We start from the raw sequence: 57,671 nt of genomic DNA on the forward strand, positions 1-57,671 counted from the left end.
CGGTGCCGTGTGCATATTTCCCGGAGATGCCACCGTTTATATATCATACAGGGGAACTGATGATACTATAGTCGGATGGAAAGAAGACCTTAACATGAGTTTTCAGACACCGGTTCCGTCACAGGTTGAGGCACTTAAATATCTTAATACTGTGGCAGGAACATTTGAAGGCAGGATAAGAATCGGAGGACACTCAAAGGGCGGTAATCTTGCAATATATGCGGCATCATATGCTGATAAGCAGGTTCAGGAAAGAATACGCGGCGTGTATTGCTTTGACGGACCGGGATTCATGAATCACGTTCTTGACGAGTCGAATTTCAAAAATATAGCATCACAGATTCACTCATATGTTCCGCAGTCATCTGTTGTAGGTATGCTTCTCGGACATCCGGTCGGGTACACAGTGGTCGAGAGTACACAGCTTGGAATCTATCAGCATGACACATATTCATGGCAGGTGCTCGGCAGGTATTTTGTGTGCCTTGATAATGTGAATGAAAGCAGTATTTTTATGGATGCGACACTCAAAGAGTGGATATATTCGATGAACAGTGAGCAACGCAGGGAATTTGTTGATGCTATGTATGCCATAGTACAGCAGACGGAAGCAAAGACCCTCCTTGAACTGTCTGTTAACGGACTTAAAAGTGCGAAACTGATACTTAAGTCAATGAAAAATATGGATCCGTCAACCAAGAAGATGATACAGAGGACAATATCTGCACTTATGAAGATAGCGGGGCGCAATATCAAGTACAATCATAATATGTGAAAATGCGATGAAACAGTTGCAACAATTCTTTGATAAGGATATAATTATATGTATGTCTGTCGGTTGTTTATACTGACGGTAATATGGAGAATTGGGAAGGAATTTACGGACTTATGGAAGATGTGTCTAAGAAGACCCCAAAAGAGGTCAGAGAAGAAAAGAGACGTGAAGCAAACCGCAAGGCGGCTGCGGAGAATATGCAGAAGAAGCAGGCATCCATATATGATGCTGACGGCAAAGTAGTAACAAGCTATGATAAGAAGCTTGCCAAGAGGAAGGAAGAACAGAAGAAGGACAAGCGTAACACTTTAATCACGAGGATTACATTGATTGTCGTACTTGTGGCAGTTGCGGCAGCACTGATATTTGCAATAGGTAAAAAAGTTAATGAGCGTTACGGCACGGCTGTTACCGTTAATGGCGAGAAGATAGGCAGAGTTGAATATGATTTTTATTATCATATGGGAATTAACAACTTTATGAATACCTATGGCTCATATGCATCATATTTTGGACTTGATACAGGTTCAGACCTTTCAAAGCAGACATATCGCGGAGATGAGACATGGGCTGATTATTTTGGCGTTAATGCGGTAGAGATGATAAAAGAGATGAGAGCATTATCGGCAGAAGCGGATAAGAATTCATTCAGTTACGATGATACGGATGATTATAATGAGTTTAACTCATCAATTGAGAAGGCTGCTTCTGATGATGGCAGCAGTGTTAAGGATTATTATAAGAAGACATTCGGTGATTATGCTACACAGAGCAGCATTGAATCTTATGTTAAGCAGTATCTGCGTGCTAATGCTTATTATGATGATTATCAGAAGAATCTTACATTCTCAGATGCAGAGATTAACGATTATTACAATGAGAATAAGGATAAATATGATGTTGTTGATTACAGATATCTGGAAGTTGCTGATCTTGATAAGGCCAATGAGATGCTTGCATCAATAACTGATGGCAGCTCATTCAGAGCACTCTGCCCTCAGTATGCGGCAGATGATCTTAAGAGCGGATACGAGACAGATGATAAGTCACTTGCAACGGGAGCAACGCAGTCATCAATCACAACAGGAGCCGAAGTTACATCATGGCTTTTTGACAGTGTGCGTAAGGAAGGCGATAAGACAGTAGTAACAGTTGCGGATGATAATAAGAATTATGTGCTTTACTTCAGCAGCAGATATCTTACTGATGCGCAGAAGTCGATAATGACTGACAGCATGAAGAGTTCGAAGTCACAGGAATATATCAATTCACTTATAGACGGAATGACTTCACAGAGCGGAACGGTTAAGATATATGAGGAGACTGCAGGCAGTGCAGATGGAGAATAACTATGATAAGACATATAGCAATGTTTCACCTTACTGATGCGGCGGATAGTGAAGGCAGAGATAAGGTTATAAGTGATATTAAGGCATCTGTAGCTAATATGAACGGTAAGGTTCCGGGACTTATCAGAGCTGAGATAGGTGTTAATGAGACCGGAGGACCGCATGATATCGTCATGTATTGTGAATTCGAGGACATGGAGGCCTGCAGAAACTTCGGTAATGATCCATTGCATGTTGCACACAGGGAAAAGATGAATAATTATGTGTGTGACAGAGTCTGGGCTGATTATACGATCTGACGATGGTGGCATATGGACAATAATGACCAGCAGTTAAAAAAGAGATTCGATGAGCTTGCCAGAAAGTCATATAATCAGGGAATATATCTTTTCACGGATTTTCTGTCAATGCCGGATGCCGCAATTGCGTGCGACAGTGCACCGGCAGGATATGTTACTCTTTTCGGTGGTACAGACGGATGCGAGAGAGTTATGGCAAGATTCGGCAACGCAGAAGAATTCGGATATGAAGAGGATTTTCCTATTGACGTTGTTATGATAGAACCTCTCATTAAAAAGTTCTCCGATGAACTTACACATAGAGATTTCCTTGGCGCACTCATGAATCTTGGAATTGAACGCGATGTTATAGGAGATATAATGATAAGGGATAAGACGGCGTATGTATTTGCGACCAGAAAAATAGTCCCATATATAGCAGATAGCCTTGATAAGGTAAAGCATACAAGTGTTAAGTGCAGGATACTGAGCACGGAAGAGATAACGGCAAGCGTTTCTGTTGAGCTTGAACGGCAGGAACTTGTTATATCATCTGAACGGCTTGATGCAGTTATATCCAAGCTTTATAATATGTCACGCAGCCAGTCGATAGAGATGTTCCGTGATAAGAAAGTGTTTGTAAACGGACGGCAGTATGAGAATAACAGTGGAGTTGTGAAGCCCGGAGACGTTGTTGCAGTAAGAGGATTCGGTAAGTTTGTATATGAAGGAATTATATATGAGACAAAAAAAGGCCGGATTTGTGTTGCGGCAGACAGATATGTATAGAAGGTAGGTTTTTGCAATAATTCAAAGGCGCCTCTGTTTGTGAATGGTAATATGTTCGCAAACAGAGGCGCTTTTTATGATTACAGAACCAATCTGTCAGGTTGTGATGTAAGTGTTATATCTGAACCGTCTAAGACGTTCTTCCATCTTGATTGCGTTGGCAAGGTAGCCATACGCACCAACCTGTACTTTGTATATGCCATCATCATACACGATGAAGGCGGGAAATCCTTCTATGAGAAGTGAGTTGAGCATACGGTCGGCAGATTCTTTATTACGGAATGCGCCTACCTGTACACGGTATAATTTATCAAACTGTGCATTACTGTCATTAATGTTCTCACAGTTACAGCCCCATTTTGTATAACTGCCATCGGGCATTGTACGTGGAGGTGTAGACGGCACTGCTTCCGGCGACAGAGAAGCCTCTGCTGATGGCTGGATGTAACGCCCTGCTGATGAATCATTTTCTGGGCTTACCGTATTGCCGGCATCAGCAGATACGGGCCGCGCCTGCTTTGACGGCCTGTTAGTCTGGTATATTGTTGTAAGTATGCCATCAGCAATACCCTGTGCGATTTTGTTAAAATTATCATCAAATATCCGGTTGTCGGTGTCGCTGTTTATAAAACCGGTCTCAACGAGAACGGCAGGCATTTTGGTGCGTTTGAGAACAACAAGATTAGGGCGTTCATCAATGCCAAGATTGTTAAAACCGATGGCACTCAGTTCGGAATTGATATTATCGGCAAGAAGACTTCTTGTACCGCCATCTGCATATACAAGGCTTTCAACACCGGAGTACTGGTTAGGTATCTCTGATGAATTGCGATGGAGAGATACGAAAAGATCGGCTCCGGAATTATTAGCGTCCGTGGCTTTCTTAAAAGGCGTTTCGTAGGTATCGTCATTTCTTACATAAAATACATCAACGCCGCTATTCTCGAGTATCTTGCCGACGGCCATTGCAAGGCGGAGTACATCATCTTTTTCCTGTCTTCCGTTATATACAGCACCGGGGTCACTGCCGCCATGGCCGGCATCAATTGCAACTTTATACTGAGCCATTATATCCTCCATTCAGGTCAGCTGTTCAGACAGCTGCATGTGAAATTTTACATTTTGCTATTATCTTATGCAATACATCACACATTTGTGCATATAGTAGCTTTAGATTATATAATATGGAAATGGTATAGAATATGGATGCAATTAACGGTAATAATGCAACAGACAGCGGGTTTCTTCAGGTGAGTGTTGTGGCAGGAGATACAATGAAGCCGCTTCAGGACGCAAGGGTAAGTATATCATACAGCGGAGAACCGGAGACAGATATTGAACAGCTTGTCACGGATTCTGACGGACAGACTGATGCGGTTGAGCTTGCTGCACCACCGGTTGAGTACAGCATGGAACCGGGCGATGTCCAGCCATATGCGGAGTACAGCGTTACGGTAACCGCATCCGGTTATGAAAGCTTTAATGTTTCGGGAATTTCACTGTTTGCGGATACAACAGCACTTCAGGGAATAAGGCTTGTGCCAAGGAATGTTACAACATTGGCAGGAAATATTGTAATTCCTGCCAATACGCTGTGGGGCAACTTTCCGCCCAAGATAGCGGAGGCAGAGACCAAGCCTGTTGGGCAGCCCGGAGAAATAGTACTAAGCCGCGTGGTTGTGCCGGAATATATTATAGTCCATGATGGGGTCCCGACAGATTCAACAGCGAGGAATTATTATGAGAGATTTACCGATTATATTAAAAATGTAGCAAGCAGCGAGATATATTCGACATGGCCGGACGCGACTCTGCGTGCTAATATTCTTGCTATAATATCATTTACATTGAACAGGGTCTATACTGAGTGGTACAGAAACCGCGGATACGATTTCACAATAACTTCGTCTACTGCATTTGACCATAAATGGGTGTATGGGCGTAATATATTTGAAAATATATCACAGATTGTAGATGAGATATTCACCAATTATCTTTCGCGTCCTAATGTAAAGCAGCCGATACTTACACAGTATTGTGACGGAAGACGCGTGTCATGCCCGAACTGGTTGAGCCAGTGGGGGTCAAAAGCACTTGGAGACCAGGGCTACTCAGAAATACAGATTCTCCGTAATTATTATGGCGACGATATGTATATAAATACGGCAGAAGAGATAAGCGGAATACCGGCATCATGGCCGGGGAGTAATCTTGATATAGGTTCATCAGGAAGCAAGGTGCGGCAGATTCAGGAGCAGCTGAATCTTATAGGGGAATTCTATAGTTCGATACCTGTTCTTATTCCTGATGGGATATATGGCGAGCGCACTGCTGATGCAGTCAGGGCATTCCAGAAGATATTCAGGCTGCCACAGACAGGAATTGTTGATTATCCTACATGGTATAAGATATCAGATATGTATGTACGCCTGAGTGGAATTGCCGAGCTGCAATAGAAAGTCAGCATGCAGGAGAAGCATATGGGGAACCGGCGTGCAGGAGACTATTTTATTACCACAGCCTGGCGGTAGTAGGCACTGTATGTTGCGGCAAATTCCGTAAGGTCACGTTCGACGATATCACTTAAAGGGTCAGCAATGAACACGGTGTTCTTCTCAAGATTGAATCCCGTGAGAACAACGCAGTGTTCATTGCTGGGCCAGTTGAATACTGTATTATCATTAAGCCGGATGGAAGAGTAGGTTGTAGGCGTTCCCCATTTGCTTGTGCTCCATACAATTACAGGATTGCCGTCAGATATCTCATCAAACAGTGTCTGTAATGGCGCACCGCTTATGTTGTGCGCCTTGAGTGGCGAATTATTGTCGGCAAGAAAGCGGGAAGCACTTCTTGTTATGGCAGGCGCAAAACAACCCCAGCTTGCACTTTCATATGGATTGCCGATATAATAATCATAGAAACTTCCGTCAAACGTCTCAAGACGGTCAAGGTAGTTGTCAGCCATATATGTTTTACTGACATTATACCCAAGATAGTTGAGAACCATTGTGAGTGAAGTAATCTCACAGCCTGTAGGAAGTTCGGGATTCTGGGCAATATGCCTTACGGGAATCAGCATATAAAGCTGCATAGACTTAATCAGAGGCCTGCCTGCCTCATCAGTAGCATCCTCATGCATGCCTGAAGAGTATATATCCGCATCAAGTCCGGCAGGAAGTGTGGCTTCGGTTATTGTTACGGATGTATCACTGCCTGCTGTCTCCTCCGCGGCAGATGCCCCGGATGCCCCACGCAGACCTTTTGATGGATTATAGGCAAAATACACATATATGATTATGAATAGCAATACAGGAAGTATTGCCATAAAAACAGCAGCTTTTTTCTTCATTATGTACCTCATTAATTTTAAAGCAATAATATTATTATAACGTACAATATAATATTTTCCAAGGGGGGGATGCCCCGGAATGGAGACAGGAATGGAACGGACTAATATAAATCTGGAATATTATAAGATATTTTACTATGTTGGGAAGCTTGGAAGCATATCGCTTGCTGCCAGGGAACTCTGCATCTCGCAGCCTGCGGTAAGCCAGGCAATCAGGCATATGGAATCCCAGCTTTCTGTAAAGCTGTTTGCAAGAATGCCAAAAGGTGTGAAGCTTACAAGCGAAGGGGCGGTACTGTATTCGTATGTGAGCCAGGGATATGAATATATAAGGCTTGGAGAGGACAAGCTATTTCAGATGCTCAATCTCGAGTCGGGTGAGATAACGGTGGGAGCAAGTGACATGACGCTAAAGTATTTTCTCCTTCCGTATCTTGAGAAGTTCCATAATCTTTATCCTGATATAAAGGTGTCAGTTACTAATGCACCTACGCCGGAGACGCTGCAGTTCCTGAAAAACGGAAGTATTGATTTTGGAATTATCAGTACGCCCGTAGATGATGATAAAGATGTAGATATCACGCCGGTTATGGAGATTCAGGACGTGTTTGTTGCAGGAAGCCGTTTTGCTGAATTAAAGGGAAGACAGATGTCATGCAGCGAACTCGAAGATTATCCTGTAATCTGCCTTGAGGGCAATACAAGTACAAGAAGATTTGTGGACGGATATCTTGCGGGGCATAATGTGTGCCTTCACCCGGAGTTTGAACTGGCAACGAGTGATATGATAGTACAGTTCAGTATGAGAAATATGGGAATAGGATGCGTTGTAAGAAACTTCGCATGTAATGAGATTGACAGCGGGCAGCTTTTTGAAATTAATATAAAAGAGCAGATACCCGTTAGAAATATATGTATTGCAGCCAATAATAAAGTGCCGTTGTCTAATGCGGCAGGGAGACTTTTAAAAATATGCACTGAAGACATGTGATGTATACAATGTTCATTGATGTACCTGTTGATTTATAAGGATACTGTGATATAATATAAATAAGAGGGTGCATGGATTTATACAAGGAGGTATTGATTATGTCATCAATTAGTTCATTTGGTACAGGAACATATTTTGGAGTTAGTTCAGGATTTTTTAATTCTATGTTTGGAACAAGTCAGACATCAGGTACTTCGTCTACACTGTTTGATTATGGTTCAATTAAGAATGGTTCATATTATAAGCTGTTGAAGTCGTATTATAATGGTAATTCCAAGATTGGCTCGATAGCAGGAGAGACAACTTCTAACGTGGCCTCTGACAGTGCCAAGAAGAATGCAGCGTCAGTGCGTGACAGCGCCAAGGCACTTCAGGAAGATTCGCTTGCATTATTATCTAAGGGTAAGGATTCGGTGTTCACCAAGAAGAATGTCAGACAGGATGACGGTACAGTTAAGAGTGAGTATGATACTGATGCAATCTATAAGGCGGTTTCAAAGTTCGTTAAGGATTACAACTCAACAACAGAGAGCGCAGCATCATCAGAGGATTCATCAGTTCTTTCTTCAACAGCAAGTATGGTCAAGGCAACTAAGGCTAACAGTAATCTTCTTGCTGATGTTGGAATAAGTATCGGTAGTGATAACAAGCTTACGATAGATGAGAAGGCGTTTAAGTCAGCTAATATGACAGATGTTAAGAGTATCTTCAACGGAACAGGTTCATATGCTTACGGTATAGCATCGAGCTCATCCAATATCTATAATAAGTCGGTGTCACAGCTTGCCAACCTTAACGGTTATTCATATACAAGCACCGGAAGCTACAGCAGTTATCAGTATACAGGTTCACTTTACAGCCAATATAAGTAATTGGCGGATTGACTTTTTTAACAGTATAGTATATCATTGTTCAGTACACAGGCTGTCGCATGGTAGTGCGGCAGCCCGTTTGGTTAATTATAAGAAATGAGGAGAAGATTATGACATTACTTGAGACATGGCGTAAGATGGCCTATGAGACAGAGATGAATCAGCAGCAGGCAAATCAGTTCTGGGGCACATATTTTAATCTTGAGAAGGGAATCTACGAGCAGATTCTTGCTAATCCTGACGAGATTGTTAAGGGAACTGTAGCCGACCTTGCTAAGAAGTATGATGTTGAACTTATGATTATGGTTGGTTTCCTTGATGGAATCAATGACAGTCTTAAGACTCCTAACCCAATCGAGACAATGGCTGAGGATACAGAAGTAAGTCTTGAGTATGACAAAGAAAAACTCTATTATAATATGGTTGGTGCTAAAGCTGAGTGGCTGTATGAGCTCCCACAGTGGGATGCACTTCTTACAGAAGATGTAAGAAAGGATCTTTATAAGAAGCAGAAGCTTTCGGGTACAGTCGTAAAGGATAAGAAGGTTGGACGTAATGATCCATGTCCATGTGGTTCAGGACTTAAGTACAAGAAGTGCTGTGGTAAGAATGCATAATCGTGATGCATAATAAGCAGGATAATCAGTGATTACGAAACCGTCACCTCATCATGAGGTGACGGTTTTATATTATGGATGAATTCATGAGTTGTCCGTCGATGACTGGGTGTTGATGGCACGGCCGTTGGTTATGCCGGATGTCTCAAAGACATGAGTAACTTCATCGGTCAGCACCGGTGGAAGATTGTGGATATGGCATGCAGCATGTCCGTCTATAAAGAAGGTTATCGTGCCTGCAAGATGCCTTCGCATAGGAAGCCCGCAAAGAGTACTGTAACTGTAGAAAGCGCTTATACGGTCTATTGGGATTATTGCTGATACAGGGGCGTTGGCATATATGACATAATTGGCTGTTACATAAAAGCCGCCGGTCTTTTTGTAATCTGTCATCAGCTCACGGCATGCCTGTTTGATATGTACAGTGCTGTTTCGGCCAAGAGTGTTATTGTATATTGCAGTGTGATAAGGATTAATAAGACCTATTATTATTGTTGCAAGATGGACAAGTGTAAATATCAAAGCAAATACTAAGAATATTCCGAGTATTGCTACAGGAACCGGAGAGTACCGGAGTTCGTTCACAACAACTGTAGAAGTTACAGAACTTAAGCCGTTGTAAGACCAGTTCATATCACCTGCCATTAATGAGAGCAGGTCATGGAGGTTGCTGTCATTGATTACAAGTTCTGCGCGAAATGAGGCATCATTGATTGTGGATGGAAACTCTCCGTACTGCTGTATATATTTGCATGATAATACGTATATGGTGCACTTACCGTCTTCGAGGGAGTAGTAATAATGACCTTTTACTCTGCCTCCAATCATGTAATCGTAACCGGCGTAATGAAGTGAATCAGCATGACAGTTGATATATCTGCTGTTATGATATAATGCGGACATATCTTCGCTGCTTGAAACAGTAGCAGGAAAAAGGCAGTTGAATACCGGAATCTGAGATAAAAGTATTATCAGTATTACAAGAAATATTGCCGGGATTATCAAGTGATGTGCGAGAGAAATTCTTATATTATGTTCAAATGCTGACTTAGTCAATGTACCCTCCGAAAAAATACCATAAATATACTTTGCTAAATAATAAGTATAATTTATCCGGACGGCATTATCAAGTCATTAAGTTGACAAAAACATACCCTGCCTGTATCATTAGTGATAATTCAATAGAACCAGAATGGAGAAGAGCATGGAAGCATATACAGGTTTTTCATACGTTTATGACAGATTTATGCAGGATATGCCATATGAAGAGTGGGCTGTATACATTAAGGGAAAACTTGAAGAAAATGGCATATATTCTCAGAATTCAACGGTGGCAGAGCTTGGCTGCGGCACGGGAGCATTTACCAATGAGCTTGCGCGCATGGGCTATAATATGATTGGGATAGATAATTCGGAAGATATGCTGGCGGTTGCGTCATCAGCAGACGGGCAGGATTATAATTCGGAAGAAGGCAATAACAGGATTATATACACACTTCAGAATATGACTGAATTTGAACTCCCATATGAAGCTGATGCGGTTGTGAGCGTGTGTGATTCAATGAATTATCTGTCACAGGACGGAGCACTTGATGAATGTCTCAGAGCTTCATATCAGGCATTGAGAAGCAGGGGTGTTATTCTGTTTGATATGAAAAAAGAAGAATTCTACCGGGAAGAGCTTGCTGACAATACATTTGCGGACAGCATGGAAGACTGCGCATATATATGGAATAATTATTATGATGCAGACAGTATGATTAATGAATATGAGCTGAGCGTATTTATCGAGAAAGATGACGGCAGCTATAACAGGTGTAACGAATACCATGTACAGAGGGCATATGCCACAGGACAGGTTGAAGCTGCACTTAAGAAAGCCGGATTTGTGAATGTACAGATATTGGAACATTCAATTGACGGAGAGAACCTTGAAAGAATTTATTACATGGCTGTAAAGCCTTAGAATGGAGAATATTATGAATACTATAAGTAAAAACAGTGACTATATCGTAAGAGCAACAGCAGCAAATCATCAGATAAGAGCATTTGCTATTTCATCAACCAATACAATAGAAGAGGCAAGGCAGAGACATAATACAAGCCCGATTGCAACAGTAGCACTCGGACGCCTTATGTCAGCCGGGGCAATGATGGGTACTATGATGAAGGGCGATGATGATATTATAACTATCCAGATAAAAGGGGACGGCCCTATTGGCGGACTTACTGTGACAGCGGATGCAAAGGCTAATGTAAAGGGATATGTCAATCACCCTGAAGTCATGCTTCCTCTTAACAGCGCCGGACAGCTTGATGTTGAGAAAGCACTTGGAATTGGAGTGCTCAGTGTGATAAAGGACATCGGACTTAAAGAGCCGTATGTAGGTGATACGATTCTTGTCACAAGTGATGTAACACAGGACATTACATACTATTTTGCAACAAGTGAGCAGGTTCCTACATCGGTGGGACTCAGTGTCATTATGTCTAAGGACAATACTGTAAAAAGTGCCGGCGGGTTCATTATACAGCTTCTTCCTGATGCAAGTGAAGAGATAATATCCGCACTTGAGAAGAAGATTAAAGAAGTTAAAAATGTTACGACAATGCTTGAACATGGATACACTCCTGAGCAGATGCTTGAGGAACTCCTTGGGGAATTCGGACTTGATATACTGGATAAGATACCTACACAGTTCTACTGCAACTGCTCAAAAGAGAGAATGTCCAGGGCACTTATAAGCATAGGCAGGAAGGAACTCAGTTCATTGATTGAAGAGGGCAGGACTATAGAGGTAAACTGCCATTTCTGCGGCTCACACTATAATTTTGATGTGGAAGAACTCAAAGACCTGCTGCACAAAGCAGTGAGATAATCGGGAGAGTCAGCCTAATCAACAATCTGTATATCAGGGTATATATAGGTTATGAGAGAATCAGGATACGCTTCATCAAGAAAACGCTCATATCGGCTTATTGCCGGAATATTTTTTGAACGTTCGGTAAAGCGTATCAGAGAGCATGTGGATATATATATATCAATAATCATAAAGACTGCTGCAATAAGTGTGGCAGTCTTTGCTATTTTCCATGGGAATGCCGCAATAAACCCGGAAATATACGGATAGAGGCATCTTACCCATATCAGTGCTGCTATACCCCAGAAGAAGCAGAACAGAAGATTAGTGCGTCCACTGATGTTATAAGCCATATCGGAGTAGTTCCAGTGAACTGCACCGGTAAGAAGTTCGGTTACACAGCTTGCAACATATTCGTGGATACCACCGATAATCCCACCTGTAATGAATATGATAATCCTGCCACGGACAGAACGGGTGTCAAAACGGATGCGGTTAAGGATTATGGCAAATACCGTTATGAGTACGGCTCCGGCACCCCAGACGATGCTGAATGGTCCATACAGAACACTGCTGCGGTTCATTACGGTTCCGCCTGTAACTACAAAACAATAAATAGTTTCTATAATGTCACCAAGGACGCAGCCTATTATAAATATCCAGAAAAGCTGGAAAATATGCCCTTTTGTTTCACATACAGCAGCCAATTCATACCTCCGCATAATTTGATATGAGTATTATGAGCAATAAGAGCTGTGACGATTCATTATGTACAAGGTATATTATGCAAATTGACAGGCATATAATGTACATGATACAATGAGCGCATGCGCGTAAACATTAATGTAGATATTTTATGGAGATAGAGATAATGTTAGATATAGTATTTGATATAATTCTGGATGCCCTTGTTGATACAGCCAAACTTGTGCCGTTTCTTTTTGTAACGTACCTGCTTATGGAATGGCTTGAACACCGTACAAGTAAAAAGACAAAGGCGGTAATTAAAAATTCAGGCAGATTCGGTCCGTTATTGGGCGGGCTGCTCGGTGCAATTCCACAGTGCGGATTCTCGGCAGCGGCATCTAATCTGTATGCCGGCAGGATTATAACAATGGGAACACTTGTCGCAATATATCTTTCAACATCTGACGAGATGCTTCCTATAATGATATCTGAAAAAGTTCCGGTGAGCGTGATTCTTTCAATACTCGGACTTAAGATTGTGATAGGAATGGCGGCCGGCTTTGTAATTGATGCTGCTGCTTCGCTTGTGGCAGGGCGCAGCAGGCAGATTGACAAGATAGAGGCTGGAATCAGTCATGTATGTGAACATGATCATTGCCACTGTGAGAAAAGTATAGTAAAGTCAGCGCTTAAGCACACGCTCGTCATAACAGTGTTTGTGCTTATCGTATCACTTGCGCTTAATGCAGTGCTTGCAGCAGTGGGCGAGGAGACACTTGCATCATTTATACTTGACAGACCGTTTATGGGACCTGTTGTAACATCATTGGTGGGACTTATACCTAACTGCGCAGCTTCTGTCGTTATTACACAGCTTTATCTGCAGGGAGTACTGAGTTTTGGCTCTATGATGGCAGGACTTCTTACAGGATCAGGAGTAGGCATACTTGTTCTTTGCAGGGTCAATGACCAATGGCGCGATAATGCAAAGATTATAGCACTTGTGTATGGAATCGGTGTATTGTGTGGAATCGCAATTAATCTGATTGGTTGACATATGCTGAGAGAAATATTATAATGATTTCAAATTAATACTATACAGAATTTGGGGAGCTTGTATTACAGGCTGAGAGGAAGATGTGAGCTTCGACCCACGAACCTGATACGGATAATGCCGATGTAGGAAAATTTTAAGACATATCGGCTATTGATATGTCTTTTTTTATGCTGATATTAAGCCGGATTCGGTGATATATGCAGTTTTGCGGCAGCATGAGGATATTGGCAATGTATGTCAGAATGCGCATAAAAAGGCGCAGAAATGGAGGAAAACATGAGTTACACAACACAGATGGATGCAGCAAGACAGGGGATTATAACTCCACAGATGGAGACTGTTGCAGGAAAAGAGAACATGCAGCCTGAGGAGCTCAGGGCATTAGTTGCGGAAGGAAAGGTAATTATTCCGTGTAATAAAGAGCATAAGAGCATAGACGTTAACGGAATCGGTTCAATGCTTAAGACTAAGATTAATGTAAATCTTGGTATATCCAGAGACTGCAAGGATCTTGATACAGAGGTCAAGAAGGTGAATGAGGCGGTTTCAATGGGCGCTGAAGCTATAATGGATCTGAGCTCATATGGTGATACAAGAGCTTTCCGTTCAAAGCTTACAAAAGAATGCCCTGCAATAATAGGAACAGTTCCTATTTATGATGCGGTTGTATATTATCACAAGGCACTCAAGGACATAACAACAGAGGAGTGGCTTGATATTGTGCGTATGCACGCCGAAGATGGAGTTGATTTTATGACAATCCACTGCGGAATCAATAAAGAAACAGCAAAAAAATTCAAACGCAACAAGAGACTTATGAATATTGTATCAAGAGGCGGTTCAATAATATTTGCATGGATGGAGATGACAGGCAAAGAGAATCCGTTCTATGAACATTTTGATGATATACTTGAGATATGCCGTGAATATGATGTTACATTAAGTCTGGGTGACGCATGTCGTCCGGGATGCCTTAAGGATGCAACCGATGCTTCACAGATCGAGGAGCTTATTACGCTCGGAGAGCTTACTAAGAGAGCATGGGAGAAGGATGTGCAGGTAATGATTGAAGGACCTGGACATATGCCGATGGATCAGATTGCTGCTAATATGAAGATACAGCAGACACTCTGCCACGGAGCACCTTTTTATGTACTTGGACCTCTTGTTACGGATGTAGCACCGGGATATGATCATATTACTTCTGCAATCGGCGGAGCAATTGCAGCGATGAGCGGAGCATCATTCCTGTGTTATGTCACACCGGCAGAGCATCTTCGTCTTCCTGATCTCAGTGACGTTAAGGAAGGAATCATTGCAGCAAGAATAGCAGCACATGCGGCAGATATTGCCAAAGGTGTTAAGGGCGCAAGAGACTGGGATGATGCAATGGGCGTTGCACGTAAGAAGCTTGACTGGGAAGAACAGTTCAAACTCAGCATGGATCCTGATAAGGCAAGAAGATATCGTGCAGAGGCACAGCCGGAGAAGGAAGATACATGTTCAATGTGCGGCAACTTCTGTGCAGTTAAAAATATGAACAGAATCCTTGACGGCGAGATTGTAAGTATTTTTGATGAGTGATAAACGGAGAAATATATGAAAACAGTGTTGACGATTGCTGGTTCCGACAGCAGCGGCGGAGCAGGCATACAGGCAGACTTAAAGACTATGACGGAGCTTGGGACATTTGGAATGAGCGCAATAACGGCAATAACGGCACAGAATACGTGTGGAGTTAATGCTGTGCTTGCACTTCCGTGTGATATGATAAGTGCCCAGATAGATGCAGTGTGTGATGACATTTTTCCGGATGCAGTTAAGATAGGCATGCTTGCAAATTCACAGATTGTGGAATGTGTTGCTGCTTCAATAAAAAAGAATGCAATGAAAAATATAGTCCTTGATCCTGTAATGGTATCAACGAGCGGACACAGACTTCTTGATGATGATGCATCAGATGCACTCATTAATGTGCTTATGCCTCTTGCGGATATTATAACACCTAATATTCCTGAGGCAGAATGCCTTGCAGGGATGAAGATTGCTTCCAAGGCAGACATGATTAAGGCTGCAGGTATAATAGCAGGCAGTTTTGACGGCGCTGTTCTTATAAAGGGTGGACATCTTGCCAATACAGGTGCTAACTGCATAGAAGACAGCACTAATGTGGCGGCTGATCTTTTGTATCACGGTGGACAGACACAGTGGTTTGAAGCTGAATTTGTGGATAATCCTAACACACACGGAACAGGATGTACATTGTCTTCGGCAATTGCCAGTGAGCTTGCCAAAGGAGCAGATATGCCGGAAGCGGTAAGAAAAGCCAAGGCATATCTTACAGGTGCGATTAAGGCAGGACTTAATCTCGGTAAAGGAAGGGGGCCGCTTAATCATGCATGGCAGAATACTATATCTGATTGCTGATCTTTATGATGGCGATGAGCGTGTCAGAAGTGCCCTTGATGCAGGTGTGGATTATGTACAGCTGCGCGAAAAGAATATTACGTCGGCAAAGTATCTTCAGGATGCACTTCATATGCGTCATCTCGTTGATGAGTATAATGCAAAAAATAAAACAGATACAAAGCTTATAATTAATGACAGACTTGATATAGCAGTGCTTTCAAAGGCTGATGGAGTGCATCTTGGTGCGGATGATGTACCTGTTGGCATGGCAAGAGAATTCCTCGGCAGGGATTTTATTATAGGCGCAACTGCAAAGACTGTGGAGCAGGCTGTTGCGGCACAGAACGCAGGAGCGGATTATCTTGGGACCGGAGCGTTCCATCTTACGGCAACCAAACCGGATGCCAAGGCGATAACTCCTGAGCTTTACAAACAGATTCTTGATGCGGTAAGTATACCTGATGTTGCAATAGGCGGAATAACAGTTGATAACTGCAATCTTCCTCTTGAATGCGGCGCTGACGGTCTGGCAGTATCAGCAGGAATTCTTAAGATGGGCGATGCGGGAGAGAATGTAAGACTGTTTAGAAAAAAGTTATTAACATAATTTGTCATAATAAATTAAATCCGGCATGAACATACTAACACCAAGATAAACAACGAAGCCGTTAAGCAAAGCTTGGAGGTGGGGTGTTTATCTTCAATATAAATCCCGCAAGGGGCAATTAATATGGAGGTGGACAGTATGAACAGTTCAAATTCTAATTCTAAGACAAAGAAACAGGCACAGGATGCTCTTGACAGATTTAAGATGGAAGTTGCATCAGAGATTGGTGTACCTCTTAAGGAAGGATACAACGGAGATCTTACAACAAGCCAGGCCGGTTCAGTCGGTGGTGAGATGGTAAGAAAGATGATTAAGAGACAGGAAGAGCAGATGTCTTCAGGCAACTAGTCATCCGTAATGGATTGACCGGATTAATGGATAATTGACAATATCCGGACATACGGGAGTGATTTCATGTCATTCCCGTATGTTTTTTAATGCGTTTTTTGATGTATTTTTTAATAAAAAATTGCTGGCATTTATTTGATAACTATGATATACTTATCAAATGTGTACGTAGTGCGCTCATTTTTAAGTAGTATTTACATATATTAAGGAGGAAGTAATAACAATGAGTTTTACAGTAGAACAGCTCGAAGAGAAGAATATGGTTAAGCTTGTGATTACATCAAGCGATGAGGAATTCGAGAAGGGATTAGAGCAGGCATACAACAAGAACAAGAGTAAGATTAATGTTCAGGGCTTCCGTAAGGGCAAGGCTCCACGTAAGATTATTGAAAAGTTCTATGGCAAGGAAGTATTCTTTGAGGATGCTGCTAATGCAATTATTCCTGAAGCATATGCAAAGGCTGCTGAAGAGAGCGGTCTTGAGATCGTATCACAGCCGGAGATTGGTCTTGTTCAGTTAGAAGATGGCAAGCCATTCATCTTTTCAGCAACAGTAGCTGTTAAGCCTGAGGTTGAGCTTGGACAGTATAAGGGTGTTGAGGTTGCTAAGGCTGATGTTGAGGTAACAGAAGATGATATTAATGCTGAACTTGATAAGGTAAGAGAGCAGAATTCAAGAACTGTTAATGTTGAGGACAGACCTGTTCAGGATAAGGACATGACAGTTATCGATTTTGAGGGCTTCATTGACGGACAGCCATTCCAGGGCGGAAAGGGCGAGAATTACCCACTTACAATCGGTTCACATTCATTTATTGATACATTTGAGGAACAGCTTATCGGTAAGAATATCGGTGAGGAGACAGAGGTTAATGTAACATTCCCTGAGGATTACCATGCTGAGGAGCTTAAGGGCAAGCCGGCTACATTCAAGGTAACAGTTAAGGAAATCAAAGAAAAGCAGTATGATGACCTTGATGATGATTTCGCACAGAATGTTTCAGATTTTGATACACTTGCAGAGTACAAGGAAGATCTTAAGAAGACAATCGGTGAGAGAAAAGCTAACGAAGCTAAGAACAAGAAGGAAGCAGAAGCTATTGATAAGATTATCGAGAATGCAAAGATGGATATTCCTTCAGCTATGGTTGATACACAGGTTCGTCAGATGGCAGAAGACTTCAGCAGAAGACTTCAGCAGCAGGGTCTTTCAGTAGAGCAGTATTTCCAGTTCACAGGACTTACAGCAGACAAGCTTTTTGCAGACATGCAGCCTGAGGCTGAGAAGAGAATCAAGAGCAGACTCGTTCTTGAAGCTATTGTCAAGGCTGAGAATATTGAAGTTTCTGATGAAGAGTATGAGTCAGAACTCAACAAGATGGCTGAGAGCTACGGAATGGAAGTAGACAAGATTAAGGAATTCATGGGCGAGTATGAGCAGAAGCAGATCAGAGAAGATATCGCTGTTCAGAAGGCTGTTGATTTAGTTGTTGCAGAAGCTGTTGAGAAGTAATTAAAGAATATTAGAATTTTAATTCTTCCAGTCAGCATAGGGAGGTTTTATAATGAGTTTAGTACCTTATGTCATTGAGCAGACCAGTCGTGGTGAGCGTTCTTATGATATTTATTCACGCCTGTTAAAGGACAGAATTATATTTCTCGGAGAAGAAGTGACAGATGTGTCTGCAAGTCTTATTGTAGCACAGCTCCTTTTCCTCGAGTCGGAAGATCCGGGCAAGGATATTAATTTTTATATTAACAGCCCGGGTGGCTCTGTAACAGCAGGAATGGCAATATACGATACGATGAATTATGTTAAGTGTGATGTATCAACAATCTGTATCGGAATGGCAGCCAGCATGGGTGCATTCCTTCTTTCGGGTGGTACAAAAGGCAAGAGACTTGCACTTCCTAACGCTGAGATAATGATTCACCAGCCATCAGGCGGAGCGCAGGGACAGGCAACAGACATTAAGATTGTGTCAGATCATATTATTAAGACAAGACACAAGCTGAATACAATCCTTGCAGCTAACACAGGCAAGCCACTCGATGTGATTGCTGTCGACACAGAGAGAGATAATTACATGAGTGCCCAGGAAGCTGTTGAGTATGGTCTTATTGACAGTGTGATTGAGAAGAGATAAATAAACAGATAAGGACTGGGACAGCATGTGCGTCTATATGCACGGCCGACCGGTCCTTTTTTGTCACAATTTGTATATTAGGAGGTATCCGATGGCAGGCAGAGAGGATAGACAACTTAGATGTTCATTTTGCAATAAGACACAGGATCAGGTGAAGAAGCTTATTGCAGGACCTAACGGAACATATATATGTGATGAGTGTGTCAGTGTATGTGAAGAGATTCTCAATGAAGAATTCGATGATTACGATGATGATGCCAAAAATGCGGCTGATATGGAGATTAATCTTCTTAAGCCGATGGAGATAAAGGAATTCCTTGACGAGTATGTTATAGGTCAGGAGGAAGCAAAAAAAGTATTATCTGTAGCGGTATATAACCACTATAAGAGAATTATGAGAAAAGCTGAGGATGACGATGTAGAACTTCAGAAGAGTAATATTCTTGTAATAGGTCCTACCGGATGTGGTAAGACATATCTTGCACAGACACTTGCAAAGCTTCTTAATGTACCATTTGCAATAGCGGATGCAACAACTCTTACAGAGGCAGGTTATGTAGGTGAAGACGTCGAGAATATTCTTCTTAAGCTTATTCAGGCAGCTGATGGCGATGTAGAACGTGCACAGTACGGCATTATATATATTGATGAGATTGATAAGATTACCAAGAAGTCAGAGAATGTCTCAATAACAAGAGATGTATCGGGCGAAGGTGTACAGCAGGCGCTCCTTAAGATCATAGAGGGAACCAACGCATCAGTTCCACCACAGGGAGGCAGAAAGCATCCTCAGCAGGAACTCATTCCTATAGATACAACGAATATCCTTTTTATGTGCGGTGGCGCATTTGACGGACTTGAGAAGATAATAGAAGGAAGAATGAATCAGAAGTCAATTGGATTCAATGCTGAGATTGGTGACAGATCCAACGAGGATATAGGTGAGCTTTTCCATAAGGTAACACCGCAGGATCTTGTTAAGTTTGGTCTTATTCCTGAATTCGTAGGACGTGTACCGGTTGTTGTAGCACTTGATTCACTTGATGAAAAAGCACTTGTGAGAATACTTACAGAGCCTAAGAATGCACTTGTAAAGCAGTATAAGAAGCTGTTTGAGATGGATGAGGTAGATCTTGAATTTACTCCGCAGGCAGTAGAAGCAATAGCCAAGAAGAGCTTTGAAAGAAAGACAGGCGCGAGAGGTCTACGTTCAATAATAGAAGAAGTTATGATGGATACAATGTATACGATTCCATCAGATGATAACGTAGCAAAGTGCACAATAACAGAAGATGCAGTTGAAGGTAAGGCAGAGCCTGTACTTACTTACCGTGATGAAACAGTAAAACCGACAGCATAATTTATACGGCAGGAATTACATTAACATGAAAAAGAAAAGTTACAATCTGCCGTTCATAGCATTACGCGGAATAAACGTAGTGCCGGGAATGGTAATTAATTTTGATGTAAGCAGAAGAAAATCAGTACGTGCGATTGAAGAAGTGATGAGCAATCCGGAAGAGGAACAGAAGATATTTGTTGTTGCACAGAGGGATATGCTTGTGTCTGAACCACGCCTTAAGGACATGTATGATATAGGGACAATTGCAGCTGTAAAGCAGGTGATAAAGCTTCCTAATTCTATAATAAGAGTTGCGGCTGAGGGCGAACAGCGCGCAAAAATAGGCGAACTTATGGAGAGAGGAGACATACTGTATGCACGTGCTGATGTCATAGAGGAAGATGATACAGTACCGCCAAAGCTTGTCGAAAAAGCGATGTGCAGGAATCTTCATGAGCTCTTAAAACTCTATGCAGCTGCCAATACAGGGATTAACCGTGATGCAATAAAACAGCTTCTCGAAATTAACGATATAAAAAAGCTGGTTAATAAGTTTATGTCGGATTTTCCGATGGATTACACCGACAGGCAGAAGCTTCTGGAGATAACTCCTCTTCAGGCAAGGTTTGAGGAAGAGGAGAGAATACTTGCGGAAGAGACAGAGATATTAAGAATCAAGGATGATATTTCACAGAAGGTTTCACAGAGGGTTGAAAAAAATCAGCGTGATTATGTCATGAGGGAACAGCTTAAGGTCCTGCATGAGGAGCTTGACGGTGAAGATGCCGGAAGCGAGATAGATGAATATTATGCGGCAGTTGAGAAGCTTCAGGCATCTGATGAGGTTAAGGAACGTATTAACAAAGAGATACGCCGTTATAAGACGCTTGCATCGGGATCATCTGAGGCTAATGTAAGCCGCGGATATATAGAGACAGTCCTTAATCTTCCGTGGGACAGATGTTCAGATGACAATAATGATATTGCAAGGGCGGAGAAGATACTTAACGAAGACCATTACGGACTCGAAAAAGTTAAAGAGAGAATCCTTGAATTCCTTGCATTAAAAGCATTTACAAATGGGGCTGAAAGTCCGATAATCTGCCTTGTAGGTCCTCCGGGAACGGGTAAGACATCAATTGCAAAGTCAGTGGCACGTGCGCTTAACAGAGAATATGTGAGAATATGTCTCGGGGGCGTAAGAGATGAGGCTGAGATAAGAGGACACCGTAAGACATATGTCGGTGCGATGCCGGGAAGAATTATTGAAGGACTCCGCAATGCCGGAACAGGCAATCCGCTTATGCTTCTTGATGAGATTGACAAGGTGAGCAATGATTACAGATCAGATACGTCATCCGCGCTTCTTGAAGTGCTTGACAGAGAACAGAACCGTAATTTCAGGGATCATTATATTGAACTTCCCGTAGATCTCTCAAAAGTGCTTTTTATCGCAACTGCCAATGATGTGAGTGAGATGCAAAGACCTCTGCTTGACAGAATGGAAATTATTGAGATAAACAGCTATACCTCCAATGAAAAGCTTCACATAGCCAAAGATTACCTTGTACCTAAGCAGCTTAAGAAGGCAGGACTTAAGAAGAGCTCAATAAAGTTTACTGATAAGGCGCTGCTTACAATAATGGACAGCTACGTAAAAGAGGCGGGCGTGCGCGGACTTGAACGTAATATAGCGCATATATGCCGTAAAGCGGTTACAGAGTTCCTTGCTGATAATCCGGACGCAGCAGATAATCGTGATATTAAGTTTAGGCCTGTTAAGGTCAGCGAACGCAATATAGAGCATTATCTGGGCAAGAAAAAGTATCTCCCGGAAGATTCATATGAGGGCAGACGGGTTGGAACGGTAAGAGGACTTGCGTGGACGAGTGTAGGCGGAGATACTCTTACAATTGAAGTCATAACAATGCCCGGCAAAGGTAATCTTGTGCTTACGGGACAGATGGGTGATATAATGCAGGAATCAGCAAAGATTGCAATGAGTCATGTCAGGGCAGTGGCCGGAACAAAATATAATATCGACAGCGAATATTTTGAAAATACCGATTTCCATCTTCATATACCGGAAGGAGCAGTCCCGAAGGATGGACCATCTGCAGGAATCACAATGGCAACGGCACTTTTATCAGCTGTAACAGGAAAAAAAGTCAGAAAAAATCTTGCCATGACCGGAGAGATTACACTTATGGGATATGTCCTTGCTGTAGGCGGACTGAAAGAGAAGCTCCTTGCTGCAAAGACAGCAGGTGTTAAGACAGTTCTTGTGCCCGCCAGAAACAAGGCAGATATTGCAGAGCTGAGTGATGAGATAACCGGAGGAATGGATATAGTATATGTGTCCGAATTTGAACAGGTAATTAAAAATGCATTTGAGGAGAAAAATTAATGGTAATCAGGAATGTCAGTCTTGACATAGTTATGGGTGTGACGAGCAGCATGCCGCAGACAACGCTTCCTGAGGTAGCGTTTGCAGGAAAGTCTAATGTGGGTAAGTCATCACTTATTAATGCACTTATGAATCGCAAATCACTTGCCAGAACATCATCACAGCCGGGCAAGACACAGACAATCAATTTTTACAACATTAATGATGTAATGCATCTTGTTGACCTGCCGGGGTACGGATATGCCAATGCAAGTGAGGAAGTTAAGGCCAAATGGGGCAGGATGATTGAACGCTACCTGCAGAAATCGCAGCAGCTTAAGCAGGTATTCCTGCTTATAGATATAAGACATGCACCATCTGCCAATGACAAGCTTATGTATGACTGGATTGTACATAATGGGTACAGACCGGTTATTATCGCTACCAAACTGGATAAGCTTAAGCGTAGTCAGGTGGCAAAAAGTGTGAAGATTGTAAGGGAAGGACTTAATCTTGAAAAAGAGGATATCCTGATACCATTTTCTGCCCAGACCAAGCATGGACTGGAACAGATATGGGAGACAATAGAATCATTTTGTGAGTTATAGAATGAAAACGGATTCCATGTGCCATTATATTGTATGGTACATGGGATTTGGTGCATATGGAGAATGAAATAATGAATATTGTACTGATAGGCATGCCGGGAAGCGGTAAGAGTACTATAGGAGTTGTGCTTGCAAAACATCTCGGATATACATTTATAGATTCTGATATTGTAATTCAGGAGAAGCATAAAAAGCTTCTGTGTGAGCTGATTGATGAGTTTGGTGAGGAAGGCTTTTTGAAGATAGAGAATGATGTGAATAAGTCGCTTGATGTGGACAGAACGGTCATTGCAACAGGAGGAAGTGCCGTTTATTCAGAAGAGTCGATGATGCATCTTAAGAAAAGCTCTATATTTGTATATCTTAAGGTTAATAATTCTGAACTTGACAACCGGGTTACAGACCTGAAGGGAAGAGGGGTAGTAACGAACGGCAAGGAGACAATGCAGGAGATATTTGAGGACAGAACCAGACTTTATCAGCGGTATGCAGATGTAACGATAGATGAGGATGAGTTCAGTGCAATATCGGTTCCTAAGATAGTAGATGAGATAGAAGAACTTGTGCGTGAGTGTGCAGGTAAGAGAAATATTGAGTTGTAATGAAGATTTTAATATAGTATAATTCAAGCATGCATAAGTACAAACAGACGGAGGGCGTTATGGAGAACGAGACAGGTTCAAAGAATTTTATAGAGCAGATTATTGAAAAAGATATTGCGGAAGGACACTGCGAGACAGTCAGGACGAGATTCCCGCCGGAACCTAATGGCTACCTTCATATCGGACATGCCAAGTCAATACTTCTTAATTATGGACTTGCTGCTGAATATGGCGGAACATTCAATATGAGATTTGACGATACTAACCCTACCAAGGAGAAGGAAGAGTTTGTTGAGTCTATTAAGAAGGATGTTGAGTGGCTTGGAGCAAAGTGGAACGGAGATATTCTTTTTGCATCAGACTATTTTCCTCAGATGTATGAGGCAGCTGTAGGGCTTATTAAGAAGGGTAAGGCATATGTTGATGACCTTTCGGCAGAAGAGATAAGACAGTACAGAGGAACTCTTACGGAAGCAGGTAAGGAGAGTCCATACAGAAACCGTTCTGTAGAAGAGAATCTCAAGCTGTTTGAGGAGATGAAGGAAGGCAGGTATGCAGATGGCGAGAAGGTCCTCAGAGCTAAGATTGACATGGCTTCACCTAATATCAATATGAGAGATCCTGTTATATACAGAGTTGCACATATGACACATCACAGAACAGGAGATAAGTGGTGCATCTATCCTATGTATGATTTTGCTCATCCTATAGAAGATGCAGTAGAGGGAATCACCCATTCAATATGTACACTTGAGTTTGAAGATCACAGACCTCTCTATGACTGGGTCGTAATAGAGACGGGATATAAGACATCACCTGAAGGTAATCCTAAGCAGATAGAATTCGCCAAGCTTTATCTTACCAATGTGGTTACTGGCAAGAGATATATCAAGAAGCTTGTTGAGGACGGAGTAGTTGACGGATGGGATGACCCACGTCTTGTATCATTAAGTGCTTTAAGAAGAAGAGGCTTTACACCTGAATCAATTAAGATGTTCGTTGATCTTGTGGGTGTTACGAAGAGTCAGGGCTCTGTTGAGTATCCTATGCTTGAGTACTGCATAAGGGAAGACCTTAAGCTTAAGTCAAAGAGAATGATGGCAGTCCTTAATCCTATTAAAATTGTTATAGATAATTATCCGGAGAATCAGACGGAATATTTTGATGTACCTAATAATCAGGAGAATCCCGAACTTGGCTCAAGAAAGGTTCCATTCTCAAGAGAGCTTTATATTGATGCTGAAGACTTTATGGAAGAACCGCCTAAGAAGTATTTCAGACTGTTTCCGGGGAATGAAGTACGCTTTATGAATGCGTACTATCTTACATGTACCGGATGTGAGAAGGACGCAGATGGCAATGTTACGCTTATTCACTGCACATATGATCCTGCAACAAAGGGTGGCAATTACCCTGAGCGTAAGGTTAAGGGAACAATTCACTGGGTTAATGCTCCTACAGCTGTCAATGCTGAAGTAAGACTGTATGAGAACCTTATTGATGAGGAGAAGGGCGTATACAACGAGGAAGATGGGTCAATGAACATTAATCCTAACTCACTTACTGTTCTTAACAAATGTGTTGTCGAGCCTGAACTTGCAGATGCTAAGCCTGAGGATAAGTTCCAGTTTGTACGTACGGGATATTTCTGCGTTGATTCAAAGGATTCATCTAAGGAACATCTCGTATTTAACAGAATTGTATCACTTAAGAGTTCATTCAAGCTTAACTGATATTAATGTATAATTATGAAAGCGGGGACAATATTAATGGACGATTTGTTTGGTGATCTTGCGGGACTTGGAATTAAGAAGCCGCAGAGTGAAGATATATTCAAGGAAGATGAACAGGAGGCTGCCGTCAGGCCGGGCGTACAGTCTCCTATAGAGAAAAAGGAAAAGGTATTTAACGAAGCTGATTACATATTTGATAAAAATATGGAATGTCCTGTGTGCGGACGTTCGTTCAAGACTAAGAAGGTAAGGGCCGGAAAAGCACGTTTCCTCGGCACGGATTCAGATCTGCGTCCACTTCATGAAGGCGTTGATACTGTTAAGTATGATGCGGTAGTCTGTCTGCATTGTGGATATGCTTCGCTTGAGAGAGTATTTACCAATGTTACGGCGAAGCAGGCAAAGGAAATACGCGACCAGATAGGATATAACTTCAAGGGAATGACCAATTCAATAGGCGCATATACATATGAAGAAGCAATCCAGAGGTACAAGCTTGCACTTCTCTGCTGTGTTATCCGTAAGATGAAGATAAGTGAGAGAGCTTATGTATGTCTTAAGCTTGGCTGGCTTTACAGAGGATGGAAAAGTACACTTTCTGAGTCGGATGCGGATTATGCGAAGAAGAAAAAAGAATGTGACGATAATGAAAAGTCATTTATAACTAAGGCATATGAGGGCTTTAAGATAGCTCTCGCTAAGGAATCAATGCCGATATGTGGCATGGATCAGTATACATTCAGCTATCTTATGGCTGATCTTGCAAGGCAGAACAAAGATTACGACAATGCCCAGAAGTTCATATATGAGATAATAAGTTCAAGATCTGTATCAGCTAAGGTTAAGGAAAAAGCCAGAATGCTTAATGAGAGAATTAAGCAGGAAAAAGATGAACAAAGCTCTTGAAAATGATACTGTAATATGATAGAATTTATTAAATTAAAAAAAGAGAAAAACTATGTGCTTCTCTTTTTTTTTGCGCAAATATGAAAAAATATAACTATTCAGCGCATAATGATGTATTTTTATGCATCATGATAAAAGAATCGTTATTGAATAATGAAAGGAAAAGGTGGCGTTCATGAAAGCATTTTTAATACTTGAAGATGGAACGGTATTTCAAGGTACGAGCATAGGTTCAACCAGAGAAGTAATCAGCGAGATAGTCTTCAATACGTCTATGACGGGATATCTGGAGGTGCTTACAGATCCTTCGTATGCAGGACAGGCTGTAACAATGACATATCCACTTATCGGTAACTATGGAATATGTCATGAGGATATGGAATCTTCCAAGGCATGGCCTGACGGCTTTATTGTGAGGGAATTATCTAGAACGCCAAGTAATTTCCGTAGTGATGATACAATACAGGATTTCCTTAAGGAGCAGGATGTTCCGGGTATAGCAGGGATTGATACAAGAGCTCTTACGAAGATTCTTCGTGAAAAGGGAACTATGAATGGAATGATTACAACTAATGAGAATTATAACCTTGATGAGGTTCTGCCTAAGCTTAAGGAATATAAGGTTACAGGAGTTGTGAAGAAGGTAACATGCAAGGAACCTGTACATATGCCTAATACAGGTTACAGAGTTGCACTTATGGATTTCGGTGCCAAGGATAACATTGCCAATTCGCTTCATAAGCGTGGATGCGATGTTACTGTATATCCTGCACTTACGCCGGCTGAGGAGGTACTTGCATCTAACCCTGACGGAATTATGCTTTCCAACGGTCCCGGAGATCCTAAGGAATGTGTGGAGATAATTGAAGAACTTAAGAAGCTTTATGCAAGCAATGTACCTATATTTGCAATATGTCTCGGACATCAGCTTATGGCACTTGCAACTGGAGCTGATACACACAAGCTTAAGTATGGACACAGAGGAGCTAATCATCCTGTTAAGGACATGAAGACAGGAAGAGTATATATATCAACACAGAACCATGGATACGTTGTCGATGAGTCAACACTTGACAAAGATATTGCCAAGCCGGCATTTGTCAATGTTAACGACGGAACTAACGAAGGTCTGGAGTATATAGGCAAGAACATATTCACAGTCCAGTTCCATCCGGAAGCATGTGCAGGTCCGCTTGATACTGCATATCTTTTTGACCGCTTCATTGGAATGATGGCTAAGTAATATAAACATTTGTATACATTAGTATAATAGTAAGCATTATAAGCATTAAGCTTTGAATGGGAGGAAAAAATGCCAAAGAATCCAGACATTAAAAAAGTATTGGTTATCGGATCAGGTCCTATAGTAATCGGTCAGGCTGCAGAGTTTGACTACGCAGGTACACAGGCTTGCCGTTCTCTTAAGGAGGAAGGTATTGAGGTAGTACTTGTCAACTCTAATCCTGCAACTATCATGACAGATAAGGATATAGCTGATGAAGTATATATTGAGCCGCTGACAACTAAGTCAGTAGAGCAGATTATTCTTAAGGAAAAGCCGGACAGCGTGCTTCCTACACTTGGAGGTCAGGCCGGACTTAATCTTGCAATGGAGCTTGACGAAGCGGGATTCCTTAAGGAGCATAATGTAAGGCTTATCGGTACAACAGCACTTACAATAAAGAAGGCAGAGGATCGTCTTATGTTCAAGGAGACGATGGAGAAGATTCATGAGCCTGTTGCGGCATCGTTAGTTGTCGAGAATGTTGAAGACGGTGTTGTATTTGCGGAGAAGATTGGCTATCCTGTAGTTCTTCGTCCGGCATATACACTTGGCGGCAGCGGCGGTGGTATCGCACATTGCCGTGAAGAACTTGAAGAGATTCTTGAGAACGGACTCCGTCTTTCAAGAGTGGGACAGGTTCTTGTAGAGCGTTGCATCGCTGGCTGGAAAGAGATTGAATACGAAGTAATGCGTGACAGCAACGGTAACTGCATTACGGTATGTAATATGGAGAATCTTGATCCTGTAGGCGTTCATACAGGTGACAGTATCGTAGTAGCTCCGTCGCAGACACTTTCAGATAAGGAATACCAGATGCTCAGAACATCTGCCCTTAATATTATCAGCGAACTCAAGATTACAGGTGGATGTAATGTACAGTTTGCACTTCATCCTACGAGCTTTGAGTACTGTGTAATCGAGGTTAATCCACGAGTAAGCCGTTCTTCAGCACTTGCATCTAAGGCTACAGGTTATCCTATTGCCAAGGTTGCAGCTAAGATTGCGCTCGGATATACACTTGATGAGATTAAGAATGCAATCACAGGCAAGACATATGCAAGCTTTGAGCCTGCACTTGACTACTGTGTAGTTAAGATACCTAGACTTCCGTTTGATAAGTTCATTACAGCTAAGAGAACTCTTACAACACAGATGAAGGCTACAGGTGAAGTTATGAGCATAAACCAGAGCTTTGAGGGAGCACTGATGAAGGCCATCCGTTCACTTGAACAGCATGTTGACAGTCTTATGTCATATGACTTTACAAAGCTTACTGATGATGAGCTTCTTGAAGAGCTTAATGTTGTAGATGACAGAAGAATCTGGAAGATTGCCGAGGCACTCAGACGTAATATGCCTCAGGAGACACTTCATGATATAACTAAGATTGATCTCTGGTTCATAGATAAGCTTGCAATTATAGTAGAGATGGAGAAGACTCTTAAGGAGCAGCCTCTTACTAAGGAACTTCTTGCGGAAGCTAAGCGCATTGAGTTCCCTGATAATGTTATCGGACAGCTTACAGGCAGAACGGAGGAAGAGGTTAAGGCTCTCCGTGATGAGTATGGCATACATGCAGCGTTTAAGATGGTTGATACATGTGCCGCAGAGTTTGCTGCTACAACACCGTACTACTATTCATGCTATGGAAGTGAGAATGAAGTTATAGAGACAACACCTCTTAAGAAAGTTCTTGTACTTGGTTCGGGTCCTATCAGAATCGGACAGGGTATCGAGTTCGACTTCTGCTCAGTTCACTGTACATGGGCGTTCAAGAGAGAAGGATACGAGACAATAATCATCAACAATAACCCTGAGACAGTAAGTACGGACTTTGATATTGCTGATAAGCTCTATTTTGAACCACTTACGGCAGAGGATGTTGAGAATGTTGTAAGACTGGAGAAGCCGGACGGAGCAGTAGTACAGTTTGGTGGACAGACAGCAATCAAGCTTACGGAAGCACTTATGAAGATGGGTGTACCTATTCTCGGTACAAAGGCAGAGGATGTCGATGCTGCAGAGGATAGAGAACTCTTTGATGAGATACTTGAGAAAACACAGATTCCAAGAGCTAAGGGACATACAGTTTATACTGTGGATGAGGCTCTGAAGGCTGCTAATGAACTTGGATATCCGGTGCTTGTAAGACCTTCATATGTCCTTGGCGGTCAGGGCATGCAGATTGCGGTATCAGATACAGATGTTATCGAGTTCATGAATATTATCAACAGAATCAAGCAGGATCATCCTATTCTTGTAGATAAGTATCTTATGGGTAAGGAAATCGAAGTCGATGCTGTATGCGACGGTGATGATATTCTTATTCCGGGTATCATGGAGCATATTGAACGTGCAGGTATCCATTCAGGAGACAGTATCTCTGTATATCCTGCCAAGTCTCTTTCTCCTAAGATTATCGATATGATTGAGGATTACACAGGAAGACTTGCAAGAGCACTTCATGTAAAGGGGCTAATCAATATACAGTTTATCGATTATAATGATCAGGTATATGTTATCGAGGTTAACCCACGATCAAGCCGTACAGTTCCTTATATCAGCAAGGTAACAGGAATTCCGATTGTTAAGCTTGCTACTAAGGTTATCACGGGAAGTAAGATTAAGGAGCTTGGTTATACACCGGGACTTCAGAAAAAGTCAGATTATTATGCAATTAAGATGCCTGTATTCTCATTTGAGAAGATACGTGGAGCTGATACAACACTTGGCCCTGAGATGAAGTCTACAGGTGAGTGCCTTGGTATATCCAAGGACTTCAATGAAGCACTTTATAAAGCGTTCCAGGGTGCAGGAGTCAACCTTCCAAAGCACAAGCAGATTATTATGACTATTGCTGATAAGGATAAGGAAGAGTCACTTGATATTGCTAAACGCTTTGACGCTCTTGGATACAAGATTTATGCTTCAAGAGGAACAGCTAAGTTCTTTAATGACAACGGAATAAAGGCTATCAAGGTTAATAAGATTGACCAGGAGTCACCAACACTTCTTGACCTCCTTTATGAGCATAAGATAGACCTTGTAATTGATACTCCTTCTAACGGAATTGAGAGAGCAAGGGATGGCTTCCTCATCAGACGTATTGCAATTGAGACAGGCGTTAATGTACTTACAAGCCTTGATACGGCACATGCACTTGTATCGAGTCTTGAGCATGCATTCAACAGCAATGACCTCTCAATAGTTGATATTGCCAAGATCTGATTATATAAGATATATAATATAAGACCATATTATTCGTAATGAGTAATATGGTCTTTTTTTAGATAAATAACAGTACATTAGTACTATGACTGCATTTCGAAACTCCTACAAATATGGTAAATTGTATAAGTGTTATAAGGCAATAATATATGGTATATTAGACTAATGAGTGATTTGAAAAGGGGTATGGAGTTGTTTACGAAAAAATTATTGAAGTTTATAGCAGTCCTTCTTACGATAGTGCACTGTGTTATACTTGCGGAGATGATACACATGGGCGTGAAACCTATGATTGTTTATAATATATTCAGTATATTATGTTATCTCATTGCAATCTGTTTTATTAACAAAGAGTATTATAATGCAGTCTTCATAGCGGCATATTTTGAAATAATCCTGCATTCATTCCTTGCAACAGTATTTCTGGGATGGGATTCAGGATTCGCATTATATATGATAGCACTTGTTCCGGTGGGATTTTATATGCAGTATTTTATATCGGGGGATAAGTATAACATTAAGCAGCCATTGCTTCTGAGTATTTTGGATTTTGTCATTTTTATAAGCTGTAAGGTGTACTCGGCTGATGATATATCGCCGGTATATGTGGGAATGGAAAGTGTCATACATGAGGGTATGTACACATTTAACGCATTTTGTGTGTTCACTGCACTTATAGGATTTTCGGTTATATTCCTAAAGGAGCTTAACAGAAGCCACGATGAAATCATTAAGGTTAATGAACAGCTTGGAAGAATGGCTAAACTGGATACACTTACCGGATTGTTTAACAGACGCGGAATACAGCCGTTTCTTGATATATGTAGTGTTTCAGGAAGAAACTTCTGTATTGCAATGTGTGACATAGATGATTTTAAGAATGTCAATGATTCATACGGACATGATGTTGGTGACGAGGTAATAGCAAGGACAGCCAGAACAATACGTGAATGTATCAAGCCGGACGACCATGTGTGCAGATGGGGAGGCGAGGAGTTTGTATTTCTTGTGGACAGTGCACAGATGCATGATGGATATATAATAGCAGATAATATAAGAAGGACGATAGAGCAGAATCCTCTTGAGATATTCGGTAAGATAGTGGATTTTACTGTGACAATCGGTATTACTGAATATAAAAAGGGAGAGACAATCGACCAGACCATAATCAGGGCTGATGAGATGATGTACAGCGGTAAAAAGAATGGCAAAAATGTTGTCATAAGTGGAATATAAAGAATACATAAAAGGGATGAATTATACATTGTTCGTATAATCCATCCCTTTTATAAAGTATAAATATAATCGAAGCGACGTGATTCGAACACGCGACCTCTGCGTCCCGAACGCAGCGCTCTACCAAACTGAGCCACGCTTCGATATATGCAACACTAAGATAATACACTTTTTAGGCCGCCAAGTCAAGTAAAAAAATAGTTATGATTTTGTAATGATTGACATCTAATCTGTAGACTAATAATGATAAAAGAGTTATAATAAGCAAAAAATAAAGATTCGTATCTAACGCATGATGCGATATCTGGGAGGATGATAATATGCATATAGGTGATTTCTTTGATTTGAAGATGCTTGATGAGATTATGCGTTCATGGTCGAAAGCAACAGGGCTTGCAACGGTAGCCGTTGATAATGAGGGAAAGTACATATCAGGAGAAATCGGCTTTACGGACTTTTGTATCAAGTATACGAGAGGCTCCAAAGAAGGATGCAGAAGATGTGTAAAGTGTGATAACGAATGCAGCGGAACATATTATTGCCATGCAGGACTGATGGATTTTTCTCATGATATAATTGTCGACGGACAGTTTATGGGAAAGATTATAGGAGGTCAGGTGCTTCCGGGTACTCCGGATGAAGATAAGTTCCGAAGTATGGCTGTGGAATTAGGAATAGATCCTGATAAGTATATAGAAGCATTACGCAAGGTGCCTATCAGATCGGAAGAGAGCATAAGAGCAGCATCTGAGCTGCTTGGCAGAGTTGTCAATATGCTCGTTAACTTTGAATATTCAAAGAAAAAGAATGAGAATCTTATTAATACAATGAATGATGAGCTTGGCAATTCAATGAAGCTTATAAGACAGGTTGAGGACTATTCAAAAGATCTAGATGGTATTGAGAACAGACAGAATATTCTTTCACTGAATGCTTCAATCGAAGCTGCCAGAGCAGGTGAGGCAGGAAGAGGATTTGCTGTTGTTGCCGGTGAGGTACGCAATCTGAGTGCCCGTTCATCAGAAGTTAACAGGCATATTAAGGATACGCTTGCAAATCTTGATGATTCAATTACCAAGATGGATAAGGCGAGAGTTTCAATCTGACAGATATCGATAAGAAGTACAACAGTAACAGCGCAACAGATATTACATATTAATAAAGCTGCACGGCATATGACTGGCAGCCGGAGTTCCGGTTACATCACAGGCTGCGCAGCTTTTTTGACAGTCGTACGGAATTGTATATCCGCGCGTATTCAATAGGTGTTATGTCTTCAATATAGTTGGAAGGATAATTACGGATGATTCCTTTTGAGGCAAGCAGCTCAACGGCCTTGTTGTAAGCTATGGCTGCTTCATGCTCACTTGAATATATCCCGGCAACAAAGTTACCCCGGATATGTATAACAGCTTTATATAATGTCCTTCCGTTACGCTGTATCTCCTGCACTCCGTGGTAATGATTGATTATGTGTATATTGCCGTATCTGAAGTCATTATGGTCTCCATTTACAAATATATAGTCACGGCCACATACGGCATGGCTTCTGATACCATAGTGGGAAAGAATACTTGTCTGTGAACCGTAATCATTTACAAAGAGGTAACCATCGCGGGACATTATTTTGTGAGTTGAATAATAAAACAGATCATCAACATCAAAACGCAGCACACGCTCAGATGTGAGAAAGTACAGGAAAAATTTCTTGAAAATATATATCGGTGTCTTAAAATACATTCCATTATCCCGGTAATTGATGAGGATGACCCATTTTTCAAAAGAAAGAGGAGTATCTGCCGGATAATGAAGGTCAGGCAGAAGATGGCCGGCTGCCATATCGCTCAGCGGTGTTCCGTCATCATCATGGAGGAGAAGGTCAGCATCACGGTAGGCTCTTGCAGCAAGCTTGATGTCGTCATAACTTCCGAGACTGATATGCTTGTTTTTGTATGTTATTGATACACGGTAATATGTGGAGCCGTCCTTGTGTGTTGCGGTGAAAACACCGGGCATTGACGTCATGCTGCTCATAAAAGCCTCCTCCTGCATTCAGCTTATGTTTAGTATTTATATTTATTGTGCATGGAGCAATGAAAAAAGTCAAGTTGGCCGGTATATGAAATATTTATATTTTAGGCACAACACACTTGTCATAATGCCTAAAATAGTTTAAAATATTTCAATATGTAAAATGTCAATAAATATAAAAGTGAGGATTTAATCATGGAAAAGACAATGGAGAAGATTGTAGCTCTGGCTAAGGCAAGAGGATTTGTATATCCGGGTTCTGAGATATATGGCGGACTTGCCAATACATGGGATTACGGTAATCTCGGAGTAGAGCTTAAGAATAATGTTAAGAAGGCATGGTGGCAGAAGTTCGTTATGGAAAGCCCATACAATGTAGGTGTTGACTGTGCGATTCTTATGAACCCACAGACATGGGTTGCATCAGGTCATCTTGGCGGATTCTCAGATCCACTTATGGATTGTAAGGAGTGCCATGAGAGATTCAGAGCTGATAAGCTTATTGAGGATTGGTGCGCAGACAATAATTATGAGCTTGAGGGCTCTGTTGACGGATGGACACAGGAGCAGATGAAGAACTTTATCGAGGAGAAGCAGATTGCATGTCCTTCATGCGGTAAGCATAACTTTACAGATATCCGTCAGTTCAACCTTATGTTCAAGACATTTCAGGGAGTTACGGAGGATGCAAAGAATACTGTATATCTTCGTCCTGAGACAGCACAGGGTATATTTGTTAACTTCAAGAATGTACAGAGAACATCAAGAAAGAAGGTACCATTTGGTATAGGACAGATTGGTAAGTCATTCCGTAACGAGATTACACCTGGTAATTTTACATTCCGTACACGCGAGTTTGAGCAGATGGAGCTTGAATTCTTCTGTAAGCCTGGAACAGACCTTGAGTGGTTCAATTACTGGAGATCATATTGTATCAATTGGCTTAAGTCTCTCGGAATGAAGGATGACGAGATGAGAGCAAGAGATCATTCACCTGAAGAACTCTGCTTCTACAGCAAGGGTACAACGGATATCGAATTCCTCTTCCCATTCGGATGGGGCGAGCTCTGGGGTATTGCAGACCGCACAGATTATGACCTTACACAGCACCAGAACGTATCCGGTGAGGATATGTCTTACTTTGATGATGAGTCTAAGGAAAAGTACATTCCTTATGTTATTGAGCCGTCACTTGGCGCAGACCGTGTAACACTTGCATTCCTCTGCTCAGCATATGATGAGGAGGAGATTGGCGAGGGAGATGTAAGAACGGTTCTGCATTTCCATCCGGCACTTGCACCTGTTAAGATTGGTATCCTTCCTCTTTCAAAGAAGCTCAATGAAGGCGCTGAGAAGATTTATGCAGAGCTTTCCAAGAAGTATAACTGTGAGTTTGATGATCGTGGCAATATCGGTAAGAGATACAGAAGGCAGGATGAGATTGGTACACCATTCTGTATAACATATGATTTTGATTCTGAGACAGACGGAGCTGTTACAGTACGTGACAGAGATACAATGCAGCAGGAGAGAATCAAGATAGAGGATCTTAAGGCATATTTTGAAGATAAGTTTACATTCTAATTCTAACAGGGTGGTCAGATGATTTGTCCAAAATGTGGTAATGAGTTTGAGGGTACGACGTGCCCTAAGTGTAATTCCCCGGCAATCCTTGTTAATGCCTCGGATTATGAGCGCAGGCGCAGGGAGTGGGAAGAACGCGAGAAACAGAAAAACAGCGAAGAGCAGAAGAAGCAGAAGAACAGGGATGATGTGAGGCGTGTAGCAAAGAAGATTGCGGACACGGATTACAGTCAGCTTGTATCTTCCAATGCAGGCAGAGCTGCCGGATTTGCTTCCAGGAATCGCAGAATATTAGCAATGGCAGGAGCGGTAATAGCTGCTGCCATTGTGATTATTGTACTTATAAATGCTGTGACGGCTTCCGGTAAAAATATATTTTATGTAAGTGATGGCAGCAGCATCTATAAGGGAATGGATAAAAATAACATTATATGCAGCACTGATGATGTCATTTTTAATTATGACAGATCATGTGCATATTCATATAATATTGTCGGGGATATCGACAGGCAGGCTATAACCGGGACAATGGTTTCTTCCAATGGCAGATATTATGCAGCTGTGATGTACACTGAGAATAACGGCGGCAATAATGAAAGCGCAGCAGTTGATGGTAACGATGATGCAGGGTATATTGGAGAGAGCAACAGTACGGCTGTTAACGGCAATGCAATCAGCACCGGTACATATACGCTAATATGCTGGAAGAAGAACGGCGGATATGTATCAGTCAAGAGCAGCACTGACAAAAAGACCATTGCGATGGTGACAGATGACGGCATGCTTGTATATACCGATACGCATTATCTTAATGAAGGCGCAGTAGGAGCTGAGATACTTGGATGTTATTATATCGATGAACAAAAGAACCTCACGCTTTCGTCCGATATGGATGAATATGCCGTTGCTGCGGACAATGTAATATGGACTGATTCGGATGGAACACTCTATCGTACAAAGTATAAAGACGGCACAGCTGTAAGAATTGCCAGAAATGTAAAAAAAATATATACACGGCAGAAGACGTATATGTATGCCAATGTTAATGGGATGATTCAGACGGAATCTGCATTTGTATATGTTACTCAGGACGGAGAATATATTTATCTTGACCTGTCTGATAAAAAGAATCCTGATGGAATATATCTGTTTACATCGGCTTCACAGACGGACAGCCTTGTATATATAGCCAAATCAGGCTGTGCTTACACGGCAGGAGGAGGCAGGCTGTCAAGAATAACAGGTATAACAGACGAAACAGTGTCAGACCAGCCGGATGACAATATCCGCAAGACAGAGACTGTATCGGAACTTGCTTCATCGTCTGTATATTATTCTTCAGATGCTGATTGCTTGTATTATGTTAATAAGTCAGATGAACTTGTATTAATTAAGAATGCAGGTAAAGCAGCCGATATAAGCGTTTCAGGCGTAACTGTTACTTCAGGGATTACAAAGTCGGGAATTCAGTATACTGCGTACGGCAATGACGGCTTCTGGTATATATCACAGTCATCGCTTTGTTATTGTGATGGATCTTCTAAGCAGATTAAGCTGAAAGACGATGTAAAACAGGGCGCAGTAATCTACTGCATGGAGTATAAGAACAGGATATACTGTCTGCATGACGGTACATTATCAAGAATATCCACAGGCGGCAATGTACAGATGGAGACAGGTGGTATAGCTGATATATGGACGGGAAGAATAAGAACCCGCTGAAACATTTGTAATAATGTAAGACTTCCGATACTACAATGTATTAGTATGTATAGGGAGTCTTTTATGTTACAAAGAAGAATTGCGGGAATATTGCTGACTGTAATAGTGGCAGTGCTTGCGGCAGTGCCGGTGCAGAGCATGTGTATGTATCGGGTGAATGCAGCAGAGCCGGATGTTGAGTCACCATCCGTGATACTGATGGAGGCATCGACCGGCAAGACGGTATACGAAAAAAATGCGGATGAAACACTTCATCCTGCAAGCATAACTAAGATAATGACGCTTATTCTTATATTTGATGCTTTAAGCGAGAATAAGATAACGCTTGAAGAGAATGTAACAGTATCTGAGCATGCTGCCTCAATGGGTGGAAGCCAGGTATTTTTGGAGGCGGGAGAAAAACAGACCGTCAACACCATGATAAAATGCATATCTGTAGCGAGTGCCAATGATGCATCGGTAGCAATGGCAGAGCATATATGGGGGAGCGAGCAGACATTTGTTGATAAGATGAATGAACGTGCACAGGGACTTGGCATGAGCGGTACGCATTTTGTTAACTGCTGCGGGCTTGATACTGACGGACATATGATGACTGCGAGGGATGTAGCCATAATGTCAAGAGAACTGATTACAAGGTATCCGCAGATACATGAGTATTCCGGAATATGGATGGATACCATAACGCACAACACAAGACGCGGAGAGTCAGAGTTCGGGCTGTCCAATACTAATAAGCTGATTAAGCAGTATGAATGGGCAACAGGTCTTAAGACCGGCTCAACCGGTCTTGCAAAATGCTGTCTTTCAGCTACTGCTGAAAAGGATGGGATAGAGCTCATCGCTGTCGTAATGGCAGCTCCTAACAGTAAGACACGTTTTAAGGATGCGATAAGCCTGCTTAATTATGGATATGGTGTTGTAGACATTTACAGAGACAATGCATGGTTAAGTCAGGAAAAGATGGTTGTACACGGAGGAAAATCTGATTCGGTAAAATGCCGTAAGAATAATGAATTTGTCTATGTATTTACGGAAGATACTGATACAGGCAGAATTAAGTGTACGGAGGAATATGCAGACGGGCTTGAAGCACCGGTGTATGAGGGGGACGTGGTCGGACAGATGGTATACGAGCTGGATGGCAATATACTTGGAACTATTGATATTGTAGCGGCAGATACAGTAGAAAAAGCGGGATTGGGAGATTGTATAAGAAGTACAATGATGAAAATGTTGCTAAATTAATGTACCGGGTATAAAATCTAATCGTTAGATAACGGAATGGAATGGGGATTAATATGCAGGAAAATATATCATCCGAAGAGATGCTCGAGATACTTGATAATAATGGGAGACCTACAGGCAGGGCTAAAGCAAGGCGGCTTGTCCACCGTGACGGTGACGCACATGCAACATCTCATGTATGGATTATAAGAGCTGATAATGTTGGTAAAACAGGGTACGATATTCTGCTGCAGAAGCGCAGCCATAACAAGGATTCATTCCCTGACTGCTATGATATATCGTCAGCCGGACATATACCATTCGGTCAGGGATACATTGAATCAGCGATAAGGGAACTTAAGGAAGAACTTGGAATTGACGCTTCGGAAGAAGAGCTTGAGTTCATCGGGGTTCATGATGCGTTTAACAGGGCTGAATTCTACGGACAGCCATTTCTTAATCATGAGATAAGCAATGTCTATCTTCTTGAACGTGGTCCGGAAGCAGTTGAATTCAGGCTGCAGCCGGAGGAAGTACAATCGGTTATGTGGATTGATTTTGACGAATGTTATAATAATGTTAAGAATAACCTGTTTGAACACTGCATCTGCATGGATGAGATGGATATGCTTTATGATGCACTTTCACATAGAAAAAGTCATTAAAGAGCGAATGACTGATGAATGGAGGAACTAATGGATCTGTTTCAATATATGCGTGAAAATACGATGGAAAAGGAATCACCGCTTGCATCGCGCATGCGTCCCGAGACCCTGGAGGAGGTTGTGGGACAGCAGCACATAATCGGAAAGGATAGGCTGCTCTACAGAGCAATCAAGGCCGACAAGATAAGTTCAATTATATTCTATGGTCCTCCCGGAACTGGTAAGACAACGCTGGCAAAAGTTATTGCCAATACTACAAGTGCTGATTTCTGCCAGATTAACGCTACAGTTGCAGGCAAGAAGGATATGGAAGATGTTGTTGCAAAAGCAAAAGATAACATTGGAATGTATGGAAGAAAGACAATACTTTTTGTGGATGAGATTCACCGCTTTAACAAGGGACAGCAGGATTATCTGCTTCCGTTTGTCGAGGACGGTACAATCATTCTTATAGGTGCAACAACAGAGAATCCGTATTTTGAGGTCAATCAGGCTCTTATATCCAGATCGGCAGTATTTGAATTGAGGCCTCTTGAAAAAGATGATATTCTCAAGCTCATAAAAAGGGCAATATCAGATGACAAAAAAGGTATGGGTGCGTATGGAGCACTGATAGATGATGATGCGTCGGAATTTCTTGCCGACTGTGCCAATGGTGATGCACGAAATGCACTTAACGCAGTGGAGCTTGCCGTACTTACAACATCACCGTCAGAGGATGGTCACATACATATTACGATTGATGTAGCATCAGATTGTATTCAGAAACGTGTGCTTAAGTATGACAAGACGGGTGACAACCATTATGATACGATATCAGCATTTATTAAGAGCATGAGAGGCTCGGATCCGGATGCGGCAGTGTATTATCTTGCAAGGATGCTTTATGCAGGCGAGGATGTTGCATTTATTGCCAGAAGAATAATGATATGTGCAAGTGAGGATGTTGGAAATGCGGATCCGCGTGCATTAGAAGTTGCTGTGGCTGCATCACAGGCTGTTGAGAGACTTGGAATGCCGGAAGCGAGAATAGTTCTTGCACAGGCAGTTACTTATATTGCGTGTGCGCCTAAGAGTAACGCTGCGTATATGGCTGTTGATGCTGCACTTGACAGGGTTAGGAATGAAAAAACAGCAGCTATTCCAACGCATCTCAGGGATGCGCATTATAAGGGGGCTGCGAAGCTTGGGCATGGTGAAGGTTACAGGTATGCACATGATTATCCTAATCATTATGTTGACCAGCAGTACCTTCCGGACGAACTTAAGGGGACGAAATTCTATAACCCTACAGATATGGGATATGAGAAGGAGATGAAGAATCTTCAGAAAAAAATAAGAGAAGAAGCAGGAGAAGTTTAGATATGACAGAATACACACAGTATATAGTCTCACATATAAGAGGACAGATTACGGGAGATTACGAAAAAGATATGCAGTATCTGTATGACTGCAGTGAAAAGTATAAGGAGGATGAGGAGTCTGCAGATATTTTAAGAGAAATAGCATCAATGATGTATGAGATACTGCCCGATGACCAGAAAGAGCAGGTAGGTGACAGACTGAAAGACCTTCACGATAATTTTGAGACTACATATCAGGCTGTATTGGACATGATAAAATGCAATGATACTGCTAAGGCCAGAACAATGATTGAAGAACTTATTGCTTCAGTTGAAGGAAGATATGTAAATGATGATAAGAATATATATCTCAGTCTTAATCATATAATGGAGCTTTATGAGTATTCATACTATTTTAAGACGGACAGGAATATAAAATGTACCGATGTGATGTATAACGAGTATTACAGAACGTATGCACAGCTGCTATGTGCAACAGGAGAATATGGGAAGGCACTGGATGCCTGCAATACTGCGCTGGAATGGAATCCTGTTGACCTTGAATCGCATCTTCAGCTTGCTGAAGTGTATATCCTTATGGGCGATCATGATGAAGAGTATAGGCAGGCGACAGAGAATGCTTACAGATATTGCTGCACAAGAGCGACAATGGCTAGGTATTACCGTAATATGGGGCGGTATTATCTTGATAAATACAAGCCTGAAACAGCTAGGGCACTGTATGTGTACAGCAATATTTATTTTAGCAGTGAAGCAGCAGACAGTGCACTTCAGTTCATAGAATCAGCACTTAATGCACCTGCTCCTAAGTATGAGATAAAAGAACTGCAGCAGATTCTTGAAGAGAATGATGTGAAGCTTGGACCTGATGCGGATACAATTGGAATAATATACCGCGTGGGCAATCTGATGCTGGAAAGTAAGGATTATGACAGGGCGAGAGACTGCTTTGCCATTGTATATGATATTACTCAGGATGAAGAGACAGGAACTATTCTTGCCCAGCTTATGAATTCGCAGGCAGATGATATACAATAATTGTATGCCAGGATGATAATTCATGTCTGTATACAGAAATTTTGGAATGCTTTAACAAATTTTGAGTTATTATAAGCACAAATTTTGAGTTAGTTTGTTAATTGAAAATGTGCAGCCCTCTCTGATATAATTGCACTCACCAATTATAACAGAGGGGGTATTTTTATGAAAAAAATTTCTAAAAAGTTTGCTGTTGTGTGGGCAGCTGCGGTAACAGTGATGGTTGTTGCAATGATGGTGCAGATTATGCGACCGGGCAATGCATTGGGGGCGCAGGGATATGACGGCACGGACAGTGTCCGGACAGGGGAGGTACATGAGCAGGGCAGTCTGCATGTAAGGACAGAATTTGAGGATATTAAGGATATGCTGCGGCAGAGATGCATAGCGGTGCTCGAGAATGGTGTGAAGGTTGAAGATATGGCGGTTCTGTCAGATGTATTTGGGGACAGGCAGATTAAGCTGCTGTATGATGCGTTGGCGGCAGAGCTTGAGAATCAGGGGCAGACTGTTCCTGATGGGCTGTATGCAGTTATAAGGGACAGCAGCGTCCCTGCAAAGTGGAGGATAATGCTCGATTCGGCAGATGTGGAGCGGATTGCAGGCATTATGATGGAGTATATTGAGAATAACAGGGAGCGGCTGTATGACGGTGACAGGTTATCCGATGCCAATGTATCAGCACTTGTTCGGGAGGCACTTGAGAGTGCGATGTCAGGTCAGGAGGGGCGCCTTATAGTATCGAAAGAATATATATCAGGCAGCAGTGACATAATCAGGGAGGTAATAAGCAATATAACCGGTAACGGCAGCTATCGGATACAACTGAGTGATGAGGATGTGAGAAGAATAACAGATGAACTGAAAGACCAGATACAGATGCCGCCGTCACAGAAACAAATACTTGGGCATGAGGAGCTTAACGTATTGCTTAACGGATGGCAGGAGCAGATTACAAGAAGCATCGGAAGCATGATAGATTTCTGCAATTCAAAGCTGGATGAGCTTGGCTCGGATATTGATTATATGGGAAGACGTGTCGATAATGACATGGCATCACTGGAAGGGAAAATTGGTGGAGAGATGTCATCACTTGGAGGCAGGCTCAGTGATGACATATCATCAGCCAGGGATGGGCTTGATGCATTATCACAGCGTCAGGATGCATCAGACATACGGCTGGATGTGATAAGGCAGGATAATGAAGAGAACATAGCTGCGTTGAAAGACAGTACAATGCAGCTTATAGAAGAACTTTCGGCAGTATCTGACAGTCACGGAACAATGCTTCTGCAGAATGCACAGGCTGTGGAGAACCTGAGAAACGTGTGTGAAGCGCTTGAAAATGATAAGCTTTCAAGAGCGGAATTTGACAGATTTGGTGTTTCAATAAATGAGGTAATAGAAAAAGCCAATCAGGAAAATAATTCGGCTATTGCTAAGCTGGCTGAGGAGGTTAAGAGTCAGGGGAATAATATCGGCAGAATTAATGATATGTATAACGAACTCGATAAGAGTGTTACGGCGAGATTTGAGGCAGCAGTGGAAGAGGCACAGAAAAAGCATGAGGAATTACGGGATAATATGACAAAGGATGTTGAGAAAGCGAAGGAAGACCTGCAGAAGAATATTGATAATGTGTCAGATAGCATGAACAGTATGGATAAGAAACTTGATAATATATCGTCAGAAGCACAGGTACAGCTTGACAGGCAGAATAAGGAGCTTAACAAGAGAATAGACGGAATAATAGCGGAACTTGATAAGTCATCTTCAGAATCTGATAAGAAGCTTGCAGAACTGATGAAGAGTATGCAGGATAACATAGGAGATACAACAAAGCTTGTAACATCACAGAAAACTGTTGTTGGAGCACTTAATGAGGTTTTTCAGTATGCCAGTGACGGTAAGAGAGTCATAGCGGATGCAATAACTGCACCGGCAGCCGGAACTGGCGTAAAGACAGAGATTAATGCATCGTTTGGCGTTATGGCGGGTAATATCAGTAAACTTGCCAAAATTAATTATGACAAGGGGCTTGCGGATGCAGATTCTGTAATTAATACATCAGGAGACAACTATAAGGCTGGCGTTGACAGCGCTAAAAAGGGGAATGCTTCTCCTTCACAGGTACTTGCAGGAGTTACGTTCACATCGCTGGGAGAAATTAATCAGACGGGAACTATGCCTGACAGAGGAATGCTTAACTGGAAACCGTCTGCCGGAGAGGTTATGAGAATCCCGGAAGGCTATTACAAAGGAGGACTTATAGATTCGTCAGCTGCATATGATGCCGGAGTTAAGGCAGGACTGACGGCTGAAAAAAAACAAAGTTTCCTTAAGTACACGATAGATAATATATGCAGTACTCCTTATCAGGAAGACAGTAATGATATAACGTATAATGTTGACGGATTCAGTAGAATATATTACAGATTCAGCTCCAGCTACGGAGAGAATGATAATGATGAATCGTTCGGTAAAGCAAGCCTCACAATTAATAATCAAAGTCAGTGCGTGTTTGACGAATATGATGAAGATGATAACCGCATATACGGAGGAAGAACTTATGAAGGAGTATTTGACTGCAGCGGAATGTCAACGATAACAACATCTGTATGGATACGATCCGGCAGTTCGAGATGGGGTTCAGCATCTTTTCAGATTACGGATGTAGAGTAGAACTTGTTGTCACTGCTAAAAAATAGTATAATAACAATATTACATAGATGAGCAGGAAGGCAGTGGATTAATGAGTATATTGAATCTTGAGAAGATAACGAAGGTTTATGGTGAAAGGACGTTGCTTGACAATGTCACTCTTGGTATAAATGAAGGCGATAAGATTGGCGTTGTGGGAGTTAATGGCTGCGGTAAGTCGACGCTCCTCAAGATAGTAGCAGGTCTGGAGGAGGCAGATTCAGGTAAGATTGTAAAGGGCAATGACGTAACAATCTCATATCTGCCTCAGACACCTGTGTTTTCTAAGGATGAAAGGATAATAGATTATGTTGTCGGTGGTGCGTTGGATATTGCGACAAGCTATAATTCCGGAGGATCGGAGCACGAGCTTGAAAATTACGATTCAATAGCCGGGGAAGCTAAGACTATTCTTACAAAGTTAGGAATAGATGATTATGAAGCTGATATCAGTAAGATGTCCGGCGGACAGAAAAAAAGAATAGCATTGGCAAGAGCACTTATAAGACCATCAGGTCTTCTTATACTGGATGAGCCGACGAACCACCTCGATAATGATATGGTAATATGGCTGGAGGATTATATACGCAGATTCCGTGGACAGCTCCTGATGGTTACGCATGACAGATATTTCCTTGATAATGTAACGAACAGGATAATAGAGGTTGACGGAGGCAGTCTGTATTCATATGCAGAGAATTATTCGGGCTTTCTTAAGCTTAAGAGTGAGCGCGAAGAGATGGCCAATGCAACAGAACAGAAAAGACAGAATATGCTACGTAAAGAGCTTGCCTGGATCCAGCGTGGATGTCAGGCACGTTCAACCAAGCAGCAGGCAAGAATTGACAGATATGAGGATATGAAAGAAGCTTCAAGGCAGGCACGGCAGTCGTTTGATAAGCAGTCACTTGAACTTGGTTCGGTATATACAAGGCTTGGCAGGAAGACGATAGAACTTAACAGCATATCCAAGTCGTTTGGTGCAAAGAAGATAATAGATAACTTCACATATATATTCCTGCGTGATGACAGGATAGGTTTCATAGGCAATAATGGCTGTGGTAAGTCGACGCTTATGAAGATTATTACCGGAATTATGGAGCCGGACAGCGGCTATGTTGAAATCGGACCAACTGTCAAAATCGGATTTTTCATGCAGGAGAATAAGTTTGAAGATGAGTCACTTACAGTGCTTGATTATGTTAAGGCAATTGGAGAATATGTAATCACTGCTGATGGAAGGATTACGGCATCACAGATGTGTGAGAAGTTTCTTTTCAACATGAAGATGCAATGGACACCGATAACCAAGCTGTCAGGCGGAGAGAAGAGAAGATTGTATCTCCTGTCCGTACTTATGGAGTCACCGAATGTGCTTATTCTGGATGAGCCTACTAATGACCTTGATATTGAGACACTTGAGATACTTGAAGACTACCTTGATAAGTTTGCAGGAATAGTAATAACAGTATCACATGACAGATATTTCCTTGACAGGGTTGTGGACCGTATATTCGCTTTTGAGGACGGTGGAGTAATTAAACAGTATGAAGGCGGATTCAGCGATTACTATGAAAAATCACACCAGTCAGCAGGTGCGGCTGTTGCCAGACAGGCAGCTGCACAGGACGGAAAGCCGGCATCGGTAAGGAACAGGGAGCATGAGAAAAAGCTTAAGTTCACATTTGCGGAGCAGAAAGAATTCGAGACTATAGATGATGATATAGCTAATCTTGAACAGAAGATAGCGGATATAGATATGCAGATAGAAAAATCAGCTACACAATATTCAAAGCTTAGCGAGCTTATGTCACAAAAAACGGAATATGAACAAAAGCTCTCAGACATGATGGACAGATGGGTTTATCTCAATGATCTCAATGAAAGGATTAATAATGAAGAACAACGCAAATAACAAAAAGAAAAGAGGCCTATTCAGGATTGTGTTCGGAAGAACAACAATTGTCGTACTTCTGATTCTTATGCAGGTGGCAATGCTGTTTTGTGCATATGCATTTCTTGCAAATAAGATAATATACTATCAGGGAGTTATAACTGCAATATCGTTCGTCACCCTGGTATGTATAATCAATAATGACGAGAATGCCGGATTTAAAATTGCATGGATAATTCCTGTATTGGCATTTCCGGTATTTGGCGCGTTATTCTATCTTTACTGCCGCAATCAATATTCCATTAAGATGATAAAAGGAAAGCTTAATTTGATTGATGCTGACATAAAGCAATATCAGAGAAAAAGCATAGGTGCTGATTCTGTTGAGGTTAATAATGATCTTGGGGAAGTAGGTATTGCTAACTATCTGTATAATTCCGGAAACTATTCAGCATATACGGAGAGCGGGATAGAATACTATCCGCTTGGAGATGACATGTATGTGAGCCTTGTAAGAGAATTAGAGAAGGCAGAGAAGTTTATATTTTTGGAATATTTCATAATTGCCAAAGGATATATGTGGGATTCGATACTTGATATTCTCAAGCGAAAAGTCAGTGAAGGCGTTGAAGTCCGCCTTATGTATGATGGAATGTGCAGTTTTGTTCTCCTGCCATATTCATATCCGAAGCAGCTTGAAGAGTACGGAATTAAGTGCAGGATGTTTGCACCTATAGTTCCGGTACTCTCGACGTATCACAATAACAGGGATCACCGTAAGATAGTTGTGATAGATGGCAGGACGGCATTTACCGGTGGGGTTAATCTGGCGGATGAATACATTAATCACATAGAGAGGTTCGGACATTGGAAAGACACGGGCGTTATGATTAAAGGCGACGCTGTAAAGAGTATGACGCTTATGTTTCTGCAATTGTGGAATGTCAGTGAGCAGCACATGGAAAGACATTACTCAAAGTATCTTATTGACAATCCTGAGATAAAGGGCAATCAGGGCATTGTAATTCCATTTGGTGACGGACCATATAATAGAGAAGACATTGGAAAGAATGTATATATCGACATACTTAACCGGGCACACAGATATGTTCATATAATGACACCATATCTTATACTTGATGATGAGATGGTGGCAGCTCTTAGATATTCTGCAGAGAGAGATGTGGAGACAATAATTATCATGCCGCATATCCCGGATAAGAAGTATGCTTATCTGCTTGCAAGAACATATTATAAAGAACTTATAGAATATGGCGTTAAGATATACGAATATACGCCGGGGTTTGTGCATGCCAAGCAGTTTGTGAGTGACGATATACGAGGAGTTGTCGGCTCATTTAATCTTGACTACAGAAGTATGTATCTGCATTATGAATGTGCAGTATATATGTACAATACACCGGTTATCAGTGATATAGAAAAAGATTTTCAGGACACGCTTGCTAAGTGCCAGCAGATAACTGTAAAGACATGCAACGAGTACTCTAAGATTGGAATGCTTATCGGAAGAGTCTTAAGAATCTTTGCACCACTTATGTGATAATTATATGTAGCAATATATGCAATAATTGGTACTTGCAATAATTTAAGAAGATATGGTATTATTTAGCTCTGATTAGGCTGAACTAATTTGAATTTAGTGCAACTAATCAGGGCTTTTTATGTGCTTGTGTGTGCATACATATTATTTCAGGCAGGCGGCCTGAAGAATGGAGTTTTTGATGACTATTATTAAGATTACATGGATAGCACTGGGATTTGTATGTTTTGGGCTTGGTACACTTGGAGTAGTGCTTCCGGTACTGCCGACAGTTCCATTTTATATGGCAACGGCATATTGTTTTGCAAAAAGCTCAGACAGATTACATGATTGGTTTACAGGAACACGGTTATACAGGAAGTATCTGGATTCATATGTGAAAAACAGGGCAATGACTGTGAAAACGAAGGTGAGCCTTCTTACAACGTCTTCAATAGTAATGGGAATAGGATTTATTATGATGGAAAGCGTTCCGGCTGCGAGAGTTATTCTGTTTGTCGTGTGGGTATGTCATATATTATATTTTGTTTTCAGAGTGAAGACTATAAGAGAAAGCGGGGAATCAACATTTGTCGGGGACTGATATGAATTATAAGACTGAGAAAAAGAGACTCAGGGAGCAGAAGGTAGTTGGGCAGATGATTGCGCTGTATTGCAGGAAGAACCATAACACTGATTACGGAATGAAGAATGGCGCAAGCCATGACATGAGTCATAATACGGACGGCATAGGTGGAAAATTGTGTGATGAATGCAGTGCTTTGTATGAATATGCGGCACAGAGAAGCAGAATGTGTCCTTTTATGGAGAAAAAGACATTTTGCTCTAACTGTACAGTACACTGCTATAAGCCGGAGATGAGAGAACGGATTAAGAAGGTTATGAAATTCTCCGGACCGAGAATGCTGCTTTATCATCCGTTCATGGCGGTGTGGCATGTTGTAAGTTCACGGCTTGAGAAAAAGAAAGATAAGAAGGGAAAGACCTGATTATGATAAAGACAAAGCTGATAAAGCTGCTTGCAGACTCTAAAAAATACATAGCGTATAACATATTCTGGCAATGGGCAGCGCTCATAAGCCAGATAATAATAGTGTACATAATTGCAAATATTATAGCAAAGCTGCCCGCTCCTTTAAACTATATGGACGTGGTTAAGCTTTTGGCAGCACTGGCAGTAAGATTCGTAAGTGACAGGCTCGCGTCTATGGCTTCATACAGAGCGAGCATCGATGTGAAAAGAGTGCTCAGGGAGAAGATATTTGACAAACTTTTAAGGCTTGGAAGCTCGTATAATGAGCAGATTGCAACATCGCAGGTCGTACAGCTTGCAACGGAAGGTGTTGAACAGCTTGAAACATACTTTGGAAAGTATATTCCACAGCTTTTTTATAGTCTGCTTGCACCGGTTACGCTTTTTGCGGTGCTTGCATTTGTAAGTGTTAAGGCGGCGGCAGTGCTTCTTATATGCGTTCCGCTGATACCTGTATCCATAGTGGCGGTACAGAAATTTGCAAAAAAACTGCTCAATAAGTATTGGGGAATATATACGGAACTTGGAGACAGTTTTCTTGAAAATCTTCAGGGGCTTACAACACTTAAGATATATAAGGCGGATGAGATGAAAGCCGGGCAGATGGATGAAGAAGCACAGCGCTTTAGAAATGTAACAATGAAGGTACTAACGATGCAGCTTAATTCCACAAGCGTAATGGATATTATGGCTTACGGAGGAGCGGCAACAGGAATGGTTGTTGCAGTGAGTGAATATTATACCGGTAATATAGATGCGGCCGGAACTGTAATGATAGTTTTTCTTGCAGCGGAATTCTTTCTTCCGTTGAGACTGCTTGGTTCATTCTTCCATATAGCAATGAATGGAATGGCTGCAAGTGACAGGATATTTGAACTGCTCGATATGCATGAGGATGATAATTCGGAGACGGCAGTGATTAACGTGGCGGATGAAGGAATAGAAATAGATATAAGTAATCTGTCATTTTCATATGATGGTGAGAGAAATGTGCTGGAGAATATATCATTTGAACTGAAAAACGGCAGTTTTGTATCACTTGTTGGTGAATCGGGATGTGGAAAGAGCACGATTGCCGGAATTCTTATGAAGAGAGTTACAGGCTGGAAGGGCAGCGTTACTGTTAACGGCCAGGATATACGAAACATCAGTGATATAGATATAATGAAGAATATTACTCTGGTAAGCCATGACAGTTATCTGTTTAAGGGAACTGTAAGGGATAACCTAATGATGGGCAGTCCTATGGCATCTGATGATATGATGACAGCTGCGTTAAGAAGAGTTAATCTGGCAGATTTTGTAGAGTCAGAGGGAGGATTGGATATGCAGCTTAATGAGCGTGCAAGTAATCTCTCGGGAGGACAGAAACAGAGACTTGCGATGGCAAGGGCACTTCTTAAGGATTCAGGAGTATATATATTTGATGAGGCGACATCTAACATAGATATAGAAAGTGAAGAGATGATAATGTCAGTCATAAGAGAATTGGCAAAGACAAAGTCAGTATTGCTGATTAGCCACAGGCTTGCCAATGTCGTTAATTCGGATGATATATATATGCTTAAGGACGGCGTCATAGTTGAGAGTGGAACACATGATGAACTGACTGCCAATAAAAAAGCTTATGCCGATATGTATGAAAATCAGATGAAGCTTGAAAAATATAAAGAGGAGGCAGTATTATGAATAAATCAAATGTAAGACAGAAAAGTGCAATATCAATAATGGCCAGTCTTATAGTGCTTGTTAAGCCTCTGCTTCACATAATGCTCATGGCGGTCATACTTGGCGTGGCAGGATATCTTTGTGCAATATTCATAACGGTTCTGGCGGCAGGAGTGCTTGCCTATGGAGCGTCAGTACATATTTTTATATTAATGATAGTTATTGCGGTTATGCGTGGTGTGCTTCATTATGCAGAACAGTACTGTAATCATTTTATTGCATTCAAGCTTCTTGCAATAATACGACATAAGGTATTTGCAGTATTGAGAAAACTGTGTCCCGCCAAACTTGAGGGGAGAGACCGTGGCAACCTTATATCAATAATAACAACAGATATAGAGCTGCTTGAGGTATTCTATGCACATACTATATCTCCGATAGCAATAGCAGTTATCACATCAATAATTATGACAGCTTATATTGCCAATATATATATGCCGGCAGGGATTCTTGCAATGTGTGCCTATATTATTGTTGGCGCAGTCCTTCCACTTCTGTTTGGCAGGGCAGGAGCTGACACAGGTATGCAGTTTCGCAATGATTTTGGTGAACTGAACAGCTATGTTCTGGATTCACTCCGTGGACTTGATGAAACAATACAGTATGGCTGTGAGAAAAAGCGCAGGGAAGAGATGGATAACAGGGCATTACGCCTTGCCGGTATGCAGAAAAAACTCAGTAATATTGAGGGGAGGCAGAGGTCTGTGACTAATGCAGCGGTGCTGCTTGCATCATTTGCAATGCTGTTTCTTATGTCTGATGCCGCCGCATCACATGCTGTTGGCAGAGAGGAGGTACTGGTGTGTACAGCTGCAATGATGAGTTCATTCGGACCGGTAGTTGCACTTGCCAATCTGTCTAATAATCTTCATCATACGCTTGCGAGCGGGGAGAGAGTCTTGTCGCTGCTTGAGGAGAGTCCGGAGACGGAAGAGATTACTGACGGATGTGATATTGCCGGATTCGGAGGTGTGTCGTGCAATGATGTGACATTTGCTTATGATGACAGGGATATACTCAGGAACTTTTCTGTAAGTTTTCAGCCCGGACGGATGATTGGGATACACGGAGCAAGCGGATGCGGAAAATCCACGCTGTTAAGGCTTATTATGAGATTCTGGGATGTGAAGTCGGGAAGCATAGATATATCAGGAAATGATGTCCGTAACATTAACACAAACAGCCTGAGGGATAATCAGTCATTCGTTACTCAGGATACATATATATTTAACGATACGATAGCTGCCAATATAGCTGTAGCTAAGCCTGATGCATCCAGAGAGGAGATTACGGAAGCAGCTAAGAAAGCATCTGTGCATGATTTTATAATGTCACTGCCTGATAATTATGATTCAAAGACCGGAGAACTCGGTGGAGCACTGTCCGGAGGTGAGAGACAACGTTTAGGGATTGCCAGGGCATTTCTTCATGATGCGCCGCTTATGCTTCTTGATGAGCCTACAAGCAATCTGGATTCACTTAATGAAGGAATAATATTAAAATCTCTCAGGGAGAGCAGTGACGGGAAGACTATTATTATGGTCTCGCACAGGGAATCAACTTTGAATATTGCTGATGAAATAGTGGAGATGTAAGAAAAAAATAAAAACAAGGCACTGCTTTGCCGGTGCCTGTTTTGGTGGCAACAAAAAAGGAATGTACTTAACATTCCTTCTTGATGAATGCGGAAGATGGGACTTGAACCCACACGACTGCAATAGCCACAAGATCCTTAGTCTTGCTCGTCTGCCAGTTCCGACACTTCCGCATGCGTATTAAATTGTTCATCTGAATAATAATTGATGCGGAAGATGGGACTTGAACCCACACGACTGCAATAGCCACAAGATCCTTAGTCTTGCTCGTCTGCCAATTCCGACACTTCCGCATATTAAATTAGATGATGCTATAGTGGATATCCGCAATTGATATGCGGAAGATGGGACTTGAACCCACACGAGCTTAACGCCCACAAGAACCTGAATCTTGCTCGTCTGCCAATTCCGACACTTCCGCGTAGCTCACAGTTGATATCCCAACCACAACGCTTGCTTATAATAACATTTGAGTATTTGAAAGTCAACACTTTTTTATAAAAAATTTGAAAAAAGTTTTTTATGGCAAACTTTATGAGAAACTTTAATAAAAATGTTTTGAATTTTTATATGTACTATGGTACAATAGCAAAAGATGTTTAATGCGGATATAATGCATTTGACTATGTAATCTATTTTAGTTCCAGGAGGTTTATTATGAAGCATATTAAGACAATTAATGACAGAGTTCTTAAGGATACTATGAAGAAGGGCGGCTGCGGTGAGTGCCAGACATCATGCCAGTCAGCATGTAAGACATCATGTACAGTAGGTAACCAGAGCTGCGAGAATAAGAACAACTAATACTCATAGTATTGGACTGCTGACGAGAGAGTGTTTGGGATATAAGCACTCTCTCGTTGTGTGTTTATGATTGTATGATTTTTAAAGAAAAGATAGTAGATATAGATAGATTTGGAGTAATTAAGTAATGATTCATCAGTATAAGAACAACGGATACAACATAATACTTGATGTCAACAGCGGAGCAGTTCATGTTGTTGATGATATAGTTTATGATGTTATAGAGGAATACAATAAGAATGAAGATGCCGACGGCAGATTTACAGGCACTGATAAGGACAGTCTGGCTGAGAAGTTTGCATCAAAGTACAGCAGGGATGATGTATATGAAGTATGTGATGAGATTGAAGAGCTTACAGAGCAGGGGCGTCTTTTTACAAGAGATATATATGAACCTTACATAGACAGCTTTAAGGACAGACCAACGGTTGTTAAGGCACTCTGCCTGCATATAGCACATGACTGTAACCTTGCATGTAAGTACTGCTTTGCAGAAGAAGGAGAATATCACGGACGCAGAGCCATGATGTCATATGAGGTTGGCAGGAAGGCTCTTGATTTCCTTGTTGCCAATTCAGGAAGCAGGCGCAACCTTGAGGTTGATTTCTTCGGCGGTGAGCCGACGATGAACTTTGACGTTGTTAAACAGCTTGTTGAATATGGAAGAAGCATTGAGAAGGAGCATAATAAAAACTTCAGATTTACGCTTACGACTAACGGAGTACTTCTTAATGATGAGATAATGGAATTTGCCAACAAAGAGATGGCAAATGTAGTTTTAAGCATTGACGGACGTAAGGAGATTAATGACCTTATGCGTCCTACACGCAATAACCATGGCAGCAGCTATGATATAATTATGCCGAAGTTCAAGAAGTTTGCCGAGAGCCGTAATCAGACTAATTATTATGTACGCGGTACATTTACACATAATAATATCGACTTTTCAAAGGATGTTCTTCATCTCGCAGATGAGGGATTTGAGCAGATTTCGGTTGAACCGGTAGTTGCAAAACCGGAAGATGACTATGCAATAAGAGAGGAAGATCTTCCTAAGATATTTGAAGAATATGATGCACTTGCAGCAGAACTGGTTAAGAGAAAGAAGGCGGGTAATGGATTCAATTTCTTCCACTTCATGATTGACCTTGATGGCGGTCCATGTGTAGCCAAGAGACTTTCAGGATGTGGCTCAGGCTGTGAGTATCTTGCAGTTACTCCTTGGGGTGATTTTTACCCATGTCACCAGTTTGTGGGTAATGAAGAATTTATAATGGGTAATGTGGACGAAGGTATTACACGCACAGACATCAGAGATGAGTTCAAGGCGTGCAATGTATATTCAAAAGACAAATGCAAAAAATGTTTTGCAAAGTTTTTCTGCTCGGGCGGCTGCGCTGCCAACTCTTATAATTTCCATGGCAATATCAATGATGCATATGATATTGGATGTGAGATGCAGAGAAAGCGCGTTGAGTGTGCGATTATGATAAAAGCGGCACTTGCAGACAAATAATTTATTATGGGCATGGAGGATTGATATGAGGTACAATTTAAAAAAGAAGATTATCTATTCGATAATCATTCTTGCACTGCTCTTTGGAATGAGTTATGTTGCTATATTCGGAATGAAGGACGGATACGGCAGCATAGGACAGATTAAGCAGGGACTTGATCTTGCGGGCGGTGTCAGCATAACTTATGAGATACAGGAAGATAATCCAAGTGATCAGGATGTATCAGATACAATATACAAGCTGCAACAGCGTGTTACTAATTACAGTACTGAAGCAGAAGTATACAAAGAGGGTGGCAACAGAATTACTGTTGAGATTCCTGACGTAACGGATGCCAATGCAATTCTTGAAGAGCTTGGACAGCCGGGAACACTTATGTTCCTTGACAGCGACGGATATACTAAGTTCAGCAACGGAGAAGAATGCACACCTCTTCTTACAGGTTCAGACGTTAAGAATGCAGTAGCAGGAGCAGACACAAGCCAGTCATCAACAAGCAAGTATGTAGTATCACTTGAGTTTAATGATGAAGGTAAGCAGAAGTTCGCAGATGCAACATCAGCTAACGTAGGCAAGATTATTTATATAGTATATGATGGTAAGGTCGTAAGCGCACCAAGAGTTAATGAGGCAATTACAGGCGGAAGTGCACAGATAGACGGTATGTCATCTTATGATGAGGCTAACACTCTTGCTTCATATGTAAGAATAGGTGCAATGCCTCTTGAACTTAAAGAGATGCGTTCGCAGGTAGTAGGTGCAAAGCTTGGAGAGACAGCAATCCAGACGAGCCTTCTTGCGGGAGCAATAGGACTCGCAATACTCTGCCTGTTTATGATAATTGCCTACAGAGTACCGGGAGTTGCAGCCTGTCTTGCACTCGTAATATATGTAGCACTTGATATATTTATACTCAGCGTATATGAGATAACACTTACACTTTCAGGTATAGCAGGTATTGTATTGTCAATCGGTATGGCTGTCGATGCCAACGTCGTAATCTTCTCACGTATAAGAGAGGAAATCGGTGCAGGCAAGAGCGTTGATGCGGCAATCGAACAGGGCTTCAAGAAAGCTATGTCAGCCGTAGTTGACGGTAATGTTACAACAATTATCGCAGCACTTGTTCTGTATCTTAGAGGTTCGGGCTCAGTTAAGGGATTTGCGGTAACTCTTGGAATCGGTGTTGTGCTTTCGATGTTTACGGCACTTGTTATTTCTAAGACGATAGTACGTCTGCTTTACAACTTTGGCTGCAAGTCAGAGAAGCTGTATGGTTCTGTAAGACACAAGAAGATATTCGACTTTGTCAGCATGAGAAAGGCTACATTCGCTATTCCGGGCGTAATACTTGCTATCTGTATTATCGTGATGATAGTATTCACAGCCAATGGTAAGGGCGCACTTAATTACAGCCTTGATTTTGCAGGTGGTACTTCTACAACAGTTACATTTGCAGAAGAAATGTCACTTGCTGACATTGATGCCAATGTAATCCCTGTAATCAGGGAAGCTACAGGAGTTGCCAATGTGCAGCAGCAGAAAGTAACAGACAGCACACAGGTAGTATTTAAGACAGATGAGCTTTCATTAGCACAGAGAGAGGCTCTTAATACAGCACTTGAGAATAAGTTTGGTGTGGCTGATTCAGATATTGACAGCCAGAGCATCAGTTCAACAGTCAGCTCAGAGATGAAGCAGGATGCAGTTATAGCTACTGTGCTTGCAATTATCTGTATTCTTATATATGTATGGTTCAGATTTAAGGATATCAGCTTTGCCGGAAGTACGGTACTTGCACTTGTGCATGATGTTGCAATCGTATTTACATTCTATGTATTCTCAAGACTTTCAGTCGGCGGAACATTTATCGCATGTATGCTTACTATAGTCGGATATTCAGTTAACTCAACAATCGTTATATTCGACCGAGTACGTGATACGATTAATTCGGCAGCAGATAAGAGTAAGCTGGATTATAAGCAGGTTGTTAATGAGAGTATCACTAATACACTTACAAGATCAATTAATACATCACTTACAACATTTATAATGCTTGCTGTATTGTATATATTCGGCGTTGCCACAATCAGGGAGTTTGCACTTCCTCTTATGGTTGGTATTATTGCAGGTGCATTCTCATCAGTATTCCTTACCGGTAATATGTGGCTTATTTTCAGAGCTGCCAAGGAAAAGCATCAGGCTAAGTCTGCTGCAAGAGAAGCGGAAAAAGAGAAGAGAGCAGAGGCGGAAGCTGCAAAGAATCTCAGCAATTCAAAGAAAAAGAAGAAAGATAAGAAGAATAACGAAGATTAATCTTACATCTGAAAGGATATATGCCTGCGGCTTATATAGTGTCGCAGGCATTATTTTTATAATATGAGTATATGGAAAGTATATGCCAAAAAGGCGGATTTTAAAGCTATAGGAGCCAGATTCGGAATTAATCAGGTGATTGCCCGTATAATAAGAAATCGCGATGTGACGGAGGATTCGCAGTATGAGGAATATCTGTACGGGGGACTTGAAAGCATGCATGATCCGGTGCTTATGAAAGGGATAAGCGAAGCGGTGGCTGTTATAAAAAATGCAATAGCAGACGGAAAACGCATAAGAATAATAGGTGATTATGATATAGACGGGGTATGTTCGATATGTATACTCCACAAAGGGCTTATAATGGCTGGAGCAGACGCAGATTATGTTGTGCCGGACAGAATAACCGATGGATATGGAATAAATGAGA

The 57,671-nt window shown here is 41.6% G+C and carries 48 protein-coding genes, 4 tRNA genes, 2 pseudogenes and 1 riboswitch (2 of these 55 cut by a window edge); of the genes and pseudogenes, 45 read left to right on the forward strand and 9 right to left on the reverse strand.

All coding sequences use genetic code 11. From position 1 onward, the window contains the following. The 4 genes from NQ488_04955 to NQ488_04970 form a co-directional block, all read left to right on the forward strand. Window positions 1–775 carry the 3' portion of a DUF2974 domain-containing protein gene (locus NQ488_04955; protein ID UWN96651.1) on the forward strand. The gene continues 338 nt to the left of window position 1, outside the view, so 775 of the gene's 1,113 nt are visible here — the last part of the coding sequence; the start codon falls outside the window, past its left edge; its stop codon occupies window positions 773–775. Window positions 776–858: 83 nt separating this feature from the next. Beyond that, window positions 859–2,124 carry a hypothetical protein gene (locus NQ488_04960; protein UWN96652.1) on the forward strand — a complete coding sequence of 422 codons (1,266 nt, stop codon included), beginning with the start codon at window positions 859–861 and terminating at the stop codon, window positions 2,122–2,124. A gap of 2 nt (window positions 2,125–2,126) precedes the next feature. After that, window positions 2,127–2,423: a Dabb family protein gene (locus tag NQ488_04965; GenBank protein ID UWN96653.1), complete on the forward strand. Its 297-nt coding sequence runs from the start codon at window positions 2,127–2,129 to the stop codon at window positions 2,421–2,423. Window positions 2,424–2,435: 12 nt separating this feature from the next. Beyond that, entirely contained in the window at window positions 2,436–3,191 is a 756-nt protein-coding gene (locus NQ488_04970; protein ID UWN96654.1) for a YlmH/Sll1252 family protein, read from the forward strand. A gap of 96 nt (window positions 3,192–3,287) precedes the next feature. Here NQ488_04970 and NQ488_04975 read toward each other — a convergent pair whose 3' ends face one another. Next, a complete protein-coding gene (locus NQ488_04975; GenBank protein UWN96655.1) occupies window positions 3,288–4,259 on the reverse strand; it encodes an N-acetylmuramoyl-L-alanine amidase in 972 nt (323 codons plus the stop codon). 134 nt (window positions 4,260–4,393) lie between these two features. Between NQ488_04975 and NQ488_04980 the strand changes: the two genes are divergently transcribed. Then, window positions 4,394–5,647: a peptidoglycan-binding protein gene (locus tag NQ488_04980; protein ID UWN96656.1), complete on the forward strand. Its 1,254-nt coding sequence runs from the start codon at window positions 4,394–4,396 to the stop codon at window positions 5,645–5,647. A 47-nt stretch (window positions 5,648–5,694) separates the two neighbouring features. Here the strand turns inward: NQ488_04980 and NQ488_04985 are convergent, their stop codons facing one another. Continuing rightward, window positions 5,695–6,540, reverse strand: a complete 846-nt coding sequence (locus NQ488_04985; protein ID UWN96657.1) for a C39 family peptidase — start codon at window positions 6,538–6,540, stop codon at window positions 5,695–5,697. Between the two features lie 91 nt (window positions 6,541–6,631). Here NQ488_04985 and NQ488_04990 point away from each other — a divergent pair, with 91 nt between their 5' ends. The 3 genes from NQ488_04990 to NQ488_05000 all read left to right on the forward strand — a co-directional run bounded on the left by NQ488_04990 (window position 6,632) and on the right by NQ488_05000 (window position 9,020). Next, window positions 6,632–7,531, forward strand: coding sequence for a LysR family transcriptional regulator (locus NQ488_04990; GenBank protein ID UWN96658.1), 900 nt, complete (start codon window positions 6,632–6,634; stop codon window positions 7,529–7,531). A gap of 98 nt (window positions 7,532–7,629) precedes the next feature. Then, window positions 7,630–8,403 (forward strand): hypothetical protein, encoded by a 774-nt coding sequence (locus tag NQ488_04995; protein ID UWN96659.1) that lies wholly within the window; start codon window positions 7,630–7,632, stop codon window positions 8,401–8,403. A 110-nt stretch (window positions 8,404–8,513) separates the two neighbouring features. Further along, a complete protein-coding gene (locus NQ488_05000) occupies window positions 8,514–9,020 on the forward strand; it encodes an SEC-C metal-binding domain-containing protein (GenBank protein ID UWN96660.1) in 507 nt (168 codons plus the stop codon). Window positions 9,021–9,104: 84 nt separating this feature from the next. On the opposite strand, the gene NQ488_05005 is transcribed toward NQ488_05000, so the two are convergent. Next, complete coding sequence (locus NQ488_05005; protein ID UWN96661.1) at window positions 9,105–10,076, reverse strand: hypothetical protein; 972 nt, start codon at window positions 10,074–10,076, stop codon at window positions 9,105–9,107. A 148-nt stretch (window positions 10,077–10,224) separates the two neighbouring features. Between NQ488_05005 and NQ488_05010 the strand changes: the two genes are divergently transcribed. Together NQ488_05010 and hslO are read left to right on the forward strand one after the other, a co-directional pair. Next, window positions 10,225–10,986, forward strand: coding sequence for a methyltransferase domain-containing protein (locus tag NQ488_05010; GenBank protein UWN96662.1), 762 nt, complete (start codon window positions 10,225–10,227; stop codon window positions 10,984–10,986). A 13-nt stretch (window positions 10,987–10,999) separates the two neighbouring features. Further along, window positions 11,000–11,899, forward strand: a complete 900-nt coding sequence (gene hslO, locus NQ488_05015) for an Hsp33 family molecular chaperone HslO (protein UWN96663.1) — start codon at window positions 11,000–11,002, stop codon at window positions 11,897–11,899. Window positions 11,900–11,913: 14 nt separating this feature from the next. Here the strand turns inward: hslO and NQ488_05020 are convergent, their stop codons facing one another. Continuing rightward, window positions 11,914–12,588 carry a putative ABC transporter permease gene (locus NQ488_05020; protein UWN96664.1) on the reverse strand — a complete coding sequence of 225 codons (675 nt, stop codon included), beginning with the start codon at window positions 12,586–12,588 and terminating at the stop codon, window positions 11,914–11,916. Between the two features lie 164 nt (window positions 12,589–12,752). Between NQ488_05020 and NQ488_05025 the strand changes: the two genes are divergently transcribed. The 16 genes from NQ488_05025 to NQ488_05100 all read left to right on the forward strand — a co-directional run bounded on the left by NQ488_05025 (window position 12,753) and on the right by NQ488_05100 (window position 32,462). Continuing rightward, window positions 12,753–13,622: an arsenic efflux protein gene (locus tag NQ488_05025; GenBank protein ID UWN96665.1), complete on the forward strand. Its 870-nt coding sequence runs from the start codon at window positions 12,753–12,755 to the stop codon at window positions 13,620–13,622. Window positions 13,623–13,664: 42 nt separating this feature from the next. After that, window positions 13,665–13,771, forward strand: a riboswitch (TPP riboswitch). A gap of 130 nt (window positions 13,772–13,901) precedes the next feature. Beyond that, window positions 13,902–15,209 carry a phosphomethylpyrimidine synthase ThiC gene (gene thiC, locus NQ488_05030; GenBank protein ID UWN96666.1) on the forward strand — a complete coding sequence of 436 codons (1,308 nt, stop codon included), beginning with the start codon at window positions 13,902–13,904 and terminating at the stop codon, window positions 15,207–15,209. 15 nt (window positions 15,210–15,224) lie between these two features. After that, the gene (gene thiD, locus NQ488_05035) at window positions 15,225–16,052 is read left to right on the forward strand and encodes a bifunctional hydroxymethylpyrimidine kinase/phosphomethylpyrimidine kinase (GenBank protein UWN96667.1); all 828 of its coding nucleotides are present in this window, start codon (window positions 15,225–15,227) and stop codon (window positions 16,050–16,052) included. Then, on the forward strand, window positions 16,021–16,641 hold the full coding sequence (gene thiE, locus NQ488_05040; protein UWN96668.1) for a thiamine phosphate synthase: 621 nt from the start codon (window positions 16,021–16,023) through the stop codon (window positions 16,639–16,641). Before thiD ends, thiE begins: the two co-directional genes overlap by 32 nt. 138 nt (window positions 16,642–16,779) lie before the next feature. Further along, complete coding sequence (locus tag NQ488_05045; protein UWN96669.1) at window positions 16,780–16,989, forward strand: alpha/beta-type small acid-soluble spore protein; 210 nt, start codon at window positions 16,780–16,782, stop codon at window positions 16,987–16,989. A 223-nt stretch (window positions 16,990–17,212) separates the two neighbouring features. Next, a complete protein-coding gene (tig, locus tag NQ488_05050) occupies window positions 17,213–18,502 on the forward strand; it encodes a trigger factor (GenBank protein UWN96670.1) in 1,290 nt (429 codons plus the stop codon). A 52-nt stretch (window positions 18,503–18,554) separates the two neighbouring features. Further along, a complete protein-coding gene (gene clpP, locus NQ488_05055; GenBank protein ID UWN96671.1) occupies window positions 18,555–19,136 on the forward strand; it encodes an ATP-dependent Clp endopeptidase proteolytic subunit ClpP in 582 nt (193 codons plus the stop codon). A gap of 91 nt (window positions 19,137–19,227) precedes the next feature. Then, window positions 19,228–20,496 carry an ATP-dependent Clp protease ATP-binding subunit ClpX gene (clpX, locus tag NQ488_05060; protein UWN96672.1) on the forward strand — a complete coding sequence of 423 codons (1,269 nt, stop codon included), beginning with the start codon at window positions 19,228–19,230 and terminating at the stop codon, window positions 20,494–20,496. 25 nt (window positions 20,497–20,521) lie between these two features. Beyond that, entirely contained in the window at window positions 20,522–22,885 is a 2,364-nt protein-coding gene (gene lon, locus NQ488_05065; GenBank protein UWN96673.1) for an endopeptidase La, read from the forward strand. Then, window positions 22,885–23,472 (forward strand): ribosome biogenesis GTP-binding protein YihA/YsxC, encoded by a 588-nt coding sequence (yihA, locus tag NQ488_05070; protein UWN96674.1) that lies wholly within the window; start codon window positions 22,885–22,887, stop codon window positions 23,470–23,472. The genes lon and yihA overlap by 1 nt, the downstream gene beginning before the upstream one ends. 71 nt (window positions 23,473–23,543) lie before the next feature. Then, window positions 23,544–24,074 carry a shikimate kinase gene (locus tag NQ488_05075; protein ID UWN96675.1) on the forward strand — a complete coding sequence of 177 codons (531 nt, stop codon included), beginning with the start codon at window positions 23,544–23,546 and terminating at the stop codon, window positions 24,072–24,074. 59 nt (window positions 24,075–24,133) lie between these two features. Continuing rightward, the gene (locus NQ488_05080; GenBank protein UWN96676.1) at window positions 24,134–25,807 is read left to right on the forward strand and encodes a glutamine--tRNA ligase/YqeY domain fusion protein; all 1,674 of its coding nucleotides are present in this window, start codon (window positions 24,134–24,136) and stop codon (window positions 25,805–25,807) included. Between the two features lie 36 nt (window positions 25,808–25,843). Continuing rightward, a complete protein-coding gene (locus tag NQ488_05085) occupies window positions 25,844–26,713 on the forward strand; it encodes a DUF2225 domain-containing protein (GenBank protein ID UWN96677.1) in 870 nt (289 codons plus the stop codon). A gap of 175 nt (window positions 26,714–26,888) precedes the next feature. Further along, window positions 26,889–27,956: a carbamoyl phosphate synthase small subunit gene (locus NQ488_05090; GenBank protein UWN96678.1), complete on the forward strand. Its 1,068-nt coding sequence runs from the start codon at window positions 26,889–26,891 to the stop codon at window positions 27,954–27,956. A gap of 69 nt (window positions 27,957–28,025) precedes the next feature. Then, the gene (gene carB, locus NQ488_05095; GenBank protein ID UWN96679.1) at window positions 28,026–31,226 is read left to right on the forward strand and encodes a carbamoyl-phosphate synthase large subunit; all 3,201 of its coding nucleotides are present in this window, start codon (window positions 28,026–28,028) and stop codon (window positions 31,224–31,226) included. Window positions 31,227–31,418: 192 nt separating this feature from the next. Next, window positions 31,419–32,462, forward strand: a complete 1,044-nt coding sequence (locus NQ488_05100) for a GGDEF domain-containing protein (GenBank protein UWN96680.1) — start codon at window positions 31,419–31,421, stop codon at window positions 32,460–32,462. 69 nt (window positions 32,463–32,531) lie between these two features. Here NQ488_05100 and NQ488_05105 read toward each other — a convergent pair. Continuing rightward, window positions 32,532–32,605 (reverse strand) — tRNA-Pro (locus NQ488_05105). A gap of 222 nt (window positions 32,606–32,827) precedes the next feature. Here NQ488_05105 and NQ488_05110 point away from each other — a divergent pair. Continuing rightward, a pseudogene (locus tag NQ488_05110) lies at window positions 32,828–33,190 on the forward strand (PocR ligand-binding domain-containing protein). 99 nt (window positions 33,191–33,289) lie between these two features. Further along, window positions 33,290–33,511, forward strand: a pseudogene (locus NQ488_05115) (methyl-accepting chemotaxis protein). A 154-nt stretch (window positions 33,512–33,665) separates the two neighbouring features. On the opposite strand, the gene NQ488_05120 reads toward NQ488_05115, so the two are convergent. Beyond that, window positions 33,666–34,487: a hypothetical protein gene (locus tag NQ488_05120; protein UWN97109.1), complete on the reverse strand. Its 822-nt coding sequence runs from the start codon at window positions 34,485–34,487 to the stop codon at window positions 33,666–33,668. A gap of 201 nt (window positions 34,488–34,688) precedes the next feature. On the opposite strand from NQ488_05120, the gene NQ488_05125 reads away from it, so the two are divergent. From NQ488_05125 to NQ488_05185, 13 genes are all read left to right on the forward strand, one after another. Next, a complete protein-coding gene (locus NQ488_05125) occupies window positions 34,689–36,077 on the forward strand; it encodes a glycine--tRNA ligase (protein UWN96681.1) in 1,389 nt (462 codons plus the stop codon). A gap of 18 nt (window positions 36,078–36,095) precedes the next feature. Beyond that, entirely contained in the window at window positions 36,096–37,799 is a 1,704-nt protein-coding gene (locus NQ488_05130) for a hypothetical protein (protein UWN96682.1), read from the forward strand. Window positions 37,800–37,862: 63 nt separating this feature from the next. After that, a complete protein-coding gene (locus tag NQ488_05135; GenBank protein ID UWN96683.1) occupies window positions 37,863–39,047 on the forward strand; it encodes a D-alanyl-D-alanine carboxypeptidase in 1,185 nt (394 codons plus the stop codon). A 53-nt stretch (window positions 39,048–39,100) separates the two neighbouring features. After that, a complete protein-coding gene (locus NQ488_05140; GenBank protein ID UWN96684.1) occupies window positions 39,101–39,691 on the forward strand; it encodes an NUDIX domain-containing protein in 591 nt (196 codons plus the stop codon). Between the two features lie 30 nt (window positions 39,692–39,721). After that, complete coding sequence (locus NQ488_05145) at window positions 39,722–41,053, forward strand: replication-associated recombination protein A (protein ID UWN96685.1); 1,332 nt, start codon at window positions 39,722–39,724, stop codon at window positions 41,051–41,053. Between the two features lie 2 nt (window positions 41,054–41,055). Next, window positions 41,056–42,093, forward strand: coding sequence for a hypothetical protein (locus NQ488_05150; GenBank protein UWN96686.1), 1,038 nt, complete (start codon window positions 41,056–41,058; stop codon window positions 42,091–42,093). A gap of 165 nt (window positions 42,094–42,258) precedes the next feature. Further along, window positions 42,259–44,775, forward strand: coding sequence for a hypothetical protein (locus NQ488_05155; protein UWN96687.1), 2,517 nt, complete (start codon window positions 42,259–42,261; stop codon window positions 44,773–44,775). A 70-nt stretch (window positions 44,776–44,845) separates the two neighbouring features. Continuing rightward, window positions 44,846–46,708 carry an ABC-F family ATP-binding cassette domain-containing protein gene (locus tag NQ488_05160; GenBank protein ID UWN96688.1) on the forward strand — a complete coding sequence of 621 codons (1,863 nt, stop codon included), beginning with the start codon at window positions 44,846–44,848 and terminating at the stop codon, window positions 46,706–46,708. Continuing rightward, on the forward strand, window positions 46,689–48,248 hold the full coding sequence (gene cls, locus NQ488_05165; protein UWN96689.1) for a cardiolipin synthase: 1,560 nt from the start codon (window positions 46,689–46,691) through the stop codon (window positions 48,246–48,248). The genes NQ488_05160 and cls overlap by 20 nt, the downstream gene beginning before the upstream one ends. A 178-nt stretch (window positions 48,249–48,426) precedes the next feature. Then, window positions 48,427–48,831 (forward strand): YbaN family protein, encoded by a 405-nt coding sequence (locus NQ488_05170; protein ID UWN97110.1) that lies wholly within the window; start codon window positions 48,427–48,429, stop codon window positions 48,829–48,831. 1 nt (window position 48,832) lies between these two features. After that, window positions 48,833–49,237: a nitrous oxide-stimulated promoter family protein gene (locus NQ488_05175; protein UWN96690.1), complete on the forward strand. Its 405-nt coding sequence runs from the start codon at window positions 48,833–48,835 to the stop codon at window positions 49,235–49,237. A 2-nt stretch (window positions 49,238–49,239) separates the two neighbouring features. After that, a complete protein-coding gene (locus NQ488_05180; protein ID UWN96691.1) occupies window positions 49,240–50,970 on the forward strand; it encodes an ABC transporter ATP-binding protein/permease in 1,731 nt (576 codons plus the stop codon). Beyond that, the gene (locus tag NQ488_05185) at window positions 50,967–52,604 is read left to right on the forward strand and encodes an ABC transporter ATP-binding protein/permease (GenBank protein ID UWN96692.1); all 1,638 of its coding nucleotides are present in this window, start codon (window positions 50,967–50,969) and stop codon (window positions 52,602–52,604) included. The genes NQ488_05180 and NQ488_05185 overlap by 4 nt, the downstream gene beginning before the upstream one ends. Before the next feature lie 88 nt (window positions 52,605–52,692). Here the strand turns inward: NQ488_05185 and NQ488_05190 are convergent. From NQ488_05190 to NQ488_05200, 3 genes are all read right to left on the reverse strand, one after another. Next, window positions 52,693–52,777, reverse strand: a tRNA-Leu gene (locus NQ488_05190). Window positions 52,778–52,812: 35 nt separating this feature from the next. Then, window positions 52,813–52,897: transfer RNA gene (locus NQ488_05195), tRNA-Leu, on the reverse strand. Window positions 52,898–52,940: 43 nt separating this feature from the next. Further along, window positions 52,941–53,025 (reverse strand) — tRNA-Leu (locus NQ488_05200). A gap of 236 nt (window positions 53,026–53,261) precedes the next feature. Between NQ488_05200 and scfA the strand changes: the two genes are divergently transcribed. The 4 genes from scfA to recJ all read left to right on the forward strand — a co-directional run. Beyond that, window positions 53,262–53,408, forward strand: coding sequence for a six-cysteine ranthipeptide SCIFF (gene scfA / locus NQ488_05205; protein UWN96693.1), 147 nt, complete (start codon window positions 53,262–53,264; stop codon window positions 53,406–53,408). A gap of 127 nt (window positions 53,409–53,535) precedes the next feature. Continuing rightward, the gene (gene scfB, locus NQ488_05210; protein ID UWN96694.1) at window positions 53,536–54,924 is read left to right on the forward strand and encodes a thioether cross-link-forming SCIFF peptide maturase; all 1,389 of its coding nucleotides are present in this window, start codon (window positions 53,536–53,538) and stop codon (window positions 54,922–54,924) included. Between the two features lie 25 nt (window positions 54,925–54,949). Beyond that, entirely contained in the window at window positions 54,950–57,241 is a 2,292-nt protein-coding gene (locus NQ488_05215; GenBank protein UWN96695.1) for a protein translocase subunit SecDF, read from the forward strand. 63 nt (window positions 57,242–57,304) lie between these two features. Next, window positions 57,305–57,671: the beginning of a single-stranded-DNA-specific exonuclease RecJ gene (recJ, locus tag NQ488_05220; GenBank protein ID UWN96696.1), read on the forward strand. 1,367 nt of this gene lie beyond the right edge of the window; 367 of the gene's 1,734 nt are visible here — the first part of the coding sequence; the start codon lies at window positions 57,305–57,307; its stop codon lies off the right edge, out of view.

It is taken from the genome of [Bacteroides] pectinophilus, from assembly GCA_025146925.1.
In the GTDB taxonomy this organism is placed as follows: Bacteria; Bacillota; Clostridia; order Lachnospirales; family Lachnospiraceae; genus Bacteroides_F; species Bacteroides_F pectinophilus.

Coding starts and splice junctions, on each gene's coding strand:
- NQ488_05155 (UWN96687.1), top strand. CDS start 42,259: ATGAAAAAAATTTCTAAAAAGTTTGCTGTTGTGTGGGCAGCTGCGGTA.
- NQ488_05160 (UWN96688.1), top strand. CDS start 44,846: ATGAGTATATTGAATCTTGAGAAGATAACGAAGGTTTATGGTGAAAGG.
- lon (UWN96673.1), top strand. CDS start 20,522: ATGAAAAAGAAAAGTTACAATCTGCCGTTCATAGCATTACGCGGAATA.
- NQ488_05135 (UWN96683.1), top strand. CDS start 37,863: ATGTTACAAAGAAGAATTGCGGGAATATTGCTGACTGTAATAGTGGCA.
- NQ488_05175 (UWN96690.1), top strand. CDS start 48,833: ATGAATTATAAGACTGAGAAAAAGAGACTCAGGGAGCAGAAGGTAGTT.
- tig (UWN96670.1), top strand. CDS start 17,213: ATGAGTTTTACAGTAGAACAGCTCGAAGAGAAGAATATGGTTAAGCTT.
- NQ488_05025 (UWN96665.1), top strand. CDS start 12,753: ATGTTAGATATAGTATTTGATATAATTCTGGATGCCCTTGTTGATACA.
- NQ488_04960 (UWN96652.1), top strand. CDS start 859: ATGGAGAATTGGGAAGGAATTTACGGACTTATGGAAGATGTGTCTAAG.
- NQ488_05145 (UWN96685.1), top strand. CDS start 39,722: ATGGATCTGTTTCAATATATGCGTGAAAATACGATGGAAAAGGAATCA.
- NQ488_05075 (UWN96675.1), top strand. CDS start 23,544: ATGAATATTGTACTGATAGGCATGCCGGGAAGCGGTAAGAGTACTATA.
- scfA (UWN96693.1), top strand. CDS start 53,262: ATGAAGCATATTAAGACAATTAATGACAGAGTTCTTAAGGATACTATG.
- NQ488_04990 (UWN96658.1), top strand. CDS start 6,632: ATGGAACGGACTAATATAAATCTGGAATATTATAAGATATTTTACTAT.
- NQ488_04975 (UWN96655.1), bottom strand. CDS start 4,259: ATGGCTCAGTATAAAGTTGCAATTGATGCCGGCCATGGCGGCAGTGAC.
- NQ488_04995 (UWN96659.1), top strand. CDS start 7,630: ATGTCATCAATTAGTTCATTTGGTACAGGAACATATTTTGGAGTTAGT.
- NQ488_05120 (UWN97109.1), bottom strand. CDS start 34,487: ATGACGTCAATGCCCGGTGTTTTCACCGCAACACACAAGGACGGCTCC.
- NQ488_04980 (UWN96656.1), top strand. CDS start 4,394: ATGGATGCAATTAACGGTAATAATGCAACAGACAGCGGGTTTCTTCAG.
- NQ488_04970 (UWN96654.1), top strand. CDS start 2,436: ATGGACAATAATGACCAGCAGTTAAAAAAGAGATTCGATGAGCTTGCC.
- NQ488_05140 (UWN96684.1), top strand. CDS start 39,101: ATGCAGGAAAATATATCATCCGAAGAGATGCTCGAGATACTTGATAAT.
- carB (UWN96679.1), top strand. CDS start 28,026: ATGCCAAAGAATCCAGACATTAAAAAAGTATTGGTTATCGGATCAGGT.
- NQ488_04985 (UWN96657.1), bottom strand. CDS start 6,540: ATGAAGAAAAAAGCTGCTGTTTTTATGGCAATACTTCCTGTATTGCTA.
- thiE (UWN96668.1), top strand. CDS start 16,021: ATGCATGGCAGAATACTATATCTGATTGCTGATCTTTATGATGGCGAT.
- NQ488_05010 (UWN96662.1), top strand. CDS start 10,225: ATGGAAGCATATACAGGTTTTTCATACGTTTATGACAGATTTATGCAG.
- NQ488_05185 (UWN96692.1), top strand. CDS start 50,967: ATGAATAAATCAAATGTAAGACAGAAAAGTGCAATATCAATAATGGCC.
- NQ488_05125 (UWN96681.1), top strand. CDS start 34,689: ATGGAAAAGACAATGGAGAAGATTGTAGCTCTGGCTAAGGCAAGAGGA.
- NQ488_04965 (UWN96653.1), top strand. CDS start 2,127: ATGATAAGACATATAGCAATGTTTCACCTTACTGATGCGGCGGATAGT.
- hslO (UWN96663.1), top strand. CDS start 11,000: ATGAATACTATAAGTAAAAACAGTGACTATATCGTAAGAGCAACAGCA.
- thiD (UWN96667.1), top strand. CDS start 15,225: ATGAAAACAGTGTTGACGATTGCTGGTTCCGACAGCAGCGGCGGAGCA.
- clpX (UWN96672.1), top strand. CDS start 19,228: ATGGCAGGCAGAGAGGATAGACAACTTAGATGTTCATTTTGCAATAAG.
- NQ488_05130 (UWN96682.1), top strand. CDS start 36,096: ATGATTTGTCCAAAATGTGGTAATGAGTTTGAGGGTACGACGTGCCCT.
- yihA (UWN96674.1), top strand. CDS start 22,885: ATGGTAATCAGGAATGTCAGTCTTGACATAGTTATGGGTGTGACGAGC.
- NQ488_05180 (UWN96691.1), top strand. CDS start 49,240: ATGATAAAGACAAAGCTGATAAAGCTGCTTGCAGACTCTAAAAAATAC.
- thiC (UWN96666.1), top strand. CDS start 13,902: ATGAGTTACACAACACAGATGGATGCAGCAAGACAGGGGATTATAACT.
- NQ488_05045 (UWN96669.1), top strand. CDS start 16,780: ATGAACAGTTCAAATTCTAATTCTAAGACAAAGAAACAGGCACAGGAT.
- scfB (UWN96694.1), top strand. CDS start 53,536: ATGATTCATCAGTATAAGAACAACGGATACAACATAATACTTGATGTC.
- NQ488_05000 (UWN96660.1), top strand. CDS start 8,514: ATGACATTACTTGAGACATGGCGTAAGATGGCCTATGAGACAGAGATG.
- NQ488_05080 (UWN96676.1), top strand. CDS start 24,134: ATGGAGAACGAGACAGGTTCAAAGAATTTTATAGAGCAGATTATTGAA.
- NQ488_05215 (UWN96695.1), top strand. CDS start 54,950: ATGAGGTACAATTTAAAAAAGAAGATTATCTATTCGATAATCATTCTT.
- NQ488_05150 (UWN96686.1), top strand. CDS start 41,056: ATGACAGAATACACACAGTATATAGTCTCACATATAAGAGGACAGATT.
- cls (UWN96689.1), top strand. CDS start 46,689: ATGAAGAACAACGCAAATAACAAAAAGAAAAGAGGCCTATTCAGGATT.
- clpP (UWN96671.1), top strand. CDS start 18,555: ATGAGTTTAGTACCTTATGTCATTGAGCAGACCAGTCGTGGTGAGCGT.
- NQ488_05085 (UWN96677.1), top strand. CDS start 25,844: ATGGACGATTTGTTTGGTGATCTTGCGGGACTTGGAATTAAGAAGCCG.
- NQ488_05090 (UWN96678.1), top strand. CDS start 26,889: ATGAAAGCATTTTTAATACTTGAAGATGGAACGGTATTTCAAGGTACG.